The organism is Allobosea sp. MMO-172 (assembly GCF_037147855.1).
Lineage (GTDB): Bacteria > Pseudomonadota > Alphaproteobacteria > Rhizobiales > Beijerinckiaceae > Allobosea.
In genome coordinates, this window is record NZ_JBBCUM010000007.1 from 113350 (window position 1) to 169684 (window position 56335).

The 56335-nt window shown below is 67.8% G+C and carries 50 protein-coding genes (2 of these 50 running past the window's edge); 20 read left to right on the forward strand and 30 right to left on the reverse strand.

The window, feature by feature from the left end; translation table 11 throughout:
• On the reverse strand, positions 1-894 hold the 5' portion of the coding sequence (locus tag WFK61_RS12525; protein ID WP_336812074.1) for a Bug family tripartite tricarboxylate transporter substrate binding protein. 75 nt of this gene lie to the left of the window's left edge; only the first 894 of its 969 coding nucleotides appear in the window; it begins with the start codon at positions 892-894; its stop codon lies off the left edge, out of view.
• Positions 895-944: 50 nt separating this feature from the next.
• Positions 945-1946, reverse strand: a complete 1002-nt coding sequence (locus WFK61_RS12530; protein WP_336812075.1) for a hydroxyacid dehydrogenase — start codon at positions 1944-1946, stop codon at positions 945-947.
• 128 nt (positions 1947-2074) lie between these two features.
• Here WFK61_RS12530 and WFK61_RS12535 point away from each other — a divergent pair, with 128 nt between their 5' ends.
• A complete protein-coding gene (locus WFK61_RS12535; RefSeq protein WP_336812077.1) occupies positions 2075-2965 on the forward strand; it encodes a LysR family transcriptional regulator in 891 nt (296 codons plus the stop codon).
• Here WFK61_RS12535 and WFK61_RS12540 read toward each other — a convergent pair.
• Positions 2962-3141: a hypothetical protein gene (locus WFK61_RS12540; RefSeq protein ID WP_336812079.1), complete on the reverse strand. Its 180-nt coding sequence runs from the start codon at positions 3139-3141 to the stop codon at positions 2962-2964. The genes WFK61_RS12535 and WFK61_RS12540 overlap by 4 nt on opposite strands.
• 282 nt (positions 3142-3423) lie before the next feature.
• Here WFK61_RS12540 and WFK61_RS12545 point away from each other — a divergent pair, with 282 nt between their 5' ends.
• Genes WFK61_RS12545 through WFK61_RS12555 form a run of 3 tightly spaced genes read left to right on the forward strand, consistent with a single transcriptional unit; the run spans position 3424 to position 7255 of the window.
• Positions 3424-4923: a M81 family metallopeptidase gene (locus tag WFK61_RS12545; protein ID WP_336812081.1), complete on the forward strand. Its 1500-nt coding sequence runs from the start codon at positions 3424-3426 to the stop codon at positions 4921-4923.
• 23 nt (positions 4924-4946) lie between these two features.
• Positions 4947-6107, forward strand: a complete 1161-nt coding sequence (locus WFK61_RS12550; protein WP_336812083.1) for a M20 aminoacylase family protein — start codon at positions 4947-4949, stop codon at positions 6105-6107.
• A gap of 11 nt (positions 6108-6118) precedes the next feature.
• Positions 6119-7255 carry a M20/M25/M40 family metallo-hydrolase gene (locus tag WFK61_RS12555; RefSeq protein ID WP_336812085.1) on the forward strand — a complete coding sequence of 379 codons (1137 nt, stop codon included), beginning with the start codon at positions 6119-6121 and terminating at the stop codon, positions 7253-7255.
• A 36-nt stretch (positions 7256-7291) separates the two neighbouring features.
• Here the strand turns inward: WFK61_RS12555 and WFK61_RS12560 are convergent, their stop codons facing one another.
• From WFK61_RS12560 to WFK61_RS12575, 4 genes are read right to left on the reverse strand one after another with little or no spacing between them, the layout of a single operon-like run.
• Positions 7292-8125: a metal ABC transporter permease gene (locus WFK61_RS12560; RefSeq protein WP_336812087.1), complete on the reverse strand. Its 834-nt coding sequence runs from the start codon at positions 8123-8125 to the stop codon at positions 7292-7294.
• On the reverse strand, positions 8125-8982 hold the full coding sequence (sitC, locus tag WFK61_RS12565; RefSeq protein ID WP_336812089.1) for an iron/manganese ABC transporter permease subunit SitC: 858 nt from the start codon (positions 8980-8982) through the stop codon (positions 8125-8127). Before sitC ends, WFK61_RS12560 begins: the two co-directional genes overlap by 1 nt.
• Positions 8979-9884: a manganese/iron ABC transporter ATP-binding protein gene (locus tag WFK61_RS12570; protein ID WP_336812091.1), complete on the reverse strand. Its 906-nt coding sequence runs from the start codon at positions 9882-9884 to the stop codon at positions 8979-8981. Before WFK61_RS12570 ends, sitC begins: the two co-directional genes overlap by 4 nt.
• Complete coding sequence (locus WFK61_RS12575) at positions 9881-10789, reverse strand: metal ABC transporter substrate-binding protein (protein ID WP_336812093.1); 909 nt, start codon at positions 10787-10789, stop codon at positions 9881-9883. Before WFK61_RS12575 ends, WFK61_RS12570 begins: the two co-directional genes overlap by 4 nt.
• A gap of 390 nt (positions 10790-11179) precedes the next feature.
• On the opposite strand from WFK61_RS12575, the gene hemP reads away from it, so the two are divergent.
• Positions 11180-11386 carry a hemin uptake protein HemP gene (hemP, locus tag WFK61_RS26135; RefSeq protein ID WP_442896298.1) on the forward strand — a complete coding sequence of 69 codons (207 nt, stop codon included), beginning with the start codon at positions 11180-11182 and terminating at the stop codon, positions 11384-11386.
• 99 nt (positions 11387-11485) lie between these two features.
• On the opposite strand, the gene WFK61_RS12585 is transcribed toward hemP, so the two are convergent.
• Positions 11486-13570 carry a TonB-dependent receptor gene (locus tag WFK61_RS12585; protein ID WP_336812097.1) on the reverse strand — a complete coding sequence of 695 codons (2085 nt, stop codon included), beginning with the start codon at positions 13568-13570 and terminating at the stop codon, positions 11486-11488.
• A 322-nt stretch (positions 13571-13892) separates the two neighbouring features.
• Between WFK61_RS12585 and WFK61_RS12590 the strand changes: the two genes are divergently transcribed.
• Positions 13893-14666: an IclR family transcriptional regulator gene (locus tag WFK61_RS12590; RefSeq protein ID WP_336812098.1), complete on the forward strand. Its 774-nt coding sequence runs from the start codon at positions 13893-13895 to the stop codon at positions 14664-14666.
• A 2-nt stretch (positions 14667-14668) separates the two neighbouring features.
• On the opposite strand, the gene WFK61_RS12595 is transcribed toward WFK61_RS12590, so the two are convergent.
• Together WFK61_RS12595 and WFK61_RS12600 are read right to left on the reverse strand one after the other, a co-directional pair.
• On the reverse strand, positions 14669-15952 hold the full coding sequence (locus WFK61_RS12595) for an NtaA/DmoA family FMN-dependent monooxygenase (RefSeq protein ID WP_336812100.1): 1284 nt from the start codon (positions 15950-15952) through the stop codon (positions 14669-14671).
• Positions 15953-16001: 49 nt separating this feature from the next.
• Positions 16002-16808, reverse strand: coding sequence for an ABC transporter ATP-binding protein (locus WFK61_RS12600; protein WP_336812356.1), 807 nt, complete (start codon positions 16806-16808; stop codon positions 16002-16004).
• A gap of 387 nt (positions 16809-17195) precedes the next feature.
• Between WFK61_RS12600 and fepB the strand changes: the two genes are divergently transcribed.
• Genes fepB through WFK61_RS12615 form a run of 3 tightly spaced genes read left to right on the forward strand, consistent with a single transcriptional unit; the run spans position 17196 to position 20190 of the window.
• Positions 17196-18161 (forward strand): Fe2+-enterobactin ABC transporter substrate-binding protein, encoded by a 966-nt coding sequence (fepB, locus tag WFK61_RS12605; protein ID WP_336812102.1) that lies wholly within the window; start codon positions 17196-17198, stop codon positions 18159-18161.
• Entirely contained in the window at positions 18158-19162 is a 1005-nt protein-coding gene (locus tag WFK61_RS12610) for a FecCD family ABC transporter permease (protein WP_336812104.1), read from the forward strand. Before fepB ends, WFK61_RS12610 begins: the two co-directional genes overlap by 4 nt.
• Positions 19159-20190, forward strand: a complete 1032-nt coding sequence (locus WFK61_RS12615; RefSeq protein ID WP_336812105.1) for a FecCD family ABC transporter permease — start codon at positions 19159-19161, stop codon at positions 20188-20190. Before WFK61_RS12610 ends, WFK61_RS12615 begins: the two co-directional genes overlap by 4 nt.
• Before the next feature lie 13 nt (positions 20191-20203).
• On the opposite strand, the gene WFK61_RS12620 is transcribed toward WFK61_RS12615, so the two are convergent.
• From WFK61_RS12620 to WFK61_RS12645, 6 genes are all read right to left on the reverse strand, one after another.
• Positions 20204-20587: a hypothetical protein gene (locus tag WFK61_RS12620; RefSeq protein WP_336812106.1), complete on the reverse strand. Its 384-nt coding sequence runs from the start codon at positions 20585-20587 to the stop codon at positions 20204-20206.
• Between the two features lie 10 nt (positions 20588-20597).
• Complete coding sequence (locus tag WFK61_RS12625) at positions 20598-22808, reverse strand: TonB-dependent receptor (protein WP_336812107.1); 2211 nt, start codon at positions 22806-22808, stop codon at positions 20598-20600.
• A 5-nt stretch (positions 22809-22813) separates the two neighbouring features.
• Complete coding sequence (locus WFK61_RS12630) at positions 22814-24079, reverse strand: MFS transporter (protein ID WP_336812109.1); 1266 nt, start codon at positions 24077-24079, stop codon at positions 22814-22816.
• The gene (locus WFK61_RS12635; protein ID WP_336812111.1) at positions 24076-25800 is read right to left on the reverse strand and encodes an ABC transporter ATP-binding protein; all 1725 of its coding nucleotides are present in this window, start codon (positions 25798-25800) and stop codon (positions 24076-24078) included. The genes WFK61_RS12630 and WFK61_RS12635 overlap by 4 nt, the downstream gene beginning before the upstream one ends.
• A complete protein-coding gene (locus tag WFK61_RS12640) occupies positions 25797-27689 on the reverse strand; it encodes an ABC transporter ATP-binding protein (protein ID WP_336812113.1) in 1893 nt (630 codons plus the stop codon). Before WFK61_RS12640 ends, WFK61_RS12635 begins: the two co-directional genes overlap by 4 nt.
• A gap of 118 nt (positions 27690-27807) precedes the next feature.
• Entirely contained in the window at positions 27808-28794 is a 987-nt protein-coding gene (locus WFK61_RS12645) for a helix-turn-helix transcriptional regulator (RefSeq protein ID WP_336812115.1), read from the reverse strand.
• Between the two features lie 267 nt (positions 28795-29061).
• On the opposite strand from WFK61_RS12645, the gene WFK61_RS12650 reads away from it, so the two are divergent.
• From WFK61_RS12650 to WFK61_RS12665, 4 genes are all read left to right on the forward strand, one after another.
• Positions 29062-29673 carry an IMPACT family protein gene (locus WFK61_RS12650; protein WP_336812117.1) on the forward strand — a complete coding sequence of 204 codons (612 nt, stop codon included), beginning with the start codon at positions 29062-29064 and terminating at the stop codon, positions 29671-29673.
• A 313-nt stretch (positions 29674-29986) separates the two neighbouring features.
• A complete protein-coding gene (locus WFK61_RS12655) occupies positions 29987-30610 on the forward strand; it encodes a GNAT family N-acetyltransferase (protein ID WP_336812119.1) in 624 nt (207 codons plus the stop codon).
• 45 nt (positions 30611-30655) lie between these two features.
• The gene (locus tag WFK61_RS12660; protein WP_336812120.1) at positions 30656-31066 is read left to right on the forward strand and encodes a hypothetical protein; all 411 of its coding nucleotides are present in this window, start codon (positions 30656-30658) and stop codon (positions 31064-31066) included.
• A 22-nt stretch (positions 31067-31088) separates the two neighbouring features.
• Positions 31089-31403: a hypothetical protein gene (locus WFK61_RS12665; protein WP_336812123.1), complete on the forward strand. Its 315-nt coding sequence runs from the start codon at positions 31089-31091 to the stop codon at positions 31401-31403.
• A gap of 9 nt (positions 31404-31412) precedes the next feature.
• Here WFK61_RS12665 and WFK61_RS12670 read toward each other — a convergent pair whose 3' ends face one another.
• The 7 genes from WFK61_RS12670 to WFK61_RS12700 all read right to left on the reverse strand — a co-directional run bounded on the left by WFK61_RS12670 (position 31413) and on the right by WFK61_RS12700 (position 40043).
• Entirely contained in the window at positions 31413-32402 is a 990-nt protein-coding gene (locus tag WFK61_RS12670) for a nitroreductase family protein (protein ID WP_336812125.1), read from the reverse strand.
• Positions 32403-32456: 54 nt separating this feature from the next.
• On the reverse strand, positions 32457-33677 hold the full coding sequence (locus WFK61_RS12675; RefSeq protein ID WP_336812127.1) for a hypothetical protein: 1221 nt from the start codon (positions 33675-33677) through the stop codon (positions 32457-32459).
• Positions 33674-34555, reverse strand: a complete 882-nt coding sequence (locus tag WFK61_RS12680; protein ID WP_336812129.1) for a ThiF family adenylyltransferase — start codon at positions 34553-34555, stop codon at positions 33674-33676. Before WFK61_RS12680 ends, WFK61_RS12675 begins: the two co-directional genes overlap by 4 nt.
• On the reverse strand, positions 34552-35514 hold the full coding sequence (locus WFK61_RS12685; protein ID WP_336812131.1) for a hypothetical protein: 963 nt from the start codon (positions 35512-35514) through the stop codon (positions 34552-34554). The genes WFK61_RS12680 and WFK61_RS12685 overlap by 4 nt, the downstream gene beginning before the upstream one ends.
• A complete protein-coding gene (locus WFK61_RS12690) occupies positions 35514-38921 on the reverse strand; it encodes an acyl-[ACP]--phospholipid O-acyltransferase (RefSeq protein WP_336812358.1) in 3408 nt (1135 codons plus the stop codon). The genes WFK61_RS12685 and WFK61_RS12690 overlap by 1 nt, the downstream gene beginning before the upstream one ends.
• A 108-nt stretch (positions 38922-39029) precedes the next feature.
• On the reverse strand, positions 39030-39308 hold the full coding sequence (locus tag WFK61_RS12695; protein ID WP_336812133.1) for a YiaA/YiaB family inner membrane protein: 279 nt from the start codon (positions 39306-39308) through the stop codon (positions 39030-39032).
• A gap of 39 nt (positions 39309-39347) precedes the next feature.
• Positions 39348-40043: a PspA/IM30 family protein gene (locus WFK61_RS12700; RefSeq protein WP_336812135.1), complete on the reverse strand. Its 696-nt coding sequence runs from the start codon at positions 40041-40043 to the stop codon at positions 39348-39350.
• A gap of 123 nt (positions 40044-40166) precedes the next feature.
• On the opposite strand from WFK61_RS12700, the gene WFK61_RS12705 reads away from it, so the two are divergent.
• Positions 40167-40778, forward strand: a complete 612-nt coding sequence (locus WFK61_RS12705; protein ID WP_336812136.1) for a TetR/AcrR family transcriptional regulator — start codon at positions 40167-40169, stop codon at positions 40776-40778.
• A 217-nt stretch (positions 40779-40995) separates the two neighbouring features.
• Here the strand turns inward: WFK61_RS12705 and WFK61_RS12710 are convergent, their stop codons facing one another.
• The 7 genes from WFK61_RS12710 to WFK61_RS12740 form a co-directional block, all read right to left on the reverse strand.
• Positions 40996-41811: an ABC transporter permease gene (locus tag WFK61_RS12710; RefSeq protein WP_336812138.1), complete on the reverse strand. Its 816-nt coding sequence runs from the start codon at positions 41809-41811 to the stop codon at positions 40996-40998.
• A gap of 1 nt (position 41812) precedes the next feature.
• A complete protein-coding gene (locus WFK61_RS12715; RefSeq protein ID WP_336812140.1) occupies positions 41813-42727 on the reverse strand; it encodes an ABC transporter permease in 915 nt (304 codons plus the stop codon).
• Positions 42724-43863 carry an ABC transporter ATP-binding protein gene (locus WFK61_RS12720; RefSeq protein ID WP_336812142.1) on the reverse strand — a complete coding sequence of 380 codons (1140 nt, stop codon included), beginning with the start codon at positions 43861-43863 and terminating at the stop codon, positions 42724-42726. Before WFK61_RS12720 ends, WFK61_RS12715 begins: the two co-directional genes overlap by 4 nt.
• The gene (locus WFK61_RS12725; RefSeq protein ID WP_336812144.1) at positions 43860-44921 is read right to left on the reverse strand and encodes an ABC transporter substrate-binding protein; all 1062 of its coding nucleotides are present in this window, start codon (positions 44919-44921) and stop codon (positions 43860-43862) included. Before WFK61_RS12725 ends, WFK61_RS12720 begins: the two co-directional genes overlap by 4 nt.
• A gap of 210 nt (positions 44922-45131) precedes the next feature.
• Positions 45132-46430: an NAD(P)/FAD-dependent oxidoreductase gene (locus WFK61_RS12730; protein WP_336812146.1), complete on the reverse strand. Its 1299-nt coding sequence runs from the start codon at positions 46428-46430 to the stop codon at positions 45132-45134.
• A gap of 20 nt (positions 46431-46450) precedes the next feature.
• Positions 46451-47944: an aldehyde dehydrogenase family protein gene (locus WFK61_RS12735; protein ID WP_336812148.1), complete on the reverse strand. Its 1494-nt coding sequence runs from the start codon at positions 47942-47944 to the stop codon at positions 46451-46453.
• The gene (locus tag WFK61_RS12740) at positions 47941-49047 is read right to left on the reverse strand and encodes a mandelate racemase/muconate lactonizing enzyme family protein (protein WP_336812150.1); all 1107 of its coding nucleotides are present in this window, start codon (positions 49045-49047) and stop codon (positions 47941-47943) included. Before WFK61_RS12740 ends, WFK61_RS12735 begins: the two co-directional genes overlap by 4 nt.
• Positions 49048-49180: 133 nt before the next feature.
• Between WFK61_RS12740 and pdxR the strand changes: the two genes are divergently transcribed.
• The 6 genes from pdxR to WFK61_RS12770 all read left to right on the forward strand — a co-directional run.
• Positions 49181-50722, forward strand: coding sequence for a MocR-like pyridoxine biosynthesis transcription factor PdxR (gene pdxR / locus WFK61_RS12745; RefSeq protein WP_336812152.1), 1542 nt, complete (start codon positions 49181-49183; stop codon positions 50720-50722).
• Positions 50723-50754: 32 nt separating this feature from the next.
• Positions 50755-52365 (forward strand): GMC family oxidoreductase, encoded by a 1611-nt coding sequence (locus WFK61_RS12750; RefSeq protein ID WP_336812154.1) that lies wholly within the window; start codon positions 50755-50757, stop codon positions 52363-52365.
• 56 nt (positions 52366-52421) lie between these two features.
• On the forward strand, positions 52422-52766 hold the full coding sequence (locus tag WFK61_RS12755; RefSeq protein ID WP_336812156.1) for a RidA family protein: 345 nt from the start codon (positions 52422-52424) through the stop codon (positions 52764-52766).
• Positions 52767-52858: 92 nt separating this feature from the next.
• A complete protein-coding gene (locus WFK61_RS12760; protein ID WP_336812158.1) occupies positions 52859-54226 on the forward strand; it encodes a glutamine synthetase family protein in 1368 nt (455 codons plus the stop codon).
• 49 nt (positions 54227-54275) lie between these two features.
• Positions 54276-55658 (forward strand): aldehyde dehydrogenase family protein, encoded by a 1383-nt coding sequence (locus tag WFK61_RS12765; RefSeq protein ID WP_336812160.1) that lies wholly within the window; start codon positions 54276-54278, stop codon positions 55656-55658.
• On the forward strand, positions 55658-56335 hold the 5' portion of the coding sequence (locus tag WFK61_RS12770; RefSeq protein WP_336812162.1) for an iron-containing alcohol dehydrogenase. The gene runs 468 nt beyond the window's last position; the window shows 678 of its 1146 coding nt (coding positions 1-678); it begins with the start codon at positions 55658-55660; the stop codon falls past the right edge of the window. Before WFK61_RS12765 ends, WFK61_RS12770 begins: the two co-directional genes overlap by 1 nt.

A 56335-nucleotide genomic window follows, 5' to 3' on the forward strand; every position in this document is an offset into this window, starting at 1 on the left:
GAACTCGTCACTGCTGCCACCGAGCGCCTCGGCGCCGGCCGAGCGCAGCTTGGCTTTGGTGTCAGGCTGCTGCAGCACCTTGTTGAGCTCGGTGTTGATCCGCGCGACGATCGGCGCGGGCACGCCCGCCGGAGCCGCCAGACCCCACCAGGTCACGGCCTCAGAGTTCTTCAGGCCCTTCTCCTCGAAGGTCGGGACATCCGGCAGGTCGGCGTCGCGCTTGGTCGCGAAGACCGCGATCGGGCGCAGCACGCCTTCCTTGATCTGCACCATCGCGGAGGGCACCGAGGAAATGTAGATCTCGACGCGTCCGCCGAGCAGATCCGGCAGCGCCTGGGCCGCGCCCTTGTAGGGAACGTGGCGGAATTTCACGCCCGCGATCTGCTGGATGAGTTCGCCTGCCAGATGCGAACTGGTCCCGACCCCCGGCGAGGCGAAGGTGAGCTTGCCGTCCTTGGCCTTGGCGGCGGCGATCAGGTCTTCGACCGTCTTGATCGGCGAATCCTTGGCGACGACCAGGACCTGCGGCGCGGAGGCGACGAGGCCGATCGGCGCGAAATCCTTGATCGGGTCGTAATTGGCCTTGCCGAGGATCGGGTTGATGACGAGGTTGGCGTTCTGGGCGAGGACGATGGTGTAGCCGTCCGGGGCTGCCTTGCCGGCGAGGCTCAGGCCGACGCTGCCGCCGCTGCCCGGCTTGTTGTCGGCCACCAGCGTCCAGCCCGTGCTCTCGCCGAGTTTCTGAGCGATGACGCGCGCAACGACGTCGGTACCGCCGCCCGGCGGAAACGGAATGACGAGGCGGATCGGCTTCTCCGGATATTGCTGAGCGGATGCCGTCGTCGCGAGCGCCGACAGAGCCAGTGCGGCGAGCGCCTTGTAGACAATCCTCATAGTCGTTCCTCCCGTTTGCTTATTGGTTGTCCGGTTTATGGCCCGGATCTTCAGGCTGCGAGTTCGGCGAGCCTCGCGAGGCTCGCCGCATCCGGTTCCTCGCCGTCGAGCACGGCGATGACGTGCCGGGCGGCGATCTCGGCCATGGTCTTGGCCGATCCCGCGGTCACGCCGGCGATATGCGGGGTGGCGATCAGGTTGGGCAGCGCCCAGAGCGGGCTGTCCGGAGCCGGCGGCTCGACCGCGAAACTGTCGAGACCCGCACCGGCGATCCGGTCTTCGAGCAGCGCGGCGGCCAGCGCCGCCTCGTTGATCAGGGCGCCGCGCGCCGTATTCACGACGAGGGCGCTCGGCTTCATCAGGCCGAAGCGGCGCGCATCCAGCAGATCGCGCGTGGCGTTGGTCAACGGGCAATGCAGACTGATGATGTCGGCTTCCGCCACGAGGCTGTCGAGATCGCGTTCGCAATCCGCACCGAACTGCGCGATCGCCGCGCGGGCATGGGGGTCGTGCAAGAGCACGGTCATGCCGAGCCCCTGCGCCATCCGGGCGACATGCTGGCCGATCGAGCCGAAGCCGACGAGGCCGATCACGGTGCCGGCGATGTCGCGTCCGATGAAGCTCGGCTTCGGCCAGGTGCCGGCCTTCACGGCGATGTCGAGGCGCGGGATGTCCTTCAGCAGGGTCAGAGCCAGCGCGATGGTGTGCTCGGCGACGGCGCGCGAGTTCGAGCCCATGGCACGGATGACCGGGATGTCGCGCGCAGCGGCTGCCTGCAGGTCGATATTGTCGACGCCGACGCCGTGCTTGGCGATGACCTTGAGACGCGGGGAAGCGGCGATGATGGCCTCGTCGACGCGGCCCTGGCGGACGATCAGCGCATCGACCTGCAATTCGGCTGCACGCTGCGCCACCTGCTCGCTCGGCGCATAGGCCGGCGAGAAGAACACGTCGACGTCATGCGCGTTGAGAAGCTGGATGGCGCTGTCGGCCAAACGGTCATGCGTGACGAGCACGCGCCTGCCGCGGGTGCGGGCACTGGTATCGGTCATCTCTGCGTTTCCTCACGGCAGCCTCGCATCCCGCTTCGCAACGGTTGGGCGCCTTTCGGGGAACACTATTGACCGGGGAAGCTATGCTCGTATGCTGAAATAATGACATATATCAATGATCTTTTGTCATGAAGCATCCGATCGACGGCATCGAGGCCTTTATCCAGATCGCGGAGCTCGGAAGCTTCAACAAGGCGGCCGAGAAGCTGCATGTCACGCAGACTGGCCTGACGCGGCGCATCCAGCGCCTGGAAGCCCATGTCGGCCTCAAGCTGATCGACCGGACGACCCGCACCGTCGCGCTGACGAGCATCGGCCGCGAGTTCCTGCCGGAAGCCCAGCGCATGGTCGATGCCGTCGACCGCTCGTTCGAGCGACTGAAGACGATGTCGCGCTTCTCGACCGGCGACATCACGATCGCCTCGGTCCCCTCGCTGATGTATGGGCGCCTGCCGCGCATCCTGCGCAGCTACGCCACGCGGCATCCGAACAACCGCGTCGAAATCCTCGACCGGACCAGTACGCTCGTCATCGAGGCGGTGCGCCGGCGCCAGGCCGAGTTCGGCCTGCATGTGCAGCCGCCGAACCAGCAGGACCTGCACAACGAGATCCTCGTCCGCGATCCCTTCGTCGTCTATTGCCGCAACGACCATCCCCTCGCCGGGCGCGAGACCATCGCCTGGGCGGACCTTGCCGGCCAGGACCTCATCACCCTCGGCGGCAGCAGCGGCAACCGCCTGCTGATGGAGGCGCAGCTCTCGCGCTCCGGCATCGAGGTGAAGACCAAGTTCGTGGTCGAGTACTTTTCAAGCGCGATCGGGCTGGCTTCGGAAGGACTGGGCATCGCCATCCTGGTAGAGTCGCTCGTGGAGAACCTGCGCCCCGATCTCGCGCAGATTCCGCTGGTGGACCCGATCGTCGACCGGCCGGTCTCGCTGGTCCGGCGGCGCGGCGAGACGCTGACCCCGGCCGCGCAGGCGCTCTACAACCTGATCGTGCGCGATCTCGGCCCGCTTTAGCGGAGCTTGGCGATACCGATGCCATCGAGCTTTGCGCGAGCCTTGATGGACTCTTCGCTACGGGTCATTGCTTTCGCAATCGCCTTCAGGGCCATGCCCTTTCCCGCGAGCAGTTTCAGCTTCTGAAGCTCCTCGGAGGTCCAGGGTTGGCGGTGCCGTTCAAAGCGCTCAGTCACAATCCACTCCTGCAGCGTGCGGACACTCGAGGCTCTTATCTATAGCAGCAATGCCCGGAATTTGGCCGACCTGTAGCGAGGTCAACGACCGGCTCGCTGCCTTGTTGGCCACAGAACCCGACTTGTCGGTACTCCCTGCGACAAGCCCCCGCTCGAAGCCCGATGCTCGGCCACGGCGATATCATGCAGCCCCGCCATTTCGCCATGGCCGGCACGGCGCTTTTGCGCCTTGGAGCGCGTGGCGGCCTGTGATTACCTCGGCGGCAAACTGGGAGAGAGCGGATGCCGCGCCGGATCGCATTTGGCGGATTTCTTCACGAGACCAATACGTTCGCGCCCAGCCCGGCCGGGATGGAAGCCTTCCTGCAAGGTGGCGGCTGGCCGCCGCTGGCGCGCGGCGAAGCGATCTTCGCCGCCGTGAAGAACGTCAATGTCAGCGCCGCCGGCTTCGTCGACAGCGCCCGTGGGCAGGATTGGGAACTCGTGCCGACGCTGTGGTGCGCCGCAAGCCCCTCGGCCCATGTCACTGCCGAGACCTTCGAAGCCATCGCCGGCGAACTGGTCGAGCGCATTGCTGCGGCACTGCCGCTGGACGGCGTCTATCTCGACCTGCACGGCGCGATGGTCGCCGAGAACCACGACGATGGCGAAGGCGAATTGCTGCGGCGCGTCCGCGATGCGATCGGGCCGGAGATACCCCTGGTCGTCAGCCTCGATCTGCATGGCAATGTCACGCCGCAGATGGTGGCGATGGCCGATGCGCTCGTCGCCTTCCGGACCTATCCGCATGTCGACATGGCCCTGACCGGCAGCCGCGCTGCCGCGGTTCTGGCCCAGCTCGTCGACACCGCGACCCGACCTGCCAAGGCCTTCCGCCAGGTGCCCTATCTCATCCCGATCGCCTGGCAGGCGACGGCGATGGAGCCCTGCCGCACCATCTATGCCGAGCTTGCCGCGCTCGAAGGCCCGGCCGTGCCGACGCTCTCCTTCCTGCCCGGCTTCCCGGCGGCGGATTTCCCCGATTGCGGTGCGACCGTGCTGGCCTATGGCGCGACGCAGGCCGATGCCGACCGGGCGGCCGACGCCGTCCTCGCCCGCGTCATGGCCAGCGAGGCCGCCTTCAAGGGCCGGGTCTTCTCGCCCGAGGAGGGCGTCGCGGAGGCGATGCGGCTGGCCGCCAACGCGACCAAGCCCGTCGTCATCTCCGACACGCAAGACAATCCCGGCGCCGGCGGCGATTCCGACACGATGGGCATGGCACGCGCGCTGGTGCAGGGCGGCGCCAGACGCGCCGCCATCGGCGTCATCGTCGACGCGGCTGCGGCCGAGGCTGCCCATGCCGCCGGCGAAGGCGCGACGATCTCGCTCGCGCTCGGCGCGAAATCCGGCATCCCCGGTGACGGACCCCTTGCCGGCGACTTTCTGGTCGAGAAGCTGTCAGATGGGCGCTTCGTCGCTCCGGGCCCGTTCTACGGGGGCTCGCGCATGAATCTGGGACCGAGCGCCTGCCTGCGCATCGGCGATGTCCGCATCGTCGTCGGCTCGCGCAAGGCGCAGATGGCCGATCAGGCGATGTACCGTCAGGTCGGCATCGAGCCGACCGAGCAGGCCATCCTGGTCAACAAGAGCTCGGTGCATTTCCGCGCCGATTTCGAGCCGATCGCCGAGACGATCCTCGTCTGCGCCGCGCCGGGGCCGATGCCGGTCGATCCCGCCGCCCTGCCCTGGCGCCGGTTGCGGCCGGGCCTGCGCACCTCGCCCCTCGGCCAGCCCTTCGCCTGAACCACCCGATATCTGGAGTAGCCATGCCCGCCCTGCCTGAGATCCTGTCCTTCACGGACGAGCTCGTCGCCATCCGCCGCGATCTCCACGCCCATCCAGAGATCGGCTTCGAGGAGGTCAGGACCTCGAACATCGTCGCGGAGAAGCTCGCCGCCTGGGGCATCGAGGTCCATCGCGGCATCGGCAAGACCGGCGTGATCGGCATCCTGCACGGCACCGGCGGGCCCGGCCGGCGCATCGGCCTGCGCGCCGACATGGACGCGCTGCCGATCCAGGAGATCACCAACCTGCCCTGGCGCTCCACCGTCGCCGGCAAGATGCATGCCTGCGGCCATGACGGGCATACCACCATGCTGCTCGGCGCCGCGCGCTATCTCGCCGAGAACCGCGGCTTCAAGGGCACGGCGGTCTTCGTCTTCCAGCCGGCCGAGGAAGGGCTCGGCGGCGCGCGCAGCATGATCGCCGAGAAGCTGTTCGAGCGCTTCCCCTGCGACGAGATCTACGGCTTGCACAATTCGCCCGATCTCGACCCCGGCCAGATCTCGATCTTCCCGGGACCTGCCATGGCCGGCGCCGATTTCTTCGACATCAAGATCACCGGCCGCGGCAGCCATGGCGCCATGCCGCATATGGGGCGCGACCCGATCGTAGTGGCGATGAGCCTCGCCAATGCGCTGCAGACCATCGTCAGCCGCAATGCCGATCCGCGCGAGGCCGCCGTGCTCTCGATCACGCAGGTCCATGCCGGCTCGGCCTATAACGTCATCCCCGAGGAGGCCGTTCTCGCCGGCACGATCCGCACCTTCTCGCCGGCGGTCGGCGCGCTCGTCCGCGAGCGCATGCGCGAGATCGCGGCCGGCACGGCGGCGAGCTTCGGCGTCACCATCGAGGTCGATATCCGCAACATCTTCGACGTGCTGGTCAATCACGAGGCGCAGACGCAGGCCGTGGTCGAGGTCGCCGCCGAGATCGTAGGCAGCGACGGCGTTCTGACCGAGGTCAAGCCCTTGATGGGCAGCGAGGATTTCGCCGACATGCTGCGCGTCGTGCCCGGCGCCTATGCCTGGGTCGGCCATGCCGGCACGGTGCCGGTGCACAACCCGGCCTATGTCCTCGATGACGGCATCCTGCCGGTCGGCGCCAGCCTGCTCGCCCGGCTCGTCGAAACCCGCGCCGCCGCCTGAGGGCCGACACGATGGATCTCGCCCGCCTGCCGCTCGACACCGAGGCCATGCTCGCGGGCTTGCGCCCCTGGATCGAGTGCGAGAGCCCGACCTTCGACCCGGCCGCCGTCAACCGGATGATGGACGTTGCCGCTGCCGACACTGCGGCAGCCGGAGCCAGCATCACCCGCATCCCCGGGCCGAAGGGGCTGGGCGACTGCGTGCGCGCGACCTTCCCGCATCCGCGGCAGGGCGAGCCCGGCATTCTCGTGATGTCGCATCTCGACACGGTGCATCCGGTCGGGACGCTGGCGAAGCTGCCTTTCCGCCGCGACGGGGCCCGCTGCTATGGGCCGGGCATCCTCGACATGAAGGGCGGCGCCTATGCCGGGCTCCAGGCCATCGTGGCCTTGGCCAAGGCCGGGGTCGCGACGCCACTGCCGGTCACGGTGCTCTACACCTCGGACGAGGAGATCGGCAGCCCCGGCACGCGCGAATTGATCATGGAGGAGGCCCGCCGCCAGCGCTACGTGCTGGTGCCGGAGCCCGGCCAGCCCGGCGACGGCGTCGTCACCGGGCGCTACGCCATCGCTCGCTTCAACCTCGCCGCCGAGGGCCGGCCGAGCCATGCGGGCTCCCGCCTGAAGGACGGCCGCTCCGCCATCAGCCTGATGGCCCGGCAGCTTCTCGCCATCGAGGCGATGACCGACGAGGACTGCACCTTCTCGGTCGGCGTGATCCAGGGCGGGCAATGGGTCAATTGCGTTCCGACATCCTGCCGGGCCGAGGCGCTCAGCATGGCCAAGCGCCAGCAGGATCTCGACCGCGGCGTCGAGCGCATGCTCGCCCTGTCGCAGCGCGAGACCGACGGCACCGGCTTCACAGTCGAGCGCGGCGTCACCCGCCCGGTCTGGGAGCCTGACGAGGGCACGATGGCGCTCTACCGGCAGGCGCGCGGCATCGCCGCGGAACTCGGCTGGGAGCTCGGCCATGCTTCCGCCGGCGGCGGCTCCGACGCCAATTTCACAGGCGCGGCCGGAATTCCCTCGCTCGACGGCCTCGGCCTGCTCGGCGCCGGCTATCACACGCTGGAAGAGCATATCGAGGTGGATAGCCTCGCGCGGCGGGCGCGGTTGATCGCCGGCTTGCTCGCCCGGCTCCCGGGCTGAGCCCGATCGCCTGATGGGCCTGCCCGATCCCGGAGCTTACGCCGGCAGCTCCGGCACCCTTCGGCTCGTATGGACGAGCGCGAGGACGAAGACGATCGAGAGCAGGAGCACGATCGTTGGGGCCGGTGCACTGTCGAGGAAGAACGAGAGATAGACGCCGAGCAGCGAGCCGATCACCGCGATGCCGACCGAGGCCAGCAGCATCGTAGAAAACCGGCGGGTGAGCAGGAAGGCGATGGCGCCCGGCGCGATCAGCATGGCGATGGCCAGGATGATGCCGACCGCCTGCAAGGCGCCGACGATCGTCAGCGAGATCAGCCCGAGCAGGCCGTAATGCAGCTGCTTGACCCGCAGGCCGACCGTCTGGGCCTGCGCGGGGTCGAAGGCATGCAGCAGGAAATCCTTCCACTTGATGCCGATCACAGCCGCAGTGAACAGCGCGATCGCGGCAGCGCCGGCAATGTCGGCTCCGGATACGCCGAGCATGTCGCCGAACAGGATATGGTCGAGATGCACGTCGGACTGGATCTTGACGTAGAGCACGAGGCCGAGCCCGAACATGCCGGAGAAGACCACGCCCATCACGGTGTCCTGCTTGATCCGGCTGTTCTCCTTCAGGAAACCTGTGGCGGTCGCGCAGATCATGCCGGCGGCGAAGGCGCCGATCGCATAGGGAAAGCCGAGGATATAGGCGAGGACCACGCCGGGAAACACGGCATGGCTGATCGCATCGCCCATCAGCGACCAGCCCTTCAGCACGAGGAAGCAGGACAGGAGCGCCATCGGCACGGCGACGATCGCCGAGATGATGAGCGCATTGACCATGAAGTCGAACCGGAAGGGCGACAGCAGCGTCTCGACGAGAACCATCACCCGGCCTCCAGTTCGCAGGCGGCGCGGCGGCGGGCGGCCAGCAAGCCGTGCTTGGGCGCGAGGAAGAAGGCAACGAGGAAGACCGTCGTCTGCAGCACGACGATGATGCCGCCGGTGGCGCCGTCGAGAAAATAGCTGACATAGGCGCCGGTGAAGCTCGTCAGGGCGCCGATCGCGACCGCGATCACCAGCAAACGCGGGAAACGGTCGGTCAGCAGATAGGCGGTCGCGCCGGGCGTGACCACCATGCAGATGACGAGGAAGGCGCCGACCGTCTGCAGCGCCGCGACCGTCGAGGCCGAAAGCAGGGTGAAGAACATCAGCTTCAGCGCCGTCGGGTTGAGGCCTATCGAGCGCGCATGGCTCTCGTCGAAGAAGGTGACCATCAGGTCCTTCCATTTGACGAGCAGGATGGCGAGCGAGACGAAGCCGATGGCCGCGAGCTGGATCGTGTCGGCCGGGGTGATGGCCAGCACATTGCCGAGCACGATGGTCTGGATGTTCACCGAGGTCGGCGACAGCGACACCATGAACAGGCCGAGCCCGAAGAAACTGGAGAAGATCAGGCCGATGATGGCGTCTTCCTTCAGCCGCGTGCGCTGGTTCAGGAAGAGCATCGCGCCGGCCGCGAGGCCGCCGGAGAAGAAGGCGCCGACCGAGAAGGGCAGCCCCAGCATATGGGCGCCGGCCACGCCCGGCACGATCGCATGCGAGAGCGCATCGCCGATCAGCGACCAGCCCTTCAGCATGAGATAGCAGGACAGGAAGGCGCAGACGCCGCCGACGAGGGCGGAGACCCACATCGCATTGCGCATGTAGCCATAGGCGAAGGGCTCGAGCAGCAGTGCGGTCATTGCCGCTCTCCGTCCGGCGCCTCGGCCTCACGGCTCGACGCCTTACCCTCGCGCAGGATCAGCGGCCGCTCGTCATCGGTGAAGACGCCGACCGGGGCCTGCCCTTCGCGGCCGGGCCCGCCCAGCACGAAATGGCGGAGCACGCCGCCGAAGGCGCGTTGCAGGTTTTCCTGCGTGAAGGTCTCCGCCGTCGGGCCATAGGCCAGCACCGTGCCCTTGATCAGGATGGTGCGGTCGCAGAATTCCGGCACGGAGCCGAGATTATGGGTTGAGACCAGCATGACGCGGCCCTCGGCCCTGAGTTCGCGCAGCAGGGCGATAATCTGGTCCTCGGTCTTGACGTCGACGCCGGTGAAGGGCTCGTCGAGCAGGATGACGCGGCTGTCCTGGGCCAGGGCGCGGGCGAGGAAGACCCGCTTCTTCTGTCCGCCGGAGAGCTCCCCGATCTGGCGCTTGCGGAAGGCGCTCATATCGACGCGGTCGAGCGCCGTGGCGACGGCCTCGTGATCCGCGGCCCTGGCGATGCGCATCATGCCCATATGGCCGTAACGCCCCATCATCACGACATCCTCGACCAGCACCGGGAAGGTCCAGTCGACCTCCTCGGCCTGCGGGACATAGGCGATGAGGTTGCGGCGCAGCGCCTCGCGCACCGTCAGGCCGAGGATGCGGATATCGCCCCTGGCCAGGCGCACGAAGCCCATGATCGCCTTGAAGAGCGTCGACTTGCCGGAGCCGTTGACGCCGACGAGGGCCGCGATCGTGCCGGTGGGGATGCGGAAGCTCGCATCCCGCAGCGCTGTATGGCCGTTGCGATAGGTGACCGTCGCGTCGCTCACCGCGATGCCTGAGCCCTCCTCCGCGACGGACGGAAGCGAGCGGCCGGCGACGGGAGCGTTCACCGCGTCAGTCCCTTCGCAATCGTCTCCGCCGTGACCTTGAGCAGGTCGATATAGGTCGGCACCGGGCCGTCCGCCTCGCTCAGCGAATCCACGTAGAGCACGCCGCCATAGTTCGCGCCGGTCTCGCGCGCGACCTGCTGGGCCGGCTTGTCGGAGATCGTGCTCTCGGAGAAGACCACGGTGATCCTGTTCTTCCTGACAGCGTCGATGACCTTCCGGACTTGCTGCGGCGTGCCTTGCTGGTCGGCATTGATCGGCCAGAGATAGAGTTCCTTCAGCCCGAAATCGCGCGCCAGATAGGAGAACGCGCCCTCGCTGGAAACGAGCCAGCGCTTCTCGGCGGGCACGGCGGCGAGCTCCGCCTTGATCGGGTCGACGGCCGCCTTGATGCGGGCCTTATACGCCTCGGCATTGGCCTTGTAGGCCTCGGCATTCTTCGGATCGTGCTTGGCGAAGGCATCGCGGATGTTGTCGACATAGATCAGCGCCGCCGCCGGCGACATCCAGGCATGCGGGTTCGGCTTGCCCTTGTAGGGGCCTTCGCTGATCCCCATCGGCGCGATGCCCTGCGAGACGACGACACTGGGGACATTCCTGAGATTGCGGAAGAACTTCTCGAACCACAGTTCGAGATTGAGGCCGTTCCAGAGGATGAGCTGCGCGCCCTGCGCGCGCTGGATGTCGCCCGGCGTCGGCTGATAGTTATGGATCTCCGCGCCCGGCTTGGTGATCGACTCGACCACAGCCACGTCGCCGGCGACATTGCGCGCGATATCGGCGATCACCGTGAAGGTGGTGACGGCCTTGAACTTGTCCTGCGCCGCGGCGGGCGCACCGGCGAAAGCGGCAACGAAAGCGGCGCCCACCAGGCCGATCAGAGCCGATCTACGCGAACCGAGAGCCATCGAGGCATCCTTATTGACAATGAATTGCAACAACTCATTGCTAGCTCAAGATCGAGTCGCTTTGCAAGTGCGATTGATTAGCAATTAGAATTTTCATGCGCTGCTCATCGTGCGTCGGCGGCGCGACGGAACCTTCAGCGGCGCAGGTACGCGGTACCGCCGCCACACGCGGACGATGCAAACCAGCAAGGAGGAAAACGAGGCCCGAAGCAGGCATTCGCGCTTCGGCTATCGCCGCAGGTCTTGACGCGTCGCAACGGGCGGCCGGATCGCGCAGCCCGAAAAGATTTGAACGATTATACGTATAAACTATTGTAATTGCTATATTTTTCGAACGATGGCAGGTTTTCGGCGCCCGTTTGCGGCATCGTCGATCACCAGAGCGCTCTCATGAACACCCCGAATCCGCGCCGGCCCACGGAACGGGCCGCCTTGAGCAACCCCAGGCCAGCTTCCGGAGCCCGCGACGCCAAGCCCATGAAAAGCCTCGCCAGCTCGGCGGTTTTCAACGGCGCGACCGAGATCGGGATCGAGCATCACGGCGAACTCTACCGCCTGAAGATCACCCGGCAGGGAAAGCTGATCCTGACCAAGTGACGCGACCGGGCGGGTGGAGAAGCCACCCGCCCTGCCCTGCTCGCGAAGAAACGGCCTGGCGCGTCACGCTACCGCGCCAAGCCGCCCCATATCGTCTGCTCAGAACGTGCCCTTGAGGCCGACGCCGAACATGCGCGGCTCGGTCATGCTCGCCTCGGTGCCGCCGATGCCGCGGTTCTGCTGCATATAGGTCGGCGCGCGCTCGTCGAAGATGTTCTTCACATAGCCATAGAGCTGCAGATTGTCGGTGAACTGGTAACTCGCGCGCAGATCGGCGATCGTATAGGGCTTGATCAGGTAGAGACGCGTATTGGCCACGTCGGAATAGTACCCGTCGGTGTGGCGCATCTGCGCGGTGACGTTGAACTTGCTGGTGACATCCCAGCTCACGCCGAAGCTGAGCATGTAGCCCGGCGACTTCGCGAACTCGTTGCCCTCGTAGCCGGTATTGGCGGAGATCCTGTCGATTTCCGTGCGCAGCAGGCCCGCACCCGCCTTGAGCGTGAGGTTGTCGAGGATGCGATAATCGGCGTTGACCTCGAGCCCATAGGCATGGGCCTTCTCGGCATTGATGCCGTAGGACTGGACGACGCCCGTCGTAAGGACCACCGGGATGAAATACTGGGCGTTGCGGAAGTCGGTGTAGAACAGGTTGCCGCTGACGTTCAGCTTGTTGTCGAACAGGCTGGCGCGGGTGAACAGCTCATAGTTCCAGAGCGTCTCTTCCTTAAAGGACTGCCAGCGACCGGCGGTGAGATTGAGCGAGACGCCGCCGGGATTGTAGCCGCGATTGACCATGGCGCCGACGGTCCAGTCCGAGGTCACCGCATAGGCGAGCGAGGCCTTGGGCAGGACCGCCTGGAAGGTCTTGTCGAAATCGACGCCCTGTCGCGCGAAGACCGTGCTGCCGACGCGCTCGATCTGGTCCTGCTGGAAGCGCAGCGAGCCGGTGAAGGTCCAGCGATCGGTCAGGCGATAGCTCGCCTCGCCGAAGATGCCGAGATTGCGCTTGGTGTCGTCGAAGGTCGAGCGGCCGGTGAGGTAGAGATTCTCCTCCGTCTTGGTATGGGCGTAGTAGATGCCGGCGACGCCGCTGAAAACGTCGCTCGGCTCGCCGAAGGTCAGCCGCATCTCGTTCGAGATGTTCCGCTGGGTGATATAGGCATCGCCATTGCCGAGGATGCCGGTCTTCCGGCTGGTCGAGAGATCGCTGTACTGGGTCTGGTTGAACAGCTTGAAGCGGTTGCCGAAATCATAGCTGAGATCGAGGATGCCGGTCGTGGTGTCCTGCCGCCAGCTCGGCATGGTCGTGGTGATGTGCTTCAGTCTGTGGAACGGGGCGGATGCCGCCTCCTGGCTCGGCCGGTTGGTCGAGTTGCGCGAGAAGGTGAGCTTCGCCTCGAAGCCGGGCAGCGCGGCCGGGCGCCAGAGCAGCTTGGCGCGCAGGTTGAGCGCCTTGAAGTCCTGGTCCGCATAGCGCGTCTGGAAGTTCGGGCTGACGTAGTCGATGAAGGTGTCGCGCGCCGAATAATCCAGCGAGATGCGGCCGGCGAGCTGCTCGGCGATGATCGGCCCCGACAGCATCATGGCGGTGCGCCGCGACGAGTAGCTGCCGAACTCGGTCAGGAACGCGCCTTCCCGTGTAAAGGTCGGGTCCTTGGTGTTGACGACGATCGCGCCGGCAATGGCATTGGCGCCCTGCGAGGTCGTCTGCGGCCCGCGGAAGACCTCGATGCTCTTGACGTCCCAGGGCGAGGTCGCGCCGAAATAATACTCGTTATAGCTGAGATAGTGGCCGTCCACGTTGATCGTGGCGCGCGGCACGGTACCGCCCCAGAACGAGTTCTGGCCGGTGAGCGGCCCCTGCGTGTCCTGACCGCGGATGACCGGCGCGCCGACCGTGTCGGTGTAGGTCACGTTCGGCGTGCCGACGAGCACCTCGGAGATCGAGCTGTTGCCGGTGTTCTCGCGGGCGATGTCCCGGGCCGTCCTGACCGCGACCGAGGATGCGGTGCTGCGCAGGTCGCGCTCGACCTTCTCGCCGGTGACCATGATCGTATCGAGCTCGATCGTCGCGGCAGCTGCGGGGGCCTGCGCCCCCTGCGCGAAAGCCGGCGAGGCAGCGGCGACAGCCAAAAGCGACACGACGCTGACGCCGCGCATCAGAGCGAACCTGGACGACATGATGTTCCCCGCAATCCGAAGACGTCTCGCTGGCTGGGGACAGGGCCGTGGCTCGCGAGCTTGCAATGATGATCCTACAATGTGGAATGCATTCTGCATGTCAACACAAGGCCGGGCGCCGGAGCGGTATTGTCCCGGCCTGTTGTTTTCCGGCCGCAGCCGCGTGGCGGGTGGCCGCGCCCGCTTGTCCTGACGAGGCCGCCAATGGCAGAAAGCCTGTTCCGGCGCCCGCCGGGAGCCTCACCGCGATTCGCATGATGACCAGCCTTTTCCCTTCTGCCGTCGCGCGCGCCTCCGCTTCGCCCGATCCGGAGCGGTGTCGGTGACGCCCCCGCCATCCGAGGGCCGCGGCGCGCCCAAGGCCAAGCGCTCCGCGACGATCCAGTCGATCTCGATCGCGGCCCGCTTCCTCGACATCCTCGCCAAGGCGGATGGCCCATTGGTGCTGGGCGAGATCGCCCGCCGGGCCCGCACCGGCGCCTCCACCGCCCATCGCTACATGCAGAGCCTGGTGCGCGAGGGGCTGGCGGCGCAGGACGAGGTGACCGGGCATTACGATCTCGGCCCCGTCGCGCTGAGCATCGGCGTCCGCGCGCTGCGGCGCATCGATGCCGTCGAGGTCGCGGCGCGCGCCATGAAGACGCTCTCCGCCGATATCGCCGCGAGCTGCGGCGTCGCGATCTGGACCGAGCGCGGGCCGACGATCGTGCGCTGGTACCGCAGCACCGATTTCGCGATCAGCACGGTGACGCTGGGCGACGTGCTGCCGCTCGACAACACCGCCTGCGGCTTCGTCTTCCAGGCGCATCTGCCGAAGGATGCGATCGCCGCGGTGCGCAAGCAGCAGCCGGCATCCTTTCGCGGCAATCGGCCGGCCGGCGCGATGCTCGATGCGATCCGGCAGGAGGGCGGCGCCGAACTGAACGAGCATCTGTTCTCGCTGCTGACCGGCAAGGCCGCACCGGTCTTCAATGCGCTCGGCGAGATCGCCTGCGTCGTCACCACGGTGTCCTTCGTCAAGACGGCGGAGGCGGAAGGCCACCGTGCCGCGCTCTATGCGGCTGCGAAGGCCGCAACGCGCGAATCCGGCGGCTGAGTTCAAGCTTCGCCCGCCGCATCGAGCCGCAGATGCTCGCGCAGCGTCGATCCCTCGTATTCGCTGCGAAACAGGCCCCGCCGCGCCAGCGCCGGGACCAGCTCCTCCATGAACAGACGCAGCGACTGGAACGAGCCGCCGGGGATCGCGATGAAGCCGTCCATCGCGCCAGCCTCGAACCAGTCGACGATCTCGGCGAGAACCTCGTCGACCGTTCCGACGGAAACCCAATGCGCGGAGCCCACGATCTCCGGGCGTGAGAGCAGTTCCGCCACCGTCGGCTCGCTGGCCTCGACGAAACGGCGCAGCAGCGTGGCATGGGTCCGGCTGCGCACCGGAGCATCCGCCGGCGGCAGCATCGCGGCCGTCACTCTCGCCTCCGGGGCGAGATCGCCGAGATCGAGCCCGAGCACGGTCTTCACCGATTTGCGGCGCTGTTCCGGCGTGAGATGGGCATGGGCGCGCTCATGCAGGGCCCAGGCTTCCTCCCGCGTCGCGGCGAGGAAGAAATGCAGGCCGGGCAGCACCCGCACCGAAGCGGCGCTGCGGCCACGCGCTTCGGCACGGCGGCGCAGATCGGCGCGCAACTCGACGCCGGACTCCCGATCCGGCATGGCGGCGAAGGTCGCATCCGCGATCGAGACCGCGAAGTCGCGCCCGATATCGGAGGCGCCCGCCTGAAACAGCGGCGGCGGCCCGGCCGCATGGCCGGGCACGTTGAGCGGCCCCCTGACACTGAAAAAGGCGCCGTGGTGGTCGATCGCGGCGCTTGTCGCCGCGCCCGTCAGGGCGGCGTTCGGATAACTCTGCCAGAGCCGCTGCATGACATCGGTGAACTCCGCCGCCTTGCGGTAGCGGATATCCGGCGGCGGCATCGGCGCGTCGCCGAAATTCTCGGCGCCCTCGATCGAGGTGACGATGTTGAGCCCGGCGCGGCCCCTGCTGATCCAGTGCAGCGACTGGATCTGCCGCGCCACCACATAGGGCGGGTTGAAGCTGGTCGAGACCGTGGTGACGAGGCCGATCTTTTCGGTTTCCCGCGCGATCGCGGTCATCAGCAGCGTCGGATCGAGGCCGACGAAACCGCCGCCCATGCCCGGATGCAGGAGGAGGTAGTCGGGCTTGAAGACGAAATCGAGCTTCGCCCGCTCCGCCATGCGGGTCAGTTCGAGATTGAAATCCGTCGGATCGCCGTTCGGACGCGGCTCGCCATCGCCGGGCGCCCGGCTCTTCAGCCAGGTCGGCGTCAGGCTCAATCCGATGTGAAGCTGTCTGGCCCTGGCCATGGCTTGTGTCTCTGCTGTTTGAAGATAAGGGCCGCGTTGCCGGCCGGGCTCAGGACGATGCCGGGCGCGCCAGCGGCCCGGCGCCCCGGCCCCGCCCCTTGGGTACGATGAGCGGGGTCCCGGCAACGGGATCGGGAATGACGATGCAGGGCAGGCCGAAGACCGCCTCGACCAGCTCCGCCGTGACGATCTCGGCCGGGTCACCCTCGGCGACGATGGCACCGTCCTTCATGGCGACGAGATGGGACGCATAGCGGCAGGCCTGGTTGAGGTCGTGCAGCACGGCGACGACGGTGCGGCCCTGCGCATTGAGCTCGGCCAGCAGGTCGAGCAGTTCGATCTGATGGGCGATATCGAGGAAGGTCGTCGGTTCGTCGAGCAGCAGGATCGGCGTCTCCTGCGCCAGCACCATCGCGATCCAGACCCGCTGGCGCTGGCCGCCGGAGAGCTCGTCGACGGTGCGGCTGGCGAGCTCGTCCACGCGCGTCGCCCGCATGGCATCCGCCACCGCCACCTCGTCCGTCTTCGACCATTGCCGCAGGAAGGATTGGTGCGGATAGCGCCCGCGCGCGACGAGATCCGCCACCGTGATGCCATCAGGCGCGATGGCGCTCTGCGGCAGCAGCCCGAGACGCCGCGCGACCTCCTTGGCCGGGCGCTCCCCAATCTCGCGGCCGTCGAGGATCACCTGCCCTGATGTCGGCACGAGCAATCGCGACAGGGCGCGCAGCAGGGTCGACTTGCCGCAGGCATTGGGGCCGACGATCACGGTGAAGGAGCCATCGGCGATCGCGACCGATAGTCCGGTCGAAATCGTACGCGCGTCGTAGCGGAGCGTGACGGCTTCGGCGCTCAGACGGTGCCCGGCCTGACGCGCGAGAGCGGGTTCACCGCTCCCGCTGACGGGCGCGGGGCGAGAGAATCCGTCGCCTATTCTCCCTAGAATCCCGGGCATTGATCTACTTTTTAATTCTTCCATATTTCAAATAACGCCTTGCAAATCCTTACAGATGACACCGCATTCGACGCCCATATTGCCTTGAAATCCTGTACATCATCTGGCTTATACCCGATAACGCCATCGAATTCACATGATCATATTGCATTGCAGAATGCGATCCGCCATGAGGAATATCGAACCTTCAGGCGATGCGCGTTGCCGTGAGCCGGACGAACGATCTCGCGGCCCCGCCGTGCACAGCCCGCAGGCTCGACAGGACACTCCCGCCCGGGAACAGTTGAGATGCCCTTCGCCAAGCTTTTCATCGCCATCATCGCCCTTGCAGGCGTCCTGAGCGCGAGTGGTACGTCCGCGCGCAGCCAGGAGACCGGCTGGCCGCGCACGATCCGGCACGCGGCGGGCGAACTGACCCTGGCGGCGAAGCCGAAGCGGATCGTCTCGACCACGCCGAGCGTGACCGGCATCCTGCTGGCGATCGAGGCACCGCTTGTCGCGAGCACGGCCACGACGCCGGGCCCATTGACCGACGGCAAGGGCTTTTTCTCGCAATGGGCCAGGGATGCCGACCGCAGGGGCGTCCAAGTCCTCTATCCCAATCTGAAATTCGATATCGAGGCCGTGCTGGGCTGGAAGCCCGATCTCGTGATCGCCTCGACCACAGGTGCCGACAGCATCCTGCAGCATCGGGCCGAGCTGGAGGCGCTCGGCGTGTCCACGATGGTCGTCGACTATTCCAATCGCAGCTGGCAGGAGCTTGCGACCGAACTCGGCAAGGCAACCGGCCTCGAAAGCCAGGCAGCGGCGGCGATCGCGCGCTTCGACACCGACCTCGCAGCCACCGCCCGTACGCTCACCGCGAAAAGCACGAAGGCGAGCATCGTCGGCTACAACATCGCCGGCAGCTATTCGGTCGCGCGGACATCGAGCCCGGTCGCCAAGCTGCTCTTCGATCTGGGCTTCGAGATCGTCGGCCTGCCGCCTGAGCTACGGCCGAATACGGGGCGCGCCTCGGATTTCGAGTTCTTCTCGCGCGAGAACCTCTCCGCGGCCATTGCCGGGGACGCCGTCTTCCTGTTGCGCGCCACCGAGAAGGACGTGCCTGCCTTCCTGGCCGAGCCGGTGCTCGCCAATCATCCGGCCGTCACGGGCAAGCGCGTCTATCCGCTCGGACTGACCTCGTTCCGCATCGATCCCTATTCCGGCCGACAGATCCTCGAACAGGTGCGCGCGAGCTTCGCCAAGCCATGAAGCGGCTGCGGCGCGGGTGGTGGCTCGCCACCGGCACGGGCGTGCTCACCCTGCTCGCGCTGGCGAGCCTGGCGATCGGCTCCCGCCCGATTCCGCTTGCGACGGCGCTCGACGCCTTGCGGGCCTATGATCCCGGCAACGACCTGCATCTGATCGTCAGGGAATTGCGCGTGCCGCGCCTGATTACCGCCGTCTTCGCCGGTGCGGCGCTGGGCGTCGCCGGCGCGATCATGCAGGCCGTGACCCGCAATCCCTTGGCCGAACCCGGCCTGCTCGGCATCAACGCCGGCGCGGCGGTCGCGGTGGTGCTGGGCGTCACCGTCTTCGGCCTGACGCGGCCGGCGCACTACGTCTGGCTCGCCGCGCTCGGAGCCGGGCTTGCCGGCAGCGCCGTGTTCCTGCTCGGGCGAGCCCATGAGACCGGGACCAATCCGATCCGGCTCGTGCTCGCAGGCGCCGGGCTTTCGATCGTGCTCGGCGCGATCACCGGTATCGTGGTCATCAATGCGCCGCCTACCGCCTTCGACGATTTCCGGCATTGGGCGGCGGGCTCGGTCGAGGGAGCAAGCTTCGAGGCCGTCGCGGTGCTGAGCGTCTGCGTCGTGGCGGGTTTCCTGACCGCCCTTTCGGTGGTCGGCGGACTGAACGCGCTCGCGCTGGGGCAAGAGCTCGGGCAGGCGCTCGGCGCCGCGCCACACCGGATTTGGCTCACGGCATGCCTGGCGGTGATGCTGCTGGCCGGTGCCGCCACCGCGACGGCAGGCCCGATCGGCTTCGTCGGGCTGATCGCGCCGCATCTTTCGCGTGCCCTGTTGGGTGCCGACCATCGCTGGATCCTGCCCGGCGCGGGGCTTGCCGCAGCGATCCTGCTGCTCGGTGCCGATCTCGTCGGGCGCGTGGTCGCGGCCCCCTCGGAGGTCGCCGCCGGCATCGTCGCAGCCCTGGTCGGCGGCCCGTTCTTCATCGTGGCAGTGCGCCGCTTCCGGGTGAGCCGGCCATGACGCCTCCTGTCCCGCTCCGCTTCGGATCGCTCTCGCTGCTCTGGCGCCCACGAACCGCATGGGTCTGCGCCGCGCTTGCCGGCATCGGCCTGGTGCTCGCGATCGCGCTGCTGGGCACGGGCACGCTCGCCTTCGCCCCGGCGGAGGTCGTCTCGGCCCTGTTCGGCAAGGGCGGCAATGCGATGGCCGAGCGCGTCGTCTGGGGCCTGCGGCTGCCGCGCGTCGTCACGGCGGCCTGCGTCGGCGCGGCGCTCGGCATGGCCGGGGCGATCTTCCAGTCGATCTCGCGCAATGCACTGGGCTCGCCCGACATCATCGGCTTCACCACCGGCGCCGCGACCGGCGCGATCATCCAGATCATCCTGTTCGGCGCGGGCCCGCTCGCCGTCTCGCTCTCGGCCGTCCTGTCCGGCATGGCGACGGCCGCGCTCGTCTTCCTGCTCGCGCTGAAGGGACGGACCACCGGCGGCTACCGACTGGTGCTGGTCGGCATCGGCGTCGGAGCGACCCTGTCGGGCGTCAACACGGTCCTGCTCGTGGCGAGCGATCTCGACCGCTCGGTCTCGGCGCAAATCTGGCTCGCCGGCTCTCTCGCCGCGCGGAGCTGGTCGCATGCCGTGCCGGCTGCGCTCGGCCTGCTGCTGATCGTGCCCGTCGCGCTGTGGCATGCCCGGCGGCTCGCCCTGCTGGAGATGGGCGACGATGCCGCGAGCCAGCTCGGCGTCTCCGTCGAACGCACGCGGCTCGCGATGGTCATGACGGCGGTGGGCCTGACCGCGCTGGCGACGGCCGCGGCCGGCCCGATTGCCTTCATCGCGCTGGCCGGCCCGCAGCTTGCCCGGCGGCTCTGCCGCGCGCCGGAGGTGCCGCTCCTGCCCGGCGCAGCGATGGGCGCCGTGCTGCTGCTGGCGGCCGATCTGATCAGCCAGCGCTTCCCGTCCGGCCTCAACATGCCGATCGGGCTGACGACGGGCTTGCTGGGCGGGCTCTATCTGCTCTGGCGGCTGACTCGCGACGGGAAAGTGTGAGTCGGCGACGAGCCTAGCGCCCGAGCCATTGATCGAGCTGCGGGCGCGCTTCCTCATCGGACGCGAAGACCCGGAAGGGATAGGGCATGAAGGCGGCAAGCGCCGCGTTCATCAGCTTGCCGAGCACGGCCTTGCGCTTCACCTCGTCCGGCTCGATCCGGACGGCGCCAGCGACCCATCGGCCGAGTTCCTTGCGCCGCTGACGGTACCAACCCTTGTAGAGCCGGAGGAACTGCGGCGATTGCTCGGGTCGCTCCGCCCCGTCGAAAACCACGACGAAGCGCTCGCCGCGGTGGAGCAGCGCATCGAATTCCGCGAGGACGCGTTCGGCGCCCTCGTCGGGGATGCTGGCCGGCATGGTCCAGCGCACGACCGGCCAGGACGAGCTGTCGATCATCGCGCCCGGCTCAGAACTTGAGCGAGGCGCCGACGCCCATCGTCGCACCGCGGGCGTAGACCGTGCCGTAGACCGGCCCGCCGGTCAGCACGCTGTTGCCATAGGGTTGGGCGAAGGTGACGTAGCGCTTGTCGAGCAGGTTCTCGCCGAAGAGATAGGCCTCGCCCTTCTCCCATTCGACGCCGAGCCGGGCCGAGAGCAGGTGCACCGGCTTCAGCTCGGCCAGGTTGCCGGCCTCCGAATAGCGCTGGCCGATATAGTTGTAGCCGACGCGGGCGAGCAGGTTCGCCGGGCCGAAGGCCGCGATGCCCAGCGTTCCAAGCGGGGCGCGATAGGTTACCGAGGCTTTGCCGGCCCATTCCGGCACCTGCGGCAGCTGGTTGCCCTTTTTCAGCCCGGCCTGCGCCGCCGCAGCGGCAGCGGGCACGTCGGTGATCTCGGTCGAGGTATAGGTGATGCCGCCAGCGATCTCCCAGTTCTCGTTCACGCGCCAGGTCGCGTCGAGCTCGACGCCATAGCTCTTGGTGTCGAGATTGAGCGACTTCTGGGCGAAGTTCTGCAGGTCGTAGGCGAGGATCTGCTCCTTGCTGACGTCGTTGTAAAACAGCGCCGCCGAGACCTTCAGCCGGTCGTCGAAGAAGGAGCCGCGGCCGCCGATCTCGTAGGAGAGGATGCTCGACGAATCGTAGGGCGTGCGCGGCACGCCGGCCCACATCAGCGAGTTGAAGGTGCCGAAGCCGCCGCTCTTGTAGCCGCGGGAGACCGAGGCGAAGGTCGTGACCTTGTCAGTCCAGTCGTAGGAGAGCGAGGCGCGGCCGGTCCAGAAGTTATAGTCCTTCTTGCCGGCCTCGACGAAGACCGGAACGGTGCCGGGCGTGCCGTCGCTGTAGAACTGGCCGTCATATTCCTTCTGCTCGCGCGTGTAGCGGCCGCCGACCGAGAGCTTCAATCGGTCGATCACCGGATAGGTCACTTCGCCGAAGACCGACTGGCCGTTCGTCGACTGATGCAGGTTGTCGAAGCCCGATACGGCCGGCCCGTAGAGGAAGACGTTGCGCATCGAGAACAGCTTCGCCTCGTCGCGGTAATAGGCGGCGCCGGCGACCCATTGCAGCTTGTCACCGGGGTTGGAGCTGAGGCGCAGCTCCTGGGTGAAGCGGGTCTGGTCGATGTTCCGGTCGAAGTAATTGCCGGCGATGTTGCCGAAGGCATTGAGCGGCACGCCGGAGACGCGGTTGCCGAGGAAGAAATCGGCACCGTTATAGGTCAGGTCGGCCCGGATCGTGTTGTAGGAGGTCTGCGAGGTGAAGGTGAAATGGTCGAAGCGATGCTCGAACTTCGACTGGAAGGCATAGTTCTTCGTGACCTCGCGCCCCAGGTTCTGGGCTGCCAGGATCGGGAAGCCGTCTCCCTTCAGCGCGTAGTAGACCGGCACGCCATCCGATGAATCGGCGCTGCCGCTCAGCGTCCAGGTGGTCCGGTCGGTCGGCGTGAAGCGCAGCGTCAGGCGGCCCGTCGCGCTCTGCTCACGGCCGAGATCGGGGCCGGCGACATTGTTGACGAAGCCGTCCATGCCGCGCAGGCGGAAGGCCACGCGCGCACCGAGCTTGTCCTTGATCAGCGGGCCGCCGACCGCGCCTTCGAGGATGCGATGGTTCTGCGTGCCGTATTCCGAGCGCAGGTAGCCCTTCCAGGTCTCGTCGGGCAGGGCCGGCACGAGATTGACGGCGCCGCCCGTGGTGTTGCGGCCAAACAGTGTGCTTTGCGGTCCCTTCAGCACCTCGACCCGTTCGAGGTCGAGGTAATTGGCGTTGGAGGAGCCGATCGGCAGCGGCGTGCCGTCGACGAAGGTCAGCACCGAGGAATCGTCCGGGCCGAGCGGGAACAGGATCGGCCCGACGCCGCGCATGATCAGGAACGAGGTCGAGCGATCACCGAAGCCCGGGATATAGACGCCCGCGACGTCTTTCAGCGCCGAGGGCGCGTCATAAGAGCGCTTCTCGTCGAGCTGGGCCCGGGTCTGTACGTCGACCGCGAAGGGGATATCGCGCAAGGTCTCGTCGCGCCGGCGCGCCGTGACGGTGATCTCGTCGAGCTGCAGCACCTGCGCATCTCGGCCCTGCGCCTGGGCGGGCGGCGCGAGCGGACAGAGCATCCCTGCGAGCGCGGTCGTCGCGAGCAGCATGAAAGGGCTGGCTGAGTGGCTGAGAGGCCGCTTCATGGTGGTCAGGCTCCGTGGGATGAAGATGCGTTGAGATTTTCGCCGCTGCGGCCCGCGAGCCAGGCGACGAGCGCGCCCGCTGCGCAGAACCCGGCGGCGAGGCCGAGCACTGTCGGCAGGCCGCCGAGGCTGAGGACGAAGCCGGCCGCGATGGCCGAAACCGTCGCGACGAGGGCGTCGATGCTGGAGAGGGCCGCGGCCTGCGTCGTGCCGCCCTCGCCGGCGCAGACCGGCAGGACGAGCGCGCGGAAGACGACGAAGAAGGCGTAGCCGAGCGCCATCACAGCGAGCGACAGGGCGATGGCGACCATGGGCTCGGCCCGGACGCCTGCCATGGCGACACCCGCGAAGCAGAGCGCCGAGGCGAGGCTGACGAAGAGCGCGACGCGCCAGACCTCGCTGCCGCGCAGCACCAGCCCTGTCGCCCAGGAGGCGACGACACCGACGCCGTTGGCGCCGATGGCGGCGACGAGGCCGATCTGGCCGAGGCTGAGGCCCGCATCGACCTGCAACACGGGCAGCATGCCGCCGGCGAGGCCCAGCCCGCCATGGCCGAGCAGCGAGAAGGCGAGACGCCGGCGCGCAGGAGCACTCTTCAGGAAAAGCCAGAGGCCGGACGGCGCCGCGAGGCCGTCCTCGGCCCGATCCGTCGCGCTTCCGGCAACCGGCAGCAACAAGGCAGGCAGCGCGAGCGCCGTCGTGATCAGCACAAGCAGCAGAATGATGCCGCTCCAACCCGCGCCCTCGAAGAGCATGATGCCGGCGCCCATGACGAGGCCGCCCATCGCGAAGCCGATGCCCTGCAGCGGCGCGCAGCGTACGCGCGCCTCGGGCGGGAAGCCGGCGAGCAGATAGCCGTCGAGCGCCACGGCCGCCGTCGCGATCGCCATGATCGCGAGCGTGGCGATCCCGATGATGCCGAGCGTGCCGCTGTTCGGCTCGAACGCGACGAGACAACCCGTCATCGCCACGGCGAGCGCGAGGCAGACCAGCACGATGCGCCGGAAGGCCGAGGCCTGCCCCCGGCCGATACGGGCGACGACGGGCGCCCAGACCACACGCAGCGCGAAGGGCAGATAGGCGAGGAAGACGAGATTGGCGACTTCGGGCGGCTGGCCGGCCTGGCGCAGGCTCGCCGGCAGGATGTTGTAGATGAAGAAGAGCGGCACGGCCGCCGCGCCATAGACCGCGCCGATGCCGAGGCGCAGCGAGCGCTGCAGCAGCAAGGGCTCAGGCATGCCGGGAACGGCGGAATGCGATGCGAGACTCATCTCAACCTCCAACCGGCAGCGCGCTCCTGCGCCTGCCAGAGCCGGGCGTAGAGACCGCCCAGCGCGAGCAGCTCCGGATGCCGGCCTTCCTCGACGGTCCGTCCCTGGTCCATCACGTAGATCCGGTCGGCCTCGGCGATGCTGCGCAGGCGATGGGCGACGACGACGAGGGTGCGCCCGCTTTCCAGCGCCGCGACCGCCTGCTGGATGGCGCGCTCGGTCAGCGGGTCCATGGCCGAGCTCGCTTCGTCGAGCAGCAGGATGGGCGCGTCCTTGAGCAGCGCCCGCGCGACGGCGACGCGCTGGCGTTCGCCGCCCGACAAGGTGCGCCCGCCCTCGCCGATCATGGTGTCGAGACCGCCCGGCAAGGCCGCGATCAGCTCCTCCAGCCGCGCCGCGCGGATGGCGGCGGCGAGCCGGGCTTCGTCGGCACTGGGCGCGCCGAGCAGAATGTTGGCGCGCAGCGTGTCGCGGAAGAGATGGACGTCCTGGTTCACCAGCGCCGTCAGTGCCTGCAGCCGGGCCGGCGGAATCTCGGCGATATCGACGCCACCAACGGTCACGCGGCCGCTCTGGGGGTCGAAAAAGCGCATCATCAGGCCGATGACGCTGGACTTGCCGGCCCCGCTCGGCCCGACGATCGCCGTCATGCCGCCCTGCCGGGCCGCCAGCGCGATGTCGTTCACAGCCCCGCGCTTGCCGTCATGGCTGAACGCCACCTGTTCGAGCGTGAACTCGAGTGGCGCACCCGGTTCGCGGCCGCGATGCGCGAGCACCGGCTCCGCGAGGAAGCGGGCCATGCCGGCCTCGGCCTGTATGCCCAGGCTGAAGGGCAGCATCTGGCCGAGCACCGCCGCCGACAAGGCATGGCTCGCCGCAAGCCCGAGCAAGAGCGCAGGGATCAACGACGACGCAGCCTCGTCACCGCGCCAGGCCAGCATCATGAGCGCCAGCGGCAGGCCGGCGCCCATCAAGGTCGCGGCGACGCCATGCAGCGAGACGAGGACGGGCGTATAGCCGAGCATCAGGCGGCGCAGACGGTCGACGGCCTCGGCGAAGCGGGCGAAGGCACCCTCCCCGGCCCGGAAGGAGCGGAACACCGCAATCCCCTCGCCATATTCGCCGATGCGCTGGCTGATATCGGTCAGCTCGGCATTGCGGCGCGCGATCACGCCTTTGAGGATGCGCCCGGCCACGGGCAGCGACAGCAGGCCGAGGCCGAAGGCGAAGAGCACCGCGAGCGCCGTCGCCGGATCGAACCAGGCCGCCGCCAGCAACAGGCACAGGCCTGCGGCAAGCCCGCCGAACAGCCGGTTCAACGTGAAGGTCGATGCTTCGTTGATCCAGCGCCCGTCCTCGGTGACGAGGGTCGCCAGACGCGCCGCGCTCCAGCGCCCGAGCGCGCCGAGCGGCACGGCCCGCATATGCCCGACCAGCCGGTTGCGGATCGCCTCGGTCGCGACGTTGCCGGCACGGAACCCCGACGACCAGGCGAGGCGGATCAGCAGGATGCGTAAAGCGACGGCAGCAACGACCGCAATGGCGTAAGGCAGCACCGCCAACGTGTCGGCAGGGCCCTGTGCCAGCCGCATCAGGCCGAGCGCGACCGCGATCACCGGTCCGGCGGTCACCAGCCCTTCGAGGAAGGTGAAGACCATGGCGCGCTGGAACAGGCCGCGCGCATCGCCGAGATGGGCATGGATGAAGGCGAGCAGCTTCATGAGCGCGCCTCCGCCGAGAGCGGAAGCTGGCCGACGTCATCGCCCTTGCGCGCATCGGCATGGCGATGATTGGCGACGGCCTCATGCGCCGCGAACATCCGGGCATAGAGCCCGCCCTGGCCGACAAGCTCGGCATGGCTGCCGCGCTCGGCGACGCGGCCGGCATCGAGCACCAGGATCTCGTCGGCTTGGACGATGGTGTGCAGGCGATGGGCGATCACGATCAGCGTGCGCTCGCGCGACAATTCCGCGATCGCGTCCTGGATCAGCGCCTCGTTCTCCGGGTCGGCGAAGGCCGTGGCCTCGTCGAGCACGAGGATCGGCGCGTCCTTCAGGATGGCACGCGCGATCGAGATGCGCTGGCGTTCTCCGCCGGAGAGCCCGAGCCCGCGTTCGCCGACGACGGTGTCGTAGCCCTGCGGCAGCACGGCGATGAAATCATGCGCCCGGGCGCGGCGCGCCGCGTCGATCACCGCGTCGTCATCGGCATCCGGCCGGCCGAGGCGGATATTGTCGGCGATGCTGCCGGCGAAGAGGAAGACCTCCTGGAAGACGAAGGAGACGGCACGATTCAGCGCGTCCGGCGCCATGTCGCGGATATCGACGCCGCCGATCGAAACGGCGCCGCTGCCGACATCGTGGAAGCGCGCGATCAGGCGCGCGAGCGTCGACTTGCCGGAGCCGCTCGGCCCGACCAGCGCGAGGCAGCGCCCCGGCGCCACCATAAAATCGACGCCGTGCAGCACCTGCCGTGCGCCGTACGAAAAGCCGACATTCTTGAAGCGCAGCAACATGTCGGCCGGCGCGGCCGGCGCGGCGCTGACCGGCAGTTCTGACGCGGCCATGACCGCATCGATCCGGTCGAGCAGCTGCACCTGCCGCATCAGGCGATGGCTGATGCCCTGCAGCGAGGCGAAGACGTCGCCGAGCCCGTAGGCGATGGCGAGGAAGGCCGCCAATGTCGTCGGGCTGAGCCAGCCCTGCGCCGCCATCAGGAGGCCTGCGGGCGCGGCGAAGAGCAGATGGCTCGACAACAGCACCTGCGCGGCGGAGCCCGGCACCACGGCATGGCGCATCCAGGCATCGGAGAAATGCGTCATCTCGGCGAAGATGCGCTGCGTGCGCGCCGTGGCCTGCTCGTCCTGATTGAAGGCGCGCACCGTCGGCAGGCCGTCGGCCATTTCGGCGACCGTCTCGGCCATGCGCGACTGGATCGCGAGATAGTCATGGGTCGGGCCTTCGCCCTGCTTCATCACCCGCCCGATCAGGACGAGCCCGAGCACGATCGGGAGAAGCGCGAGGAGCGTGAGGCGCCAGTCGATGACGGCCAGCAGCGCGAGCGCAACGACAGGCGCGACGATCGCCGCACTGAGCTCCGGCACGAGATGCGCCATGCCGTCCTCGACGCCCTCGACATCGTCGAGCAGGATGGTGCGCAGTTCGCCCTTGGAGCGGTCGTCGAAGAAGCCGAGCGGCACGCGCGCAAGCTTGGCCGCAAGCGCGAGCCTGAGTTCCTGCTGGGTCTGGAAAGCGATCTTGTGCGACAGGCCGGTCGCCAGCGAGAAGAACAGGTGCCGCCCCGCGACCGCAGCGAGAGCGACCCCGCCGACCAAACCGATCCAGTGCCAGTCGACATTGCCCTGCAGAATCGCGACCAGCGCGACGGCAGCGGCGGCATAGGGCGCGAGCGACAGCAGCGCGGCCAGCGTGCCGCAGAAGATCGAAAGCAGCAGGAGCCAGCGCCGCTCCCGCATCATCGCGAAGAGCCTGACAGCGACGGCCCCGATCGAGACCGAAGCACGCGGCTCCGCCACGGCCTTTTCCGTCTTGTCCGTAACCGGCCCGCGCGCGTCGACGTCGAGGGCCTCTGTGGAAGCGCTGACCGTCACGGCAGACCTTCGATCCGAGGATGGACCGTCTTCTTATTGACGCGACGAAGGCGCCTCCATGCGTTCGGCCTTTGCCGGCCGTCGTTTTTCCTTTGCGCGCCCGCAGGATTTGGAAGGGTTACAGATCCTGGCTCGGGGCGAGGCCGAAACGCCGGCGATAGGCGGTGGCGAAATTGGCCGGGCTGGAGAAGCCGACGCGATAGCCGATCTCGGCGATCGACAGACGCCGCTCCCGCACCAGCACCCGCGCCACTTCCAGCCGCCGGTCGCGCAGATAGTCGATGATGGTCGAGCCGAAGGCAGCCTTGAAGGCCTGACGCAGGCTGGTCTCGTTGAGACCGACGATACGGGCGAGCTCCGAAACCGCGGGAGGATCGGCGAGCTGATTGTCGAGGATCAGGCGCGCATGCTCGGCGTGTTCGCGATGCGAGCGGGAGAGCTGCGGCATGCCACGGCGCTGCTCCTTGAAGATGCCGGCGACCTCGACGAGCGCGGACAGCACCCGGCTTTCGGAATAGAGCTGCGCGAGCCTGCCTTGATAGGGGTTCTCCGCGAGTTGCAGGAGATGGGCCCGCAAGGCCGTCCGGGCCTCGACCTCCTGCCAGAGGAAGCCGTCGGCGAAGCTGTCCAGCATCGTCTCGCAGCCCGGAAGCTCGGCCTCTTCCCCGAGCTCGCGGAGAAATTCGGCCCCGACATGGAAGCCGCTCATCCGGCAGGTCTGACCGGGGCGCTGTGCCGAGCGGATATCGACCTGATCGCTGACGCCCAGCAGCGTCGGCACGCCGACCCGCGTCGTCGCGATCGAATGGCCGTCGACGAACCCGGTATGCTCCCCGGCCAAGAGAATGCCGACGAAAAGGCTCGGCCTGTACGACCCCACCACCCGCTCGTCGTCGAGATATTCGAGATCGCAGCCGGTGAGATGGACGGAGGGCCTGATCGGTTCGATCCAGTAGCTGCCACGGGCGAAGGAGACGCCGGTCTGGAGCACCTGCCGCGGGGCGGCGATCGACAGATAGACGGTGCCGTCGAGATAGGCCTCGACGTCCCGGTAGGAAATCTCGCCGCTCACATGGAGCCGATGGTCTTCGGAATACTCGATCATGGATCAGCTTTTATGGGTGGCCTCCAGCGGCTGAAAACTCATGTACATTGTAACATAAATTCCACCAAGCCATTGTTTTTGATATTGAATTAGAACTCTTCCATATTGCCGCACCCACGGGCTTGTTCCGCAGGCGGCTTTTGTTCAGGCTTTGCCGGGGATCGTTGCCCGCCGCGCGCCGCTCCCGATCCTGGAAGGCCGCGCGACGCTGCACGGCATCGGCTATCGGGCATGGCCGGGAGCGCATGGTTCCCTCGGCAATCCGGCATGCTACAGGGCCTGATGGCCCCGCGCTTCACCCTCGTCGAAACCAGCTCTGCCCGGCAGGAGATCAAGAGAAGCCGCTTCGTCGCGATCGCTGCGCCGGTTGCCGACGAAGCCGCGGCGAAGGATTTCATCGCGGCGCATTCCGACCCGGAAGCCAATCACAACTGCTGGGCCTGGCGCTTCGGGCAGAGCTATCGCTTCAACGATGACGGAGAGCCGAGCGGCACGGCCGGCAAGCCGATCCTCGCGGCCATCGACGGGCAAGCTTTCGACGGTGTCGCCGTCGTGGTCACGCGCTGGTTCGGCGGCATCCTCCTGGGCAGCGGCGGCCTGATCCGGGCCTATGGCGGCACCGCCGCGCTGTGCCTGCGCGAGGCCGGCAAGGTCGAGCTCGTCGAAACGGCAGCGGCGACGATCACCTGCAATTTCGGCGACCTGACGCGCGTCCAGGCCAGACTCGGGGCGCTGGCGGGCGTGCAACTGCGCGATCAGGCCTTCACGGATACCGGCGCGATCCTCTCGGTTTCCGCACCCAAAGCCGAGATCGATGGCCTGAGCCGGCTGGTGACGGATCTGACCAGCGGGCGCGCCCTGATCCGCTGGGACAGATAGCAACGCCGGCCTCATGCGCGGCGGAACAATGGCGGGCCTTGGGCGGTTCTCCCTCCATCGCAAGGAGGGAGGCAACAATGGGCTTGATCGAGATCAGCGTGGTTCTGGCCTGCGCTTCGGCTTTCGGCTTCTACATCTCGGCCAAGGAAAGCTGAGTTCTGCCGGATAGCAAGCCCTGGCGCATCGTCTCAGACGAAGGTCGCCTGCGCCGACCTGCTGCGTAATCGGGCAATCGCTCGTACATAGCCAGCCGTGCCGCGGATGACGCGAGGCCGGGAGCTTCCCCGGCCGATCCGGGCCCGGAGACCGCCTGATGAATCCCATCGAAATCTGGGCGTTCGGCTATGCCGTGACACGAAATTATCCAGCGCCCGGCGCTGTCCCGACCGGCCTCTGGCTGGATGTCGGCAAGCCCGATCAGCGCGGGCGGTTCGTGCTGCCCCGCTTCGATCCGGCCGTCCTGCCGGAGCTGGCGCGTTCGATCGAGGAACGGGACATCTATATCGAAGCGCCGGCGTCCCGGGAGATCGTCGTGCCGCTGCTGCCGGACAACTGGACCATACGCGAGCGCGCCTATCTCATGACGACCACACTCGAAGGCTCCGCTCCAGCCCTTCCGCCGGGATACCACGCCGCGACGAGCGAGGACGGGGCCGCGATCCGGGTCGAGATTCGAAACCGAGACGGGGAGCTGGCGGCGAGCGGCACGACGGGGCTGGTCGATGGCCATACCATCTTCGACCAGATCCTCACCCAGCCGGAGCATCGGCGCCTCGGCCTCGGCACCGCGATCATGGCCGCCCTGACGCAGCGCTCTCTCGAACGCGGCGCCAGACATGGTACCCTGATCGCCTCGCCGGACGGGCGGGCGCTCTATCAGACACTCGGCTGGACGCAGTGGTCGGAGGTGACGTCGGTGATCAGTCCGGGGCGCTAGAGGGCGCCCTTCGGTCAGCTCGCAACATCAGGAGATCAGCCCGGCATGAAGCGCATTCTCATCGCAGCGATGGCTGCCCTGCTGGTTTCGCTGCCGGCCAGCGCCCAGTTCGATGCGACGCCCGGCAACGCCCCGCTCTATCCGGGCGGCCCGCGGCAGGGCCTGGGGCCGCCATCGATCACGGACAACGTGCCGGATATCAGGCTGCGTTCGAGCCAGGGCGGCATTCCCGGAGCCGGATCGCCGGTCGGAGCCGGCACCACCGGCCCCCGCTTCTACGAGCCGAGCCCGTCATCGCCCAGGCTCTATCGCCGGGCGGAGCGGACGAGCGGCCTCGGGCGTCATTGCCGGACGCCGGCACGGCAATGCGCCCTGGCGCGGCCGGCCGCGCTCGGCGACGACTGCTCCTGCCGCACGTCCAGAGGCGGGCGCCGTCAGGGCTTCGTCGTCCGCTAGGGCGCGACGCGGGCACGGGATCATGCAGCCTCTATCCTCCCGGCAGGAATTGCGCCGCGCCTTCAAGCGCATCGAGCGCGAATTGCCGCCCCGGCTGGCCGCCGGCCTGCGCTGGCTGCGCCATCCCGAGTCCCGGCTGGTCCGCATTCCCGCCGGGATCGGCCTGATCGCCGGAGGCATCTTCTCGTTCCTGCCCTTGCTCGGCGCCTGGATGCTGCCGCTCGGCCTCTTGCTGCTGGCTGCCGACATACCCGTGCTGCAAAGGCCGATGGCGCGCTTCGCCCTGTGGTGCCTCGGCCTGCTCGACCGCTTTCGCTCGCGGCGCAAGCGCGATTGAGACGGCGCTTCAGACGATCAGCTCGGCAAGAGGCAAGCGCGCCCGCGCCGCAGCGGCGCCGGACACGACCCGGCCGAGCCGGAAGACATTGACGAGCCTGCGCCCTGCCGGCAACGGATGGCGCTGGACGAGCGCCGCGTTGCTGACCGGCCAGTCGGCGAGCACCGAGACCGGGCAGGCGCCGAGCCCCTGCGCCGCAATCGCGAGCCAAGCCCTGTAGAATGCGCGGCCGGTCTCCAGCGGGTCCTCGCCCTCGGGCCGATGGAACAATGCGATCGCGCCATGTGCCGCCTTCCCGCGCTCCCGCGAGAGTGGTTCGGCAAGGCCGAGCCGCTTCAGCCACGGGAAGAGCGGCCCCAGCACGAGCGATGCACCCACCGCTTCGATGCGCCCGAACCCCATCGCGTCGGCATTGAGCCCATCGCGATCATAGCGCGGATCGCTGCGCGACAGCCGCATCCAGGCGAGCAGTTCGCGCCGGTGCTCGTCTTCGCAGAGGAAATGGAAGCCAGCGCGGTCGCCCAGCGCGGCGATCTCGGTCGCGGCAGGGCCGGGCGGGACGAGATGGAGATCGGGAACGCTCGCGAGCTTGCCGAGGGCACCCTGCAGCGCCGCATCGACAGGCTGGAACCGGCCGCGCCAGCTGCTGCGCCCGGCCACCGCCATAGCGAGCGGATCGACCATCGCTCCCGAAGCCAGCGTCAGCCGGGCGATCACGCGCAGTCCCGCGGCATCGGCCGGCCGCTCGTCCAGCTCCACGCGCGCGATCCTGAGACCATGCCGACCGCAGGCAAGCGACAATCCTTCGAGCGCCGCGCCATGCGAGAGCCGGACATCGTGCCCGCCCGGGTCCGCGACCGGCACACGGCGCCGCCCGTCCTCCAGCATCAGCACCGTATCGGCCGCGAGCAGGCGCCAGCGCGTCGGCTGGATATTGTGGACGCTCGGCGCGAGGCTGGCCTCGCCGATCAGGGCCCGGAACAGGTCGCTATCGAGCATAGCTCGCCCTCTCAGAACCCCGGCGAAGGGTGCCGCCATAATCAGACACCTCGATCATGCGCGGGCCTCGCTGGGAGCCGTGGCCAGCAGGCGGCGCACCAGCGCCAGCGCCGTTTCCGTCGCGGGATCGGCCGAGACCACCGGCACTGTGACCAGAAGCAGGTCGAGCGGCGCCTCGCCGAGCACAAGCAGATGGCTCGCGGCCTGGGAGGCCATGAGCGCGCTCAGCCGCTCGGCGGCAGGATCGGTCGATGGCCAGGGCCAGCCGCGGCCCGAGCCATGGAGCACGCCGATGCCCTGCAAGGCCGGCCGCAGGATGGCGGGGTCGTAATCGGCAAGCGCAGCCTCATCGAGCCGGCGGGCGCTGGTGAAGAGCGGATGGACAGACAGCTGGGCGATCAGCGCCTCGCGCGTGCCTGCCTTCGACCGGGCGAGCGAGTCGAGCACGCCGGGCGCCTCGGCATCGAAGGAACTGGAGAGCGCGTCGACCGCCAGCGCGATGGCCAACACGCCAGCCAGCGCCACCGCGCAGAGCCTCGCGGCATGGGCGAAGCCGGCATCGGGCGTGACGAGTGCTGCCGCAAAGCCGAGCATCAGCGCGGCGACGACGCGCAGGCCGAGCATGGCGACACGCTGTCGCCGGGCCGGCGCGGCCCCGCCAGCCACCAGCAGGATCGAGACGAGCAGCAAGGCGCCGACGCCGCCGAGCCTGACCGGCATGCCCGGCAGCAATTCGCGGAAATCGCTGAGCGCGAAGGGAAGGATCAGGAAGGCGCAGAGCCCGAGCCGCCAAACGCCGGCATTCTCGGACGCTGTCAGCGAGGCCTGATCGCGGCGGAACAGCAGGATGCCGCAGAAGACCAGGGTCAGGAGCTGGAAGCCCGCCAGCGCCAGATCATAGACCTGGCCGGGATCGTCGAGGCCGAGGAGGCTGGCGAGGACGAGCAGCAGCGAACCGGCAAGCACCGCGATCTTGCCCGGGCGCGGCGCATGCCGGCGCAGCATGCCTTCGGTGACGATCAGCGCGCCGAGCGGGAACAGGGCGGCGCAGGCGAGCGCGAGCCGGCCCAGCACCACGCTGCCGCTCCACCAGCCGAGCGCCCGCAGCAGGAAGAGCGCGGCGACAAGCCCCATCGCGACAAGGAAGCGCTTCGTCAGCGCGCCGCGCGGATCGCGGCGGCGCAAGGTCACCATGGCGACGGCAAGTCCGAGTGCGCCGCAGAGATCGACGATCGAATCCGCCACCAGGCCCGGATTGGCGAAGCCGCCGGTCATGGCCCGGCCACCATCTTGGCGAGCGCCCGCGCCACGAAGGGCTTCAGCAGCGCCGCGACCGGGGCCGGCCAGGGCCGCTCCACCGCCGGCCGATACGGGTTGAAGAACCAGCCACGGCAATCGGTGCCGGTCCGCCGACCCAGCGTGAGCGCAATCGCCTCATAGGCCATCATCATGCCGGTGGTGATCACCATCGGCGCGAAGGACATGCGGCTGCGCCGGCCGGCAGCGACCTCGGCTGCGATCGCAAGATCGACATGGTGGCGCGAGCGCGAGTGCAGCATGACATGCGTGACCTCACAGAGCATGGCGGCGCGCCTGTCGTCATCCGACAGCGCTCGCCAGTCCTTGCCGATGGTCGGGAAGCCCAGGCGCTCCTCCGGGCGCGGATCGTCGGGGCGGACCACGATCACCGAGGGCAATGGCGCCATATAGGCGTCGATCACGGTCGCGCCCGCACTCTTCGCCGTGCGGTAGAGATGCAAGCCCGCAGCGATATCGTCCATGCCGTTGACGATCACCTTGCAGCGCCCTGCGATCTCGGGCAGGCGCTCGACCCATTCGGCGCCGAGCACCTCGATCTCGATCTCCGGATTGATCGCGCGCGCGGCCTCGGCCGCCGCTTCCGCCTTCGGCCGGCCGATCGTGCCGGCATTGGCGAAGACCTGCCGGTTCAGGTTGGAGATTTCGAAGACGTCGATATCGGCGATGACGAAGCGGCCGATGCCGGCCCGGACCAGCGCCATGAAGGCCGCCCCGCCCATGCCGCCGACGCCGCAGACGAAGATCGTCGCCTGCCGCAACCGCGCCTGCTCGGCCTGCGAGACGAAGCCGATATTGCGGGTGGCGAAGAGATCGTAGCTGAAGCCGGGCATCATGGTTTCGACCTTGATGGGCGCGAACGCAGCGTCCCGAAACGGCGGGTGTCGTCGAGCCAGTGCACAAGCGGCAAGAGCAGGCGCTGGACGAGCAGGAAGGCCGAAGCTCCGAGCAAGCCCGGAAGCGAGGCGCGCGGCACCTGGCCCAGCAGGTAGCCGCGCGCGGCGGCGAGGTCCATGCGGCCAAGCTGGAGCACGTCGTCGCCGCGGGCGTAATCGAGCTTGTCGCGGCAGAAGGCGTTGTAGCGCTCCTCGCGATGATGCGCCGCCTGTTCGAAGCTCTTCTTCAGGTCGTCGGAGCCACCGGTATAGGCATCGGTGATGATCGCGTTCGCCTCGTCGAAGCCGGCCTCGGGACCAACGCCGAAGACATGGCGGTGATCGCGCATGATCTGCCGCGCCAGCGTCAGATGCGCGAAACTCTGGCGGCCACCGGGATCGGGCGAAGGGTAGACCTCCGAGAAGGTCTCGCAGACCATGCCGACCACGCTCGGCACCAGCGTCACATTCGATATCCAGCGCGGCCTCAAGCCGCCCCGCACGAACAGCACGAGCACCGTCAGGCCATAGAGCACCCATGACAAGCCGCGGCCACGCACCTCGGGATCGACCATGACGAGGCCGAGATGCGTGACCTGCTCGGGCTCGCCATTGAGCGTGAGCGGCATCTGGGCCAGAGCATTGAAGGCGATCGGGCGGCCGGTCGCGGTGTCGCTGATCAGAGTGACGATGCTCTGGCTCAGGCGCTCGCGCTCGCCGGAGAACACGCCATAGCTCAGCGCGCCCTGCGCCAGCGTCCGGCCCGCCACGGTGCGCAGCTGCTCGACCAGCGCAGCGAGCTCCGCATCGTCGAGAACCAGGCCTGGCCGCTCGATGATGCGGGTCTGCTGACCCGGCGCCGTCGTCAGCGTCAGGTCGAGCGTCGGCCGGGTCAGCGCCTTCAGCCAGAAACCGAGCATCAGGCCTCCACCGGGGCGGGTGACGCGGCCCGCTCCTTCACCAGTCTGGCGATGCCGGCGAAGTCGAGCTTGCCGGAGCCGAGCACCGGCACGGCCGGCACCACCATCACCTCGGCCGGGATCATCAGGTCCGCCGCGCCCCGGCTTTTGGCGAAGGACTGGAAGGCGGCGCGCGTCGCGTCCTTCTGCTGGGTCACCAGCACCAGCCGCTCGCCCTTGCGGGCATCGGGGAGGCTCGCGACGCCGGAGAGCACGCCCGGCCAGCATTCGGCGGCCAGCGCCTCGACCGCGGCGAGCGAGACCATCTCGCCCGCGATCTTGGCGAAGCGCTTGGCCCGGCCCTTGATGGTGACGAAGCCGTCCCTGTCGATCGCGACGATGTCGCCGGTATCGTGCCAGCCTTCGGGCGGCGGCTCGAGAACGCCGGGATTCTCCGACTTCAGATAGCCCAGCATGATGTTGGGGCCACGGACATGCAGTCGCCCACCCTCTTCCACGCCCGGCATCGGCTCGAGCCTGGCTTCCATGCCCGGCATGATCCGGCCGACCGTGCCGAAGCGGTTGAACATCGGCGTGTTCAGCGCCAGCACCGGCGCGGTCTCGGTGACGCCATAGCCTTCGAGGATGCGCAGGCCGAACTTCTCCGCATAGGTCCGCCGCGTCGTGTCCTTCACCGGCTCGGCGCCGGCCACGATATAGCGCAGCGAGCGCAGGTCGTAAGGGTGGGCGGCGCGGGCATAGCCGGTGAGGAAGGTGTCGGTGCCGAACAGGATCGTCGCATTCGAGCCGTAAACCAGCTCCGGCACCATCCGGTAATGCAGCGGCGAGGGATAGAGATAAACCGGCACGCCCGAGACCAGCGGCAGGACGAGCCCTGCCGTCAGGCCGAAGGAGTGGAAGACCGGCAGCACGTTGAAAACCTTGTCGCGCCGGCCGAAATCGATGCGCGCCGCCGCCTGCGCCGCATTGGCCAGCATGTTGGAATGGCTGAGCACGACGCCCTTGGGCGCGCCCTCCGAGCCCGAGGTGAACAGGATCGCGGCGCGGTCCGCGCCCTTGGCTTCCTCGATCGGCGTGCCATGGCGCCAGAGCGCCTTGAGCTTATCGCCGGTCGAGACGGTGGCGCGCACGTCCTCGAGATAGACGATCTTCACCTCGGCCGAGAGCGCCTCGATCAATGGCCCCATCCGGCCCTTCTCGACGAAGGCGCGCGAGGTAACGATGGTCTTCACCTGTGCCGCCCGGCAGGCAGCGGCGATGTTGCCGGCGCCAGCGGTGAAGTTGATCATCGCCGGCACGCGCGCCGCCGACATCAGGCCGAGCAGCGTCACGGCCGCGCCATTGGCGTTGGGCAGCATCACGCCGATGGCCTCGCCCTTGCCCGCCAGCGGCATCAGCTTGCGGCCGAGCACCTCGGCGCCGATCAGCAGGCGCTTATAGGTCAGCATGCCCGTGATCGGGTCCTCGACCGCGACCCGGCTCTTGCCGTTGAGCTTGGCGGCTTCGGCCACGGCCTCGAAGACGCTGCGGTCGATATCGGTGGTGCGGAAGATCAGGTCCGACATGATCTGGTAGAGCGCGGCCCCCGCAGCCTGACGGCGCGGCTTGCCCTTGAGTTCGTCGGGCACGGTCAACGCGACGGGATCGAGCACGGTGACGCGCACCTTCGGGAACCAGCGGCGGCGAACTTGCTCGCGGGTCAGACGCGAGAAGATCGTCGCTTCCAGCCCCTCGATACGGACGGGGACGATCGGCACGCCGGATTTCTCGGCGATCATGCCGACGCCATCATAGACCTTCATCAGGCTGCCGGTGACCGTGAGGCGCCCTTCCGGGAAGATCACCAGGCTCTCGCCATTCTTGACCGCATTGATCAGCGAGCGCGTCGCCAGCGGGCGCGAGGGGTCGAGCGGCATGGCCCGCGTCAGCTTGAGGAAGGGTTTTACCCACCAGCGCTGGGCGATGCCGTGGTCGATGGCGAAAACCGGTTCCTTGTCGAGGATCGAGAGCGCCAGCGCCGCATCGAGGAAGGAGACGTGGTTCAGCGCGATGATCGCGTTGTCGCCGGCCTTGGCGATGTTCTCGCGGCCGGTGACCTCGACCCGGTAGAAGGCGCGGAACAGGATCGAGAGGAAATCGCTGAGCGGATTGGTCGGCAGCGTCCGGAAGATCCAGATCGAAGCCGCGATGGTCAGGGCGCCGATCAGCAGGAAGAGATGGCTCAGCGTCAGGCCCGCCGCCTGCAGCAGGGCGACGACCGCGGCACCGGCGACCATGAAGGCCGCCGAGAGCACATTGACGGCCGCGACGATGCGCGCCCGCTTCGCGACCGGCGCCCAGGCCTGGGTCGCGGCGAAGGAGGGCACGATGAAGATGCCGCCGGCGATGGCGAGGCCGGCGAGGTCGATGCCGACGCGCCATGCCGACGTATTGCCGAAGAAGGCATCGAGATCCTGCGCCGGCTGATGTGCGACGAGGCCGGATACCGCCCAGCCGAGATCGAGCGCGAACAGGCCCATGACGATCCCGGCGACGGGCACGGGCAGGAGCACGATGCGTCCGCTCGCCAGGAAGGAACCGATGCCGGAACCGATGGCGATGGCGATGGCGAAGGTGGCGAGATAGGCCGAGACGACCATTTCCGTGCCGCCCATGCCGTTCTTCACCAGCGCCGGCAGCAGCGCCATCACCACGGCGCCAATCAGCCAGAACAGCGAGACCATGACGCCGGTGCGCCAGAGCCGGGCATCAGCCCAGAGGTCTTTCAGGAGGTCGCGGGTCGAGCGCAGGATATTGCGGTCGATCACGAGATCGGGCGCGGCCGGACCGGTCTTCGGGATGAACAGGGTCGCGCCCCAGCAGGCCAGCGCGAAGACCATGATCAGCAGGCTGAGCTGGGCGGCGTCCCCGCCCTCACGCGCGGTCAGGCCGCCGGCGATGGTGCCGAGCAGGATGGCGATGAAGGTCGCGCCCTCGATCAGCGCGTTGCCGGCCGGCAATTCCTCACGCTTCAGGTGATCCGGCAGGATGCCGTACTTGATCGGCCCGAACAGGGCGGCGATGACGCCGAACAGGAAGAGCGCGACGAAGAGCATCGGCACGGAATGGAGCGTAAAACCGAGTGCCGCGACGCCGGCCGCGCCGATCTCGGCGAGCTTCAGGCGCTGCGCCATCATCGCCTTGTCGAACCGGTCGGCCATCTGCCCGCCGATGCCGGAGAGCAGGAAGAAGGGCGCGATGAAGAGCCCGCCCGCCAGCGTCACCAGCGCTTCGCCATGCGAACCGGCGAGCCGGTAGAGGATGATGAAGACCAGCGCGTTCTTGAGGAAATTGTCGTTGAAGGCGGAGAAGAACTGCGCCCAGAACAGCGGCGCGAAGCGCCTCTTCAGCATCAAGGTGTCGAACATCATGCGCTCGCAACGGTTCGAGGGAGGTTCGCATCGCCCTTGCCAAGCAATCCTTGCCGGCGGCGGGCGATGCGATCTTGCGGTTAAGCGGGGCTTACCGGCCGTGCCTCAAAGCGCCGGCTTGCCGGCATCCATCAGCAGGCGCTCGGTGCGGGCATCCTCGATGCGGTTCACGAGCTTGGAGGCCTCGTGCATGTCGCGCACCGTCTTGGTCATGGTGATGCAGGACTGGACGAGCATGACGCAGCCCATGGCGAGATAGCCCTTGGCCCACCAGTCGAGCGGCAGGAACAGGATGCCGGAGCCGACCATCGCGGCGGCGGCAAAGAACGAGGCATAGGTGAAGCTCACCCAGGCGCCGCTGTGAGGCTGTGCATTCTGGTTCATGGTGACGATCTCCCTGTTTGAAATGCGGATGCGATCGGATCAGTTGGCCGGCGCCGCGGCGCGATTGCGCAGGCGCTCCAGCACGTCCTCGGCGGTATTCCGCAGCCGCGGACCGAAACCCTTGGCCGCGAGCTTCTCGGTGACGGAGGCCGCGGCCGCACCGTCCAGTTCATCCAGCGCCGTCTCGGCGGCTTCCGCCTCGACCTGGCGCTCGCGCAGCCGCTTCAGGGTCTGCTCGGCCTCGGCCAGCGTCGCTTCATGCCCCGGACCGGGCTCGATCCGGCCCTGCTGCATCTGGCGCACCGCTTCCGAGGCACGAGCGAGGCGCCGGCCGCGATCGAGTTCGGCGATCCGCGCCTGAGCCTGGGCGACATGGCGGCGCAGGCGGAGGATTTCCGCCGCGAAGAGCGCCTGCGCGCTCGCGGCGGCATCACGATCGGCTTCCAGCGCCGCGATGGCCTCGGCCCCCTCCCGGGCGAGGCCTTCGTCGCCGGCGCCCAGAGCCGCCGCGACGCGGCTTTCCAGATCAGCGATGCGGGCATTGCCGGCCGCCAGGCGTTCGGTTTCCTGACGGTCCTGCGCGATCGCGACCGCCAACGCCTTCTTGGCGCGCTCGAAGGCTCCGGCGGCATCGCGCATCTGCTGGTCGAGGATCAGGAGCGCGTTGCGGTCGGCGAAGCGTTCCTCGGCGATGGCGGCGCCGCCGCGAACGAAGGTGAGAAACATCTTGAGCATTGGCTTTCCCCTGCTATGAACATTGTTCACGAGAGAAGGCGTAGCGCATTCTTGAACGATGTTCAAGGTATATTTTGAACATCGTTCAATGCGATATGAAAGAACCATGGCGAGAGCGACGACATGACCACCACGGCAGCGCGACGGGACCGGCAGCGCGAGCAATTGATCGAGGCGGCCGAACGGGCCATCGCCGGCAAGGGCCTTGCCGGCCTGAAGGCGCGCGAGCTTGCCCAGGAGATCGGATGTTCGCTCGGCGCGATCTACAATCTCGTCGCGGATATGGACGAGCTGGTGCTGCGCGTCGGCTCGCGCACGCTCGCACGGCTCGATGCGACGCTGAGCGCAGCGTCTCCGGCCGTCTCGTTTCGGGAGCAAGCCACCGAGGCCCTGGTCGCGGTCGCCCTCGCCTATTGCACCTTCGCCCGCGACAACCTCCAGCTCTGGCGCGTGCTGTTCGAGCATCGGATGGCCGAGGGCTCGACCGTGCCCGACTGGGCCGTCGCGGAGCAGATGACGATGTTCCGTCACATCCTTGGACCGCTGGGCATGCTGGTGCCGGATCGCAGAGAGGAGGACCGGAACCTGCTGGGCCGGACGCTGTTCTCGGCCGTCCATGGCGTCGTCGCGATCGGGCTGGAAGAAAAGCTGATCGCCGTGCCCCGGCGCGAGCTCGACCGCCAGATCGAGGGGCTGGTGCGGCTCGCCTGCCGGGGCCTCACGATTAGGGACTGAGGCTGGAGGTTTCGGCCAACGGCCCGGCAACCTCAGGATGTCGGCGAGATCGCAGAGTCTGACCGGACATTCCCAGAGCCCTTATCCTGAGGCGCCATTTCGTCGGAAATGGCGCCTCGAAGGATGTTCCAGGAGGCTCCGACGGCATCTGAAACATCCTTTGAGACGCCGCTAACGCGGCTCCTCAGGATGAGGGCTCAAAGTTTCAATCAAACACTCACGGCTCGCTCCTCCCGAAGAGCTGGGACACCGCCAGCAGCAGCGACGTGATCACGATCATGATCGTCGAGATCGCGGCGATGGTCGGATCGATCTGGTCGCGCAGCGCCAGGAACATCATCCGCGTCAGCGTCGCGTTGTCGCCGCCGGAGACGAAGAGCGCGACCACGACCTCGTCGAAGGAGGTCAGGAAGGACAGCACCGCCGAGGTGACGAGGGCGAAGCCGATCTGCGGCGCCGTCACCTGCAGGAAGGCCTGCGTCCGCGTCGCGCCGAGGCTGCGCGCCACCCGCTCCTGATCGAGATCGAAGCTCTTCAGGGCCGAGCCGACGATCATCATCACGATCGGCACCGCCAGCATCGTGTGCGCCAGAACGATGCCGAGGAACGAGTTCACCATCTTGAGCTGCACATAGGCGTAGAACAGCGCGATACCGACGAGGATGACCGGCACGATCGTCGGCGTCAGCAGGGCGAGGATCGCAAGCCCGGCGAAGCGCAGGCGCGCGGTGTGCAGGCCATAGGCCGCGAACGTGCCCATCGGCGTCGCCAGCAGCGCGGTGCAGAAGCCTGCCTTGAACGAGGTCGCGGTCGCCGCCATCCAGCTCGACGAGGCGAAATAGGCCTCGTACCAGCGCAGCGACCATTCCCGCGGCGGGAACTCCAGATATTGCGACTGGGAGAAGGACATCGGGATGACGATCAGCGTCGGCACGGCCAGGAAGGCCAGCACCAGCACGCCGACGGCGTAGAGCCAGAGCCGCGCGCCATGGCTGATCTGCGTGTCGCTGGCGGGACGATCGAGCCAGCCCATCTCAGTGCCCCGCCCCGAACAGGCCGGCCCCGCGCGACAATCGCGCCGCCAGCATCAGCACGACGAGCGTGATCACGAGCAGCACGACGCCGAGCGCGCTCGCCGCGCCCCAGTTGAAGAAGAGTTCGATATCGTTGGCGATGCGGTTCGAGACCATCGTCACCTTGCCGCCACCGAGCATGGCGGGCGTCACGTAGAAGCCGAGGCAGAGCACGAAGACCAAAGAGGCGCCGGCCGCGAGCCCCGGCAGCGAGAGCGGGAAGAACACGGTCCAGAAGCCGTGGACCGGCGTGGAGCCCAGGCTGGCGGCGGCGCGCAGCAGGTTGCGGTCGATCGCGCGCATCGTGCCGTAGAGCGGCAGGACCATGAAGGGCAGCATGATATGGACCATGCCGATCAGCGTGCCGCCCATGTTGTGCACGAGCTGCAAGGGCTCGCTCCACAGGCCGAGCTTCATGCCCCATGTGTTGATCAGGCCGCTGCGCTGGAGCAGCACGAGCCAGGCATAGGTGCGCACCAGCAATGAGGTCCAGAACGGCAAGAGCACCGCGATCATGCAGAGATTGGCGGCCCGGCGCGGCAATTGCGACAGGAAATAGGCCAGGGGATAGCCGAGCAGAATGCAGATCAGCGTGGTGACGAAGCTGATCTCGAAGGTGGTGCGGAAGGTCCGGCCATAGGACGGCTCGGCCAGCATGCGCCGGTAATGTTCGAGGCTCAGCGCGCCATTGTCGTCGAGGAAGGACAGGCCGAAGAGCCAGCCGACCGGGACCAGCATGGTGACCGTGACGAGCAGGAGCGCCGGGGCCGCCAGACTCGCGAGCCCCATGCGCTCGCGCCACTGGTCGCGCCGCAAGCCCGCGGCGTGATCGTCGCCGGCCGGGCCGGCGGCATCGAAGACGCTTGCGGTCGTCACGGCGCGCCCTGCGCTTCGTCGGGCAGCAGCACGGTATCGGAGACCGCGATGCCGATGCGGACGGGCGTCCCCGGTGCGGGCGGCGGGCCCTCACCGCCGCGCGTCGTCAGGCGCAGCGCGACCGGACTGCCGCCGCTCAGGACAGCCTGAAGCAGCAGCGTGTCGCCCTGATAGACCGCGCCGGTGACGCGGCCGTCGAAGCAGTTCATGCCCTCGCCTTCGCCCGGCCCGAGCAGATGCAGGCGCTCCGGCCGCAACACCATCGTGCAGCAGCCCTGCCGGGTCGGCAGGTTCCCGGCGCGGATGGTCGAGCCCGCCGCGCGGGCGACGCCATCGGCCACCGCGACGTCGAGGAAAGAGGATTCACCGATGAACTCGGCGACGAAGCGGCTGCCGGGATCGTCATAGATCGCGCGCGGCGTATCGATCCTGGCGATGCGGCCGCGGTCGAGGATGGCGACGCGGTCCGACATGGTCAGCGCCTCGCGCTGGTCATGCGTGACATAGACGGTGGTGGTGCCCAGACGCTCGTGGAGCTGGCGCAACTCGATCTGCATGCGTTCGCGCAATTGCTTGTCGAGCGCCGAGAGCGGCTCGTCCATCAGGATGATGCGCGGCTCGAAGACGATGGCGCGGGCAAGCGCGACGCGCTGGCGCTGGCCGCCGGAGAGCTGGTCGATGCGGCGCCCGCCGAAGCCGCCGAGCTGGAACATCTCCAGGGCGGCCTCGACGCGCCGGGCGGCCTCGGCCGCCGGTACGCGCCGCAACCGCAGGGGAAAGCCGACATTGCGGGCGACATCCATATGCGGGAACAGCGCGTAGTTCTGGAAGACCATGCCGATCTCGCGCTTATGCGGCGCAAGGCGGACGACCTCGCGCTCGCCGAAGCGGATCGAGCCCTTGTCGGGGCGCAGGAAGCCGGCGATCGCCATCAATAGCGTCGTCTTGCCCGAGCCGGAGGGGCCGAGCAGGGTCAGGAACTCGCCCGGCCGGACATCGAGATCGATCTCGTCCAGCACGGGCACCGCGCCATAGGCCTTGCTCAGCCGCCGAACCGTGATGGGCAGAGCCGTCGCGGAACTCGGTGCAAAAGCGGCCGCATCGCGCGGCCGCTCGTGATCGCCGGCCAGTCTCATTCGGTCAGCATGTTCTGGTAGGCGGAGGAAGCCTGGGCCTCGAACTTGATATACCAGTCCAGGTCGATCGGCAGTTGCTTGCCGGCATTATCCGGGTGGGACGGCAAGGTCTTGGCAAAGGCAACGTCGATCGCCCCGCCCTCGTAGGCCTTCTTGTTGGTCGGGCCGTAGGTGATGTATTTCGTGAACTCGGCCTGATATTGCGGCTTGCTGATCTCGGCGAGGAACTTCATCGCCAGATCCTTGTTCGGCGCGCCCTTGGCGATCGCGAAGCAATCATAGTCGAGCAGGCCCTGGTTGAAGGTATAGGCGACCTTGGCGCCGTCCTTGGCGGCGACGTCGAAGCGGCCGTTCCAGCCGGTGATCATGTCGACTTCGCCGTCCTTCATCAGCTGGGCATGCTGCGCGCCGGAGCTCCACCAGACCGCGATATGCGGCTTCAGTTCGCGGATCTTCTTGATCGCGCGCTCGATGCCGCCGGGCTGGGACAGAACCTCGTAGACCTTGTCAGCGGGAACGCCATCGGCCATCAGCGCCGGCTCCAGCGCACCGGCCACACCCTTGCGATAGGAGCGCTTGCCAGGGAACTTCTTGACGTCCCAGAAATCGGCCCAGCTCTGCGGGCCGTTCTGGCCATAGGTCTTGGTGTTCCATGCCAGCACGGTCGAGAACACGTCGCCGCCGACGCAATAATCCTGCGCCGTGCCGGGCAGGAAGCTCGAGGTGTCGATGACCTTGTAGTCGAGCTTCTCGAGGATGCCCTCGGCGCCGGCTCGTGCCGCGCTGCCGGAGCCGCTGGCGACCACGTCCCAGGTCACCGCGCCGGCCTTCACCTTGAGGCGCAGGTCCGCGATGCTGGTATAGGTCTCCTCCTTGATCTTGATGCCCAAAGCCTTTGCGGCGGGCTGGAAGAGCGCCTTGCTCTGGCCCTCCTGATAGGAGCCGCCGAAGGAGACGACGGTCAGTTCCTGCGCCACGGCGGGCGCAGCGCTCAACAGGCCAAGGCCCATGACGAGGGCAAGGGCCGTTTTCGTCGGCGTGATCGGCTGGCGCGGCATGTGTCTGTTCTCCCGTTTGAAAGATGCGTTCCCCAAAGATGAGCGCGCGGTTGGCCTGCTAGCGGCGCCCGCACATCTCGCCTCATGCAGGGTCCGGCGAAATTGGTCTGGCCATAAGGTCCACTCTGATAATTCGGGGCGACCAATCTGATGCTTTGTCTTGTCGCATTTTCTTCACGCGAACCGGTGCCCACTTCGCTTGAAAATGCTTCAGCGCGCCAGCCGGTCGCGCCAGCTGTAGTAGAGGACCGACGGCGCGAGGAACCAGGGATTGCCGCTGTAGAAGGGCCGCGTCTGGAAAGGCAGACCGTCGAAAGCGGTCTTGCCCTCGGCGAGGCCGAGCACCTGCTGGCCGAGGCGCATGCCGAGATAGCTCGCCATGCCGACGCCCGAACCGCAATAGCCCATGGCGTAATGCATCCCCTCGTGCCGGCCGATATGCATCAGCTCGTCGAAACTGTAGGCGACGAGGCCGCACCAGGAATGGCTGATCTTGCGATTGGCCAGTTCCGGGAAGATGCCGCTCATCGCAGCATGGAGCAGCGGCCCGCTGCGGCGCGGATCGGTCTCGCTCAGTGAGACGCGGCCGCCGAACAGGATGCGCCGTCGGTCGGGCGAGGCGCGGTAGTAATAGACCACCTTGCGGGTGTCGCTGACGATACGGTTCCTCGGGATCAGCCTGTCGACCAGCGCCGGCTCCAATGCCTCGGTCGCGATGACATAGCTGCCGATCGGGATGACGCGGCGGCGCAGCCAGCCGGTCAGCGGGCCGGTATAGCCATTGGTGGCGATGACGACGTCGCGGGTGCGGATCGTGCCGCGCGGGGTCTGGACGAGGAAATCCTGCCCGATGCGCTCAATGCCCGTCGCCGGGCAATGCGGGACGAGTTCCGCGCCTGCGGCGACGACGCGCTGCAACAGGCCCTGGTGGTAGCGGGCCGGGTTGATCGAGGCATGGCTCTCGTAGACGACGCCGCCATGGTAGAGATCGGAACCGATCTCGCTGCGCTGCTCGGAGCGCGGCACGACATGGCAGGCGACCTCCAGCCCCTTCGGCTGGGTCCCGACGCTGCGGGCCAATTCCTCGTATTTGCCGGGCGCATGGGCTGCATGGAAGCGGCCGACGACGCCGAAATCGCAATCGATCCCCTCGTCGCGGACGAAATCGCCGATATAGCGAAGGGAGTTCCGCCCCTCCTGCATGATCGCGAAGGCGCGCTCGCGGCCATGGCGGCGGCTGAGTTCGTCGAAGCCCGGCTTCACGCTGGTCGAGATCTGGCCGCCATTGCGGGTGCTGCAACCGAAGCCCGCCGCCTCGGCATCGAGGACGACCGTATGGCGCCCGCCGCGCGCCGTCTGGAGCGCCGCCTGCAAACCGGTATAGCCGGAGCCGACGACGACGACCTCGGCCTGCACAGGCGGATCGCTGCGCGGCAGGTCGGGCCGGGGCACCTCGTCCCACCAATAGGGCGCGGCCTTGAAATCACTGGCGAACAGATCGCTCGACATTATCGCGTCATCCCCCCGGATCAGATTCGCGCCACCACACTCTTGAGCTTGCAGTAGGAGCGCAAGCCCGCCATGCCCTTGGCGCGGCCGAAGCCGGATTTGCGGTTGCCGCCGAAAGGCATCGCGATGCCGCCGGCAAAGAACTCGTTGATATAGACCTGACCGGCATCGACAGCCCGCGCATAGCGCCAGGCCCTGGCGTGATCACGCGTATAGATGCCCGCGACCAGCGCGTAGGAGGTGGCGTTCGCCGCGGCGATGGCCGCATCGAAATCGGGGACGACCTGCACCGTCAGCACCGGCCCGAAGATTTCCTCCTGCACCAGCGGATCGTTCGGGCCATCAGCCAGCACGATGGTCGGGCGGTAGAACCAGCCGCCGCCGCATTCCTCGGGCGGCACGACCGCACCACCGGTCAGGATGCGATTGCCGGCGGCGCGGGCGCGGTCGACATGGCCGGCGACGCGCGCGAGCTGCGCCGGCGAATTGATCGGCCCGATCCCGGCATCGCCGAGGCCATGGCCCGGCCGCAAGGCCTGCGCTCTGGCAATGAGACGCTCCAGCAGCGGCTCGGCGATCGCCTCCTCGACGATCAGGCGCGAGCCGGCCGAGCAGATCTGCCCGGCATTCTCGAAGATCGCTTCCATGATCCCGGCCACGGCCGCATCGCGATCGCAATCGGCGAGCACAACGAGGGGAGACTTGCCGCCAAGTTCGAGCACGAGCCGGGTGACATGCTCGGCCGCGGCCCGCATCACGCGCTGCCCGGTCGCGACCGAACCGGTGAAGGTGATGTGGTCGACGCCGGGATGGGCGACGAGCGCCGCACCGGCCTCGGCACCGGTGCCGGCGACGACGTTGAGCACGCCTGCGGGCAGGCCGGCCTCATCAAGCAATTCAGCCAGCATCAGCGTCGTGAAGGGCGTCTGCTCGGCCGGCTTGACGACAAGCGTGCAGCCGGCGGCGAGCGCGGGGGCGATGCCGCGCGCCGCCGTTGAGAGCGGATAGTTCCAGGGCACGATCTGGGCGGCGACGCCGACCGGCTCCTCGATCGTCAGCCCGATATGATCGGGGCCGAGCGGCATGCTGTCGCCGTGCAACTTGTCGGCCGCGCCGGCATAATAGGCAAAGGCCTTCACGACGCCGCCGACATCGCCTTCGGCTTCCGCGAGGCGCTTGCCGGAATCGAGGGTCTCGACCACGGCGAAACGGGCCGCGCGCTCGGCGATCAGGCGGCTCGCCCGCATCAGGATGTCGCCGCGCGCAGCCGGGCTCAGACGAGACCATGGGCCGGACAACGCCGCACGAGCGGCTGCAACCGCCCGATCGATATCCGCGTCGTCACCGGCAGCAACCGTGGCGAAGGCCTTCCCGCGGCCGGGATCGAAGCTCTCCATCCGCCGCCCGGACGCAGACTCGACGAAGCGCCCGTCGATGAAATGCCCGCCCGGCAGGCCGGCGAGCGTGCCCGTCCTGATGGCTTCGGCGACGAGCTCGGCACGGTCCACGCTCACGCGCCGATCTCCGTGACCTGATAGGCGGCCTTGTCCAGCCAGGACGGCTCGATCTCGACGCCCCAGCCCGGCCCGTCGGGGATCGCGACCATACCGTCGCGTGCCTGCGGCGGGTTACGCAGCAGACCCTGCTCCCAGGGGTAGTAATCCGGCCCCTCGATCGAGAACTCGACATAGGGCCCGGCATTGGCGAGCGCGCCCATGATGTGCAGCGTGAATACCGTCACCAGCGACTGGTTCGCAGAATGCGGCGTCACCGGCAGGCCGGCGGCTTCCGCCCAGCGGGCGACCTTCAGCATCCGCCCGACGCCGCCGATATAGCAGACGTCCGGCTGGATGACGTCGACCACGCGGCCGTCGATCATGGCGCGCCAGACCGCGAGATCGCAGTCCTGCTCGCCGCCGGTGACGTCGAGATCGAGCGCCTCGCGGACCTCGCGTGTCCAGGCATGCTCCCAATAGGGACAGGGCTCCTCGAAATGGACGATGCCGTGATCCTGCAACATCCTGCCGACCGCGATGGCCTTGGCCGGCGAATAGGCGCTGTTTCCGTCAACGAGCAGCGTCGCCTCGGCGCCGAGCGCACGCCTGATCTGCGGCACGATCGCCTCCGTCCGGCCCGGCCATTCGTCGATGTCGCGACCGCATTCGCGACCGACCCGGAACTTGAAGGCGCGGTAGCCATGGGCATCGCGCAGGCGCTGGAAGCGCTCGGCCTCGGCTTCGGGCGTGATCTCGCCGCGCTTCATGCTGGAGGCATAGACCGAGAAGGGGCGCGGCGTGCCGCCGAGCAGTTCACAGACGCTCTTCCGCTCGACCCGCCCGCGCAGGTCCCATAACGCCGTGTCGAGCCCGGTCATGGCGCGGCAGAGATAGGAGCCCGGGAACTTGTGCTCGCGCTCGCCGATCGTCGCGATCAATTCGTCGATGTCGAAGGCGTCCGCGCCGATCGCCCAGCGCGCGACCTGCCGGTGGAAGACGGTCGCGGTGATGTCGGCATTATAGGGCGAGAACTGGCCCCAGCCCTGGCTGCCATCCTCGCATGTCGCGCGGACGAAGCCGACGTCCTGCGTCGAGAAGCTTTCGAGCCGGGTGATCTTCATCGCTGCCGCTATCCGTTCCGGGAGCGCCGCCCGGCGGGACCGCAGGCAGCTTCGGCGCAAGAAGGGGCTTGAATTGGCCTGATCCCAAGGTCCATTCTCGCCAAATCGACAGTCCACTCCACCTCAAGGCATCATGGTCAAACGCGAGGAAGGCGCCCTGCTCCAGTCGATCGTGCTGGACCGCGAGGGCGAGCATGGACTGAGCGTCCAGATCTGCGCGGGCCTGCGCGAATTGATCCTCGGCGGCACGCTCAAGGTCGGCGAACGCCTGCCGGCGACGCGGACACTGGCGCAGGAATTCAAGGTCGCCCGCACCACCATCGTCGAGAGCTTCGAGCGGCTTGCGGCCGAAGGGCTGATCGAGACACGCGTCGGCTCCGGCACCTATGTCAGCCAGGCGCTGGCGAATGAGCGGCCCGCTCCAGCGGCTGCGGCCACCGCCGCGCCGACCGCGCGGGTCAAGCTGGCGCAGGCGATGAACACGGCGTCGAAGCTGTTCGGCACGCGCCTGCCGCACCAGCCACGCGCCTTCACCACAGCGATGCCGGCCTTCGACGCCTTCCCGATGGCGCAATGGGCCAGGCTCTCGGGCAAACACTGGCGCAAGCCGCGCCATCAGGTGCTCGGCTATCCCGATCCGCATGGCGAGCGGGCCCTCCGCCAGGCCATCGCCGCGCATCTCAGGCTCAATCGCGGCATCGCCTGCGAATGGCAGCAGGTCTTCGTCGTGGCCGGCGCGCAGCAAGCCTTCCAGCTCATCGCCGCGACGCTGCTCGACCCCGGCGACAAGGTCTGGTTCGAGGACCCCGGCGCGATCGGCGCGCGCAACAGCATGATCCAGTCCGGCGTCGATGTCGTGCCCGTCCCGGTCGATGAGGCCGGGCTCGTCGTCGAGGAGGGCCTGCGCCGCGCGCCCGAGTTCCGGCTCGCCTTCGTGACGCCGGCGCATCAGCAGCCGCTCGGCGCCAAGATGAGCCTGGAGCGGCGCCTCGCCCTGCTCGAAGCGGCCGAGGCCAGCGGTGCCTGGATCATCGAGGACGACTGGGACGGCGAGTTCTGCTTCCAGGGCGCGCCGATGGCGACGCTGACCAGCATCGATCGCAGCGGCCGCGTCATCTATGTCGGGACCTTCTCGAAGACGCTGTTCCCGTCGCTGCGGCTCGGCTTCCTCGTCGCTCCGCCGCATCTCGTCGAGCAGATGGGCATCTGCCTCGAAGCCTTCTCGCCGGGCGTTCCGACAGCGTTGCAGGGCATCGTCGCCGACTTCATCGTCGAGGGGCATTTCGCGACGCATGTCCGCCGCATGCGCAAGCTCTATCAGGAACGCTACCAGGCGCTGGAGGACGCGGCGCGGGAGCATCTGGCGCCTGATCTGGAGGTCGTGCCGACCCAGACCGGCATGCACACCATCGCCTATCTCCGCGATGGGCTCGGCGCGGTCGCGCTGACGCAGGCCGCCGCACGGCGCGGCGTCACGGTCGCGCCGATCAGCCGCTTCTGCCTCGAGCCGATCGCGCGGGATGGGCTCGTGCTCGGCTTCAGCGGCTTCACGCCGGCCGAGATCAAGGCCGGCGTGCTCGATCTGCGCCGCGCCATCGACGACCTCATGGCGGGCGGCGAATGGACTGGCGCTTCGGCGGGAATGGCCCTTAGCGGCAAGCCCAATCCTTCCTAGGAATCGTGTCGGGCTGGCTGGGTGAGAGCATCTTGAGCGAATGGGACGTGATCATCGTCGGCGCGGGTTCGGCCGGCTGCGTGCTGGCCGGGCGGCTCGCCGAGGCCGGCCAGGGCTCGATCCTGGTGATCGAGGCCGGCCCGCGCGATCTCAGCCCCTGGGTCCATCTGCCGATCGGCTACGGCAAGACCTTCTACCACCGCCGCATGAACTGGATGTACCGGACCACGCCGCAAGCGGAACTGGGCGGGCGGGAAATCTACCAGCCGCGCGGCAAGGTCGTCGGCGGTTCGAGCGCGATCAATGCCATGGTCTATGCGCGCGGACAGGCCGAGGATTTCGACGAATGGAAGCGGCTCGGCAATCCCGGCTGGGGCTGGGCCGAGGTGCTCGCCGCCTATAGGCGCATGGAGGATCATGCGCTGGGCGCCTCCCTCTGGCATGGCGCCGGGGGCCCGCTCCATGTCGAGAACGTCGCCGCTGAAGTCCATCCGCTGACCCCGCTTTTCGTCAGAGCGGCCGGCGAAGCGGGCCTGCGCTTCAACCCGGACCTGAACGGCGCGACCAGCGAGGGCGCCGGCTTCTACCAGATCACCACGCGCGACGGCCGGCGCGAATCGGCGGCGCGCGCCTTCCTGCACCCGGCGAGACGGCGCGGGCGCGTGAAGCTCGAAACCGACCTGCAGGTCACGCGCATCCTGTTCGACGGCCGGCGCGCCATCGGCGTCGAGGCAAGGCGCGGCGGCGAGACCTTGCGCTTCGGTGCCCGCAGGGAGGTCGTCCTCTCCGGCGGCACTTTCAACTCGCCGCAATTGCTGCAGCTTTCCGGCATCGGCCCGGCGGTGCTGCTGAAACAGCACGGCATCGCGCCGCTGCTCGACCAACCTGCGGTCGGCCGCAACCTGCAGGACCATCTCTGCTACGACCATGTCTACCGCTCGAAGCGGCCGAGCCTGAACGATGCGCTGCTGTCCTGGCCTGCCCGCATCGGCATGGCCGCGAATTACCTGTTGCGGCGGCGCGGGCCGCTCTCGCTCAGCGTCAACCAGGGCGGCGGCTTCTATCGCACAAGGCCGGAGCTGACGCGGCCCGACATGCAGCTCTATTTCTCGCCGCTAAGCTATGAGCGCGCCGTGCCGGGCGTGCGCGCCCTGATGAAGCCCGACCCGTTTCCCGGCTTCAGCCTGAGCGTTTCGCCCTGCCGCCCGCTGAGCCGCGGCCATGTCGCGATCCGCTCGCCCGATCCGCATGCCGCGCCGGAGATCGCGCCGAACTATCTCTCCGATCCCGAGGACCTGCGCATCCTGCTGGACGGCGCCCGCTTCCTGCACCGGCTCGCGGCGACGCCGACACTTTCCGCCGTGATCGACACCGCGATCCGGCCGGGGCCGGAAGCCGCCGACGAGGAAGCGCATGTCGCGGCCATCCGCGCGAATGCCTATTCGGTCTTCCACCCCTGCGGAACCTGCCGGATGGGGCCTGATGCGAGCAACGCCGTGGTCGATGCCAAATTGCGGGTGCATGGCGTCGAAGGTTTGCGCGTCGTCGATGCCTCGATCTTCCCGACCATTCCCTCCGGCAACATCAACGCGCCGGCCATGATGGTCGGAGAGCGCGCCGCCGCCCTGATGGCGGAAGGCTGAGAGCGAATTCCCTGCCCCGCCGGCGGTCGCCGGCATCATTCCCCGGAGGACAGACGATGATCACGCGCCATGAAGTGACCGGACGATTGAGCAAGGTTCTCGTCGCCAACGGCTTCGCCTTCCTCTCCGGCCTCACCGCCGCCGACCGCAGCGGCGGCGTGCGCGAGCAGACGGCCGACATCCTCAAGCAGATCGACGGCTATCTGGCGATGGCCGGCACGGACAAGACCCGCATCGTCGTCGCCAATATCTGGCTGAAGGACATCGCGAATTTCAACGAGATGAACGCCGCCTGGGAAGCCTGGGTCGATCCGGCGCAGCCGCCTGCCCGCGCCACCGTCGAGTCGCGCCTGGCGGCCGAGAACATCCTGGTCGAGATCCAGGTCCAGGCACTGGTCTGATCCCTGCATAAACCGCACGGAGACATGCGAGCCGGCTATTCCGCCGGACGCATTCCCGTGTGAAGATCGCGCATCGGAGATGGATGACCGGCATGACGCAAGCCTATACGCTCGACGCTCTGAAGCAGGATGTCACTGCAGGCCGCATCGATACGGTGCTGGCCTGTCTCGTCGACATGCAGGGGCGCCTGATGGGCAAGCGCTTCCATGCCGCCTTCTTCCTCGAAAGCGGGCATCACGAGACCCATAGCTGCAACTACCTGCTCGCCACCGACATGGAGATGGAAACCGTAGCCGGCTATGCGGCAACGAGCTGGGCCGCCGGCTATGGCGACTATACGATGAAGCCGGACCTTTCGACCCTGTGCCGCGTGCCCTGGCTCGAAGGGACGGCGCTCGTGCTCTGCGACGTGCTCGACCATCACGGCCATGACATCCCGCACTCGCCGCGCGCGGTGCTGAAGAAGCAGGTCAAGCGGCTCGAGGCGATGGGCCTCAAGGCCTATATGGCGACCGAGCTCGAATTCTTCCTGTTCGATCAGAGCTACGAGAACGCCTGCGCCAGCGGCTATCGCGACCTCAAGACCGCGAGCAGCTACAACGAGGACTACCACATCTTCCAGACGACCAAGGAAGAGGCGGTGATGCGGGCGATCCGCAACGGTCTGCAGGGCGCCGGCATCCCCGTGGAGAATTCCAAGGGCGAGGCCTCGGCCGGGCAGGAGGAGATCAATGTCCGCTATGCCGACGCGCTGACGATGGCGGACCGGCACGCGATCATCAAGAACGCCTGCAAGGAGATCGCCTGGGCGCAGGGCAAGTCGATCACCTTCCTCGCCAAATGGAGCAACGCCCATGCCGGCTCCTCCTCGCATATCCACCAGTCGCTCTGGAGCGCCGACGGCAAGACCCCGCATTTCCTCGATGCGCAGGCGCCGCACGGCATGTCGCCGCTGATGCGGAACTATGTGGCGGGCCTGCTCGCCCACGCTTCCGACATCACCGGCTTCCTCGCGCCCTATATCAATTCCTACAAGCGCTTCGTCGCCGGCACCTTCGCGCCGACCAAGGCGGTCTGGAGCGCCGATAACCGCACCGCCGGCTACCGGCTCTGCGGCGCCGACACCAAGGGCATCCGCATCGAATGCCGGGTCGGCGGCTCGGACCTCAACCCCTATCTCGCCATGGCGGCGCTGCTCGCCGCCGGCATCGACGGCATCGAGAAAAAGATGGAGCTGGAAGAGGCCTTTGTCGGGGATGCCTATGGCGATCGGAACGTGCGCGAGATCCCCAAGACCTTGCGCGATGCAACCGTGGCGCTGAAGGGCTCGGCGATGTTGCGCAAGGCCTTCGGTGACGACGTGCTCGACCATTATGTCCGCGCCGCCGAATGGGAGCAGGAGGAATACGACCGCCGGATCACCGATTGGGAAGTGAAGCGCGGCTTCGAACGCGCCTGACCGATCCCCTCCTCCCGCACCAAAAGCCTCAGCCAGACGGATAGCAATAATGACGATGATCCGATGCGTGTCGCCGGTGGACGGCTCCGTCTATGCCGAGCGGCCAGCCTTGAGCCTCGACGAGGCGAAGGCCGTGGTCGCCCGCGCCCGCAAGGCGCAGAAAGCCTGGGCGAAACGCCCGCTCGACGAGCGCATCGCGCTGGTGCTCAAGGGCGTCGCGCGGCTCAACGAGATGGGCCAGGAGGTGGTGACCGAGCTCGCCTGGCAGATGGGCCGGCCGATCAAATACGGCGGCGAGTTCAAGGGCTTCAACGAACGCTCGAACTATATGGCTTCGATCGCGAACGAGGCGCTGGCGCCGCTCGTGATCGAGGACAGCGCCGCCTTCAAGCGCTTCATCGCGCGCGAGCCGCATGGCGTCGTCTTCGTGATCGCGCCGTGGAACTACCCCTATATGACCGCGATCAACTCGGTCGCGCCGGCGCTGATCGCCGGCAATGCGATCGTCCTCAAGCATGCCAGCCAGACATTGCTCACCGGCGAGCGCTTGGCACGCGCCTTCCACGAGGCCGGCGTGCCGGAAGAGGTCTTCGCGAACGTCTTCCTCGACCACGAGACTTCGTCGCGCCTGATCGCCGCGAAGCAGTTCGACTTCATCAATTTCACCGGCTCGGTCGCGGGCGGGCAGGCAATCGAGCGCGCCGCTGCCGGCACCTTCACCGGGATCGGGTTGGAGCTCGGCGGCAAGGACCCGGGCTATGTCATGGAGGACGCCGATCTCGACAAGGCGGTCGACACGCTGATGGACGGCGCGACCTTCAATTCAGGGCAGTGCTGCTGCGGCATCGAGCGCATTTATGTCCATGAGAGCCTCTATAACGCCTTCGTCGAGAAATCGGTCGCCTGGGTCTCGAATTACCGGCTCGGCAACCCGCTCGATCCCGAAACCTCGCTCGGCCCGATGGCCCATAAGCGCTTCGCGCAGGTCGTCCGCGAGCAGATCACTGAGGCAACCGCGAAGGGCGCGCGGGCGCTGGTCGATCCCAAGCTCTTCCCGCAGGACGATGGCGGCGCCTATCTCGCGCCGCAGATTCTGGTCGATGTCGACCATTCCATGACGATCATGCGCGAGGAGACCTTCGGCCCGGCGGTCGGCATCATGAAGGTGCGCGACGATGCTCAGGCCCTCGCGCTGATGAACGACTCGAAATACGGCCTCACCGTCTCGCTCTGGACCGGCGATGCCGAGCGCGCCGCCCGTTTGGGCGCGGAGCTCGAAACCGGCACCGTCTTCATGAACCGCGCCGATTATCTCGACCCGGCCCTGTGCTGGACCGGCGTCAAGGAGACCGGGCGCGGCGGCTCGCTCTCGGTCATCGGCTTCCACAACCTCACCCGTCCGAAATCCTACCATCTGAAGAGAGCTGGCTGATGCCGATCACCGCGAACTGGAGCTATCCGACCGCCGTCAAGCTGGGCGCCGGGCGGATCAGGGAACTGGCCGATCACTGCAAGGCGCTGGGCATGAAGCGGCCGCTGCTCGTGACCGACCGGGGGCTCGCGAGCATGGCGATCACCGCCAACGCGCTCGACATCCTCGAAGCCGGCGGGCTCGGCCGGGCGATCTTCGCCGATGTCGATCCCAACCCGAACGACCGCAATCTCGATGACGGCGTCCGCGCCTTCAAGGCGGGCGGACATGACGGCGTCGTCGCCTTCGGCGGCGGCTCCGGCCTCGACCTCGGCAAATGCGTGGCCTTCATGGCCGGCCAGACGCGTCCGGTATGGGATTTCGAGGATGTCGGCGACTGGTGGACGCGCGCCTCGATCGAGGGCATCGCGCCGATCGTCGCTGTGCCGACCACGGCCGGAACCGGCTCCGAGGTCGGACGCGCCTCGGTCATCACCAATTCGCAGACCCATACCAAGAAAATCATCTTCCACCCGAAATTCCTGCCGGGCGTGACGATCTGCGATCCCGAGCTCACCGTCGGCATGCCCAAGGCGATCACCGCAGGCACTGGCATGGACGCCTTCGCGCATTGCCTGGAGGCCTATTCCTCACCCTTCTTCCATCCGATGAGCCAGGGCATCGCGCTGGAAGGCATG

Bases quoted from the DNA above. Each gene is read 5' to 3' on its own strand.
- WFK61_RS12530 (WP_336812075.1), bottom strand. From the start codon at position 1,946: ATGACCGATACCAGTGCCCGCACCCGCGGCAGGCGCGTGCTCGTCACG.
- WFK61_RS12535 (WP_336812077.1), top strand. From the start codon at position 2,075: ATGAAGCATCCGATCGACGGCATCGAGGCCTTTATCCAGATCGCGGAG.
- WFK61_RS12545 (WP_336812081.1), top strand. From the start codon at position 3,424: ATGCCGCGCCGGATCGCATTTGGCGGATTTCTTCACGAGACCAATACG.
- WFK61_RS12550 (WP_336812083.1), top strand. From the start codon at position 4,947: ATGCCCGCCCTGCCTGAGATCCTGTCCTTCACGGACGAGCTCGTCGCC.
- WFK61_RS12555 (WP_336812085.1), top strand. From the start codon at position 6,119: ATGGATCTCGCCCGCCTGCCGCTCGACACCGAGGCCATGCTCGCGGGC.
- WFK61_RS12560 (WP_336812087.1), bottom strand. From the start codon at position 8,125: ATGGTTCTCGTCGAGACGCTGCTGTCGCCCTTCCGGTTCGACTTCATG.
- sitC (WP_336812089.1), bottom strand. From the start codon at position 8,982: ATGACCGCACTGCTGCTCGAGCCCTTCGCCTATGGCTACATGCGCAAT.
- WFK61_RS12575 (WP_336812093.1), bottom strand. From the start codon at position 10,789: ATGGCTCTCGGTTCGCGTAGATCGGCTCTGATCGGCCTGGTGGGCGCC.
- hemP (WP_442896298.1), top strand. From the start codon at position 11,180: ATGAACACCCCGAATCCGCGCCGGCCCACGGAACGGGCCGCCTTGAGC.
- WFK61_RS12585 (WP_336812097.1), bottom strand. From the start codon at position 13,570: ATGTCGTCCAGGTTCGCTCTGATGCGCGGCGTCAGCGTCGTGTCGCTT.
- WFK61_RS12595 (WP_336812100.1), bottom strand. From the start codon at position 15,952: ATGGCCAGGGCCAGACAGCTTCACATCGGATTGAGCCTGACGCCGACC.
- fepB (WP_336812102.1), top strand. From the start codon at position 17,196: ATGCCCTTCGCCAAGCTTTTCATCGCCATCATCGCCCTTGCAGGCGTC.
- WFK61_RS12610 (WP_336812104.1), top strand. From the start codon at position 18,158: ATGAAGCGGCTGCGGCGCGGGTGGTGGCTCGCCACCGGCACGGGCGTG.
- WFK61_RS12615 (WP_336812105.1), top strand. From the start codon at position 19,159: ATGACGCCTCCTGTCCCGCTCCGCTTCGGATCGCTCTCGCTGCTCTGG.
- WFK61_RS12620 (WP_336812106.1), bottom strand. From the start codon at position 20,587: ATGATCGACAGCTCGTCCTGGCCGGTCGTGCGCTGGACCATGCCGGCC.
- WFK61_RS12625 (WP_336812107.1), bottom strand. From the start codon at position 22,808: ATGAAGCGGCCTCTCAGCCACTCAGCCAGCCCTTTCATGCTGCTCGCG.
- WFK61_RS12630 (WP_336812109.1), bottom strand. From the start codon at position 24,079: ATGAGTCTCGCATCGCATTCCGCCGTTCCCGGCATGCCTGAGCCCTTG.
- WFK61_RS12635 (WP_336812111.1), bottom strand. From the start codon at position 25,800: ATGAAGCTGCTCGCCTTCATCCATGCCCATCTCGGCGATGCGCGCGGC.
- WFK61_RS12645 (WP_336812115.1), bottom strand. From the start codon at position 28,794: ATGATCGAGTATTCCGAAGACCATCGGCTCCATGTGAGCGGCGAGATT.
- WFK61_RS12650 (WP_336812117.1), top strand. From the start codon at position 29,062: ATGCTACAGGGCCTGATGGCCCCGCGCTTCACCCTCGTCGAAACCAGC.
- WFK61_RS12655 (WP_336812119.1), top strand. From the start codon at position 29,987: ATGAATCCCATCGAAATCTGGGCGTTCGGCTATGCCGTGACACGAAAT.
- WFK61_RS12660 (WP_336812120.1), top strand. From the start codon at position 30,656: ATGAAGCGCATTCTCATCGCAGCGATGGCTGCCCTGCTGGTTTCGCTG.
- WFK61_RS12665 (WP_336812123.1), top strand. From the start codon at position 31,089: ATGCAGCCTCTATCCTCCCGGCAGGAATTGCGCCGCGCCTTCAAGCGC.
- WFK61_RS12670 (WP_336812125.1), bottom strand. From the start codon at position 32,402: ATGCTCGATAGCGACCTGTTCCGGGCCCTGATCGGCGAGGCCAGCCTC.
- WFK61_RS12675 (WP_336812127.1), bottom strand. From the start codon at position 33,677: ATGACCGGCGGCTTCGCCAATCCGGGCCTGGTGGCGGATTCGATCGTC.
- WFK61_RS12680 (WP_336812129.1), bottom strand. From the start codon at position 34,555: ATGATGCCCGGCTTCAGCTACGATCTCTTCGCCACCCGCAATATCGGC.
- WFK61_RS12685 (WP_336812131.1), bottom strand. From the start codon at position 35,514: ATGCTCGGTTTCTGGCTGAAGGCGCTGACCCGGCCGACGCTCGACCTG.
- WFK61_RS12690 (WP_336812358.1), bottom strand. From the start codon at position 38,921: ATGTTCGACACCTTGATGCTGAAGAGGCGCTTCGCGCCGCTGTTCTGG.
- WFK61_RS12695 (WP_336812133.1), bottom strand. From the start codon at position 39,308: ATGAACCAGAATGCACAGCCTCACAGCGGCGCCTGGGTGAGCTTCACC.
- WFK61_RS12700 (WP_336812135.1), bottom strand. From the start codon at position 40,043: ATGCTCAAGATGTTTCTCACCTTCGTTCGCGGCGGCGCCGCCATCGCC.
- WFK61_RS12705 (WP_336812136.1), top strand. From the start codon at position 40,167: ATGACCACCACGGCAGCGCGACGGGACCGGCAGCGCGAGCAATTGATC.
- WFK61_RS12710 (WP_336812138.1), bottom strand. From the start codon at position 41,811: ATGGGCTGGCTCGATCGTCCCGCCAGCGACACGCAGATCAGCCATGGC.
- WFK61_RS12720 (WP_336812142.1), bottom strand. From the start codon at position 43,863: ATGAGACTGGCCGGCGATCACGAGCGGCCGCGCGATGCGGCCGCTTTT.
- WFK61_RS12725 (WP_336812144.1), bottom strand. From the start codon at position 44,921: ATGCCGCGCCAGCCGATCACGCCGACGAAAACGGCCCTTGCCCTCGTC.
- WFK61_RS12730 (WP_336812146.1), bottom strand. From the start codon at position 46,430: ATGTCGAGCGATCTGTTCGCCAGTGATTTCAAGGCCGCGCCCTATTGG.
- WFK61_RS12740 (WP_336812150.1), bottom strand. From the start codon at position 49,047: ATGAAGATCACCCGGCTCGAAAGCTTCTCGACGCAGGACGTCGGCTTC.
- pdxR (WP_336812152.1), top strand. From the start codon at position 49,181: ATGGTCAAACGCGAGGAAGGCGCCCTGCTCCAGTCGATCGTGCTGGAC.
- WFK61_RS12755 (WP_336812156.1), top strand. From the start codon at position 52,422: ATGATCACGCGCCATGAAGTGACCGGACGATTGAGCAAGGTTCTCGTC.
- WFK61_RS12760 (WP_336812158.1), top strand. From the start codon at position 52,859: ATGACGCAAGCCTATACGCTCGACGCTCTGAAGCAGGATGTCACTGCA.
- WFK61_RS12765 (WP_336812160.1), top strand. From the start codon at position 54,276: ATGACGATGATCCGATGCGTGTCGCCGGTGGACGGCTCCGTCTATGCC.